This is a genomic window from Cytobacillus solani (assembly GCF_001420595.1).
Taxonomy (GTDB): domain Bacteria; phylum Bacillota; class Bacilli; order Bacillales; family Cytobacillaceae; genus Cytobacillus; species Cytobacillus solani.
This window is the reverse complement of record NZ_LJIX01000006.1, coordinates 1901354-1959024: the sequence shown is the minus strand read 5'-3', so window position 1 is coordinate 1959024 and position 57671 is coordinate 1901354. Positions and strand designations below refer to the sequence as shown.

The following is a 57671-nucleotide window of genomic DNA, read 5'->3' as shown; positions in this document are numbered from 1 at the left end:
CCACATTCCAAGGCTAACTTTGCATGTGCCTTTAACATCCGGTACTCACCATGAACTGGAATAAAAAACTTCGGTTTCATCAAGTTGATCATAAACTTTAATTCTTCTTGGCTTCCATGACTTAACGTATTGAAGGTTCCTTTTCCAGAAATCACGCTGGCACCTGCACGATATAGCTTATCAATGGTTCTAGCAATGAATACCTCGCTTCCCCTTATTGGCGAACCTGCAAGAAGAACGGTATCTCCTTTTTTTACATTTACTTGCTTATGGGTCTGTTTAGCCATTTTCTGAAGAACTTCTATCGTTTCACCTTCAGTGCCTGTCGTTAAAATTACAAGCTCATCATCAGCATATGCTGATATTTCTGTGATTGGGATCATCGTGTCTTCAGCAACGAGTAAATATCCATTCTGGAGAGCTATATCAACTGCCGTTTGCGTAAATCTGCCCACGATTGCTACTTTTCTTCGACTTTCAAAAGCTGCATCAAAAACATGCTGAATTCTTATAATATCTGAAGCAAATGAAGCAGCAATAATTCTTCCCTGTGCCCGTTGAAATACATCTGTTACCTGTTTTACTACTTTTGATTCTGATAAAGTATACCCAGGTTTTTCTGCCTCCGTACTGTCAGATAAGAGACAAAGAACACCTTCATCACCAATTTGCGCCATTTTGCCAATATTTGTTTTGTATCCGTTTGATGCTGCTTGATCAAATTTAAAATCCCCCGTATAGACAATACTTCCTTCCAGCGTGTGGACACAAATGCCCACACTGTCAGGAATGCTATGGGTAGTATGAAAAAAAGATACTTTTGCTGAGCTGCATTCAACTTTTGTATCTGTATTAACCTCGATAAATTTCGGACTTCCTTTAAATTCTTGTTCCTTCACTTTTGCTTTTGCCAGTTCAAGTGTAAGTCTTGTCCCATACACAGGAACATCAATTTCTGTTAATATATAAGAAAGAGCACCGATATGATCTTCGTGTCCATGTGTCAAAAATATTCCCTGTACTCTCTCCTTATTTTGTATCAGGTAAGTGATGTCAGGAATAACAATATCAATTCCGAGCATTTCATTTTCTGGAATCATTAGTCCTGCATCCAGTACAAATATGTCCCCATCTACTTCCACAAGGTACATATTTTTACCGAATTCCCCTACTCCTCCTAATGCCATTAACTTGATGCTTGTTTTTCGTTGATTGTTCAATGTAAACTTCCTCCTACAATATGTTGTCCGACCATAGATCAGTTACCAATATTATACTTGAATGAGGAAATAAATAAAATATTTAAAAAACCAATCAGAATGGATCACTGATTGGTTTTTCCTGATTCACTATTCTTTTGTCTTAAATAATGCCACTAATGCCGTTCTTTCTTGCTCTGATAATGGAACAAGTGGCAGCCGAACAGAGCCAACATTAAGCCCCTTAAGCTGCAGCGCCGTTTTTACTGGAGTCGGGCTCGGAGCTGCAAATAAACCTTCCATTATTGGCAGCAGTTCTCGATGAATGGAAGCGGCCTTTTTATTATCTCCATTTAAAAATGCCTGGATCATCTCCTGCATTTCATTCCCAATTACATGTGATGCAACAGAAACGATGCCATCACCGCCAATTGCTAACACCGGGATTGTTAATCCATCATCGCCGCTATATAGAAGAAAGTCTTCATCTGTACCAGCAATAATTTTAGCCATTGCATTCAAATCTCCGCTAGCTTCCTTAACAGCAACGATGTTTTGAATTTTAGAAAGTCTGATGACGGTTTCTGGAAGTATATTTACTGCGGAACGTCCAGGAATGTTATAAACCATGACTGGCAGTTTCGTATTTTCAGCAATGGTTTTAAAGTGTTGATAAAGTCCTTCCTGATTGGGTTTATTATAATAAGGGGCTACTGCCATAATCCCATCTACCCCTATTTGCTCAGCCTTTTTTGTTAACTCGATGGAGGCATACGTATTATTGCTCCCAGTACCTGCAACAACAGGGATCCTTTTGTCAACCACTTTTACCACATGCTGAAATAATGCAAGTTTTTCTTCCTTTGATAAAGTTGGTGACTCCCCAGTTGTACCTGCAACAACAAGGGATTCTGTTCCATTTTCAATGAGATGATTAATAAGCTGCGTTGTTTTCGAAAAATCGATATGACCTTTCCGATCGAAAGGTGTAACCATTGCTGTTGAAACTCGGCCAAATTGAATCATTGCTACACTCCCTTTTAAAACTTAAAAGATCTATTCCTATTTATTATGCAAAACAATTTCTTTCTCTAATTGGAAGGCATCATGCAGGGCATTGACTGCTTTTCCTAAATCTTGCTGTTTGACAAGGACCCATATTGTTGTATGACTATCAGCAGATTGTAATATACGAATGCCTTGTTCAGATAGAGCTGTTACAATTTTAGCTGCAACCCCTGGGACACCTTGCATTCCTGCTCCAACTACAGAAACCTTTGCACAATCGAATTCCACCATGGGATTATGTCCTAAGTTCTTTAATATGCTAATTGCTTTTTCAGACATTTCTTCAGTTACTGTATAGTTGACACCATTCGGATATATATTGATGAAGTCAACACTGATTTCTTCATTTGCCATTGCCTGAAACACTTCAGCTTGTAAATTGTACTGGTCCTTTTTCGCAATAACTTTAATTTGTGTGACATGGGAAAGATGAGCGATTCCAGTAACTAATCGTTCCCTTATATCAGTGCCCCGGCCTTCTTTGTTTATTGCAGTCACTAATGTTCCAAGACCATCAGAATAATTGGAACGGATGCGTATAGGAATTTTTGCCTGCATAGCAATTTCTACGGCTCTTGGGTGAATAACTTTAGCACCCTGATAAGCCATATTACACACTTCTGTATAAGTGACAACAGTTAATGGACGAGCATTTTCAGCTATTCGCGGGTCGGCAGTCATAATTCCATCTACATCTGTAAAAATCTCGATCCATTCCGCATTCAATGCAACACCTAATGCGGCTGCAGAAGTATCACTTCCACCTCTGCCAATCGTTGTCACATCCCCATTTTTCGAGGCTCCTTGAAACCCTGCAACAACGATACAGTCATTCACTTCTAATTCCCTAAGTAGTCTTTCACATCTCATATCAATGATTTTAGCATTTGTGTGATCATTGTTTGTTCGAAAACCTGCTTGAGCACCTGTTAAGGCTGTCGCTTGAATGCCATGCTCTAAAAGCATATTCGTAAAGACAACACTCGATATAATCTCACCACAAGACAATAGGAGATCATTTTCTCTTTTGTTAATCATCATCTTTTTTGTATCTATTAGAGAGAGCAATGTATCCGTTGCATAAGGGTCCCCTTTTCGTCCCATTGCTGAGACAACAACAACTAGTTTATATCCATCTGATATTGCTTTTTTAATATGTTTTAATGCATGTTCTCGACTATCGCTATCACGGACAGATGTGCCTCCATATTTTTGCACAATAATTTTCATTGTTACACCTCTGGATATCTCTTCATTTAAAGTTAAAAGCTAAAAAAACGCCTAACTTAGCAAGTGCAACGATTAGAATATGATAGAGGCTATTTTGTACAAAGATAACGAAGCTTAGGCTTATTCAAAAGAAAAGCAGAAGCGCCTTGGTCATCGCCGTACAAACGCAGAAGGGCCGGTTCTTTCGATAAAGGAGACACAATGAGCGATTGCGAATTGATGTCGACTTATCGTATGAAGGGGACCTGAAGTTTGATAGGCGATAGGCGCTGGAGCTAGACAATTCTCAAACTCCAAAATTATATTTCATGTAGTTATTTCACGATACCTAGATTAATTAAACTTTCTGCTATTTGGACTGAATTCCACGCAGCCCCTTTAAGTAGATTATCAGAAACAACCCACATATGGAAACCTTTTGATTCATCTAGATCCTTGCGAATTCGTCCAATAAAGACATCACTTTTGCCAACACAATCAGCCGGCATCGGATAGATTTGATTTTCTGGATCATCCTGCAACACAACTCCAGGTGCGGTGGCCAGTAAATCCTTGACTTCTTGTACGCTTATACCTTCTTCTTTTATTTCAAAATAAACTGATTCCGAGTGACCTGTTGCAACAGGCAGTCTCACACATGTTGCAGCTACACGAAGATCAGGCAGACTCATAATCTTCTTCGTTTCATTAATCATTTTCATTTCTTCAAATGTGAATCCATTTTCCACAAACTTATCAATTTGCGGAATCGCATTAAACGCAATTTGATAATGCTTCTTATCACCTTTTACAGGAAGTATAGCAGGTTCATATGATTCGTTATGAACAATAGCCTTTGTCTGGCTAAAAAGCTCTTCAACAGCAGCAGCTCCAGAGCCAGAAACAGCTTGATAGGTTGAAACAATAACTTTATTGAGTCCATATTTTTTCCTAATAGGCTCTAGGGCAACAACCATTTGAATGGTTGAACAGTTTGGATTTGCGATAATTCCTTGATGGTTATATAAAGCTTGTTCGTTTACCTCAGGAACGACTAATGGAACGTTTTCTTCCATTCGAAAAGCACTCGTGTTATCAATTACTATCGCTCCGTACCTAACAGCATGTTCAGCATACTCTTTTGAAACGCCGCCCCCTGCACTGAACAAGGCAATATCTACACCAGAAAAACTATCCGGATTTACTTCCTGAATGGTATGCTCCACACCTTTAAATGTAAGCTTCTTACCCGCTGAACGCGGAGAAGAGAGCAAAGTAAGTTTAGAAATAGGGAAGTTTTTCTGCTCTAGCGTTTTTAACATTTGCTGCCCTACCGCACCAGTCGCTCCTAATACTGCTACATGAAATCCATTTTTCTTTTCCATTGTTTTTATCCCCTTCCTATTTAAAACTATTTTTCTAGCAAAAAGACGTATTAAACATATGAAAGAATTTTCTTATAATATCATTCATTCTAACATATCCATTCTTTAAAGTAATAAACTTTTTGCTAGAAAAATGCAGGGGTTATTTTAGTCTTTATACCTCTCCACAATGACTGGCTGCAATTGTTTTCCTTCAATAGCCATTTCAACAGTATCAGAAAGTTGTGTCATCCTTGCTACCATCGAGTTTGGTTTTTTTACCGGATCGTCTTGGCCATACGGAATAAAATAAATATTTTTCGTTGCCATCAATCTCATTAAATTGACCCCATTCAGTCCAAGTGCATCATTTGTTGATATCCCTAACACAACTGGCTTTTGATTTCTTAATGTTGCTTTAGCTGCCATCAAAACTGGATTATCTGTCATGGCATTAGCAAATTTGCTCATTGAACTTCCTGTTAATGGCGCAATGACCATACAATCTAATGGAATTTTCGGTCCAAGCGGCTCTGCTTTAACGATGGAATCAATTACTTTATTTCCTGTTAAATCCTCTATGCGCTGAATCCAATCCTCACCCTTGCCAAATCTTGTTTCTGTATTTTTTACTGTAAAAGTGACAACTGGCAGAACCTCTGCCCCCTCGTTTACAAGCCTTTCGATTTCTGGAAATACTGCATCATACGTACAATGTGAACCTGTCAGTCCAAAACCGATCCGCCTACCCTTTAGACTCATTTGATTCGATGCCCCCTTCACTTTTTTACATCCTCTTTTATTAATTGTGACAGGACGTTCGCTAAAATTTTCCCTGCTGTTTTCGGAGCGACAATCCCTGGAAGGCCAGGTGCAAGCAATGCCTTTACTCCTCGTTTCTCTGCATATCTGAAGTCTGTTCCTCCTGGTTTAGAGGCAAGATCAATAATTAATGTATGAACAGGCATCTTTGAAATGACGGATGCCGTGACGATCAAATATGGGATTGTATTTATACAGATATCTACATCCTTTACCTCATCATCCAAATTACTTAAATAAAATGGGGTAAGACCCATTTCTGTAATTCTTGCAATATGCTCACTTTTTCTTGCTCCAACCTTTACCTTAGCTCCAAGTGCTTGGAATGTCCTTGCAACACTCATCCCTACTCTCCCTAACCCTAATACTGCAATGTTAGAGCCGTGAATTGTAGTGTCAGTATGTTGGATTGCCATCATAATCGTTCCTTCAACGGTCGGAATGGAGTTATAAATAGCCACATCATCCCGTTCAAATAATTGAACGAGGCGCCGATTCGCCTGCTTCGTTATTCCGTCTAAATAAGAGTTGCTGATGCCTGAATAAACGGTACAATGCGGAGGTGTTTCATTCAGCATTTCTTTTCTTAAATACACCTTTTCATTTGAAAAGATTGTTTCAATTTGACCATCAGTGCCAGTTCCAGGTACTGGCAAAATAATGACATCTTTATTTGAAAACTCCACTTCATCTATTTTTTCCTTAACCGCTCCCGTAAAGGCATGATCCAATTGTTCGAAGCCAATTAAAGAAAGCTTTGCATCAAGATCTGTTAGTTTGCGAATGATCTCAAGTTGCCTTGCATCTCCGCCGATAACTGCTATTTGTATCCCTGTCAGCATGAAACCCTCACCTTCTTCTAAAGATTCGTACAGGAATTTTATATTAGAACTACTTCAACATCTTATGTATCAAAATGAAAATCGGTGAGTTTTCCACGAAAGAAAAACGTGTTCATTTCCCTAGTGTAAGTTTTGATTAGTTAAGTACGAAAAAAACAGACTGGCTATTCCAGTCTGCCTCACTTTCAACAGTTATTCCTCTTCTTCTGATATATCGAGAATAATCATATCATTTCCGATTTTTTTTATATGACTCCATGGCACCCTTATTTCATCGCCCTGTCTTTTTAGTCCAAACCATTTCAATGAGGGAATAACCAATGCTTGTATTTGTCCATTTTTCTCGTTAATTTCTAAATCCGTTTGGCCAAGTACCCCTAATCTTTCTGCTTTCTTCACATCTACAATTTCTTTCCCACTTAATTCACTTAATCTCATACCTCAGCCCTCCATTTCATTTCCTCCTTATAAACTTATCGTTTCGCTTTAAAAAATAGACTATAGAAAAACAGCCTGCTGCAAGCAACAGGCTGTTCTATTTAATTATTACAATTCTTTCGGCATTTCTCCGTCCGGACTGATTAAGGCAATTGAATAGTTATCAGTAAAAATTTCATTTACCATATTATCTACGCCCTGTTTCGAAACTGCATCAATCTGTTCAATGATTTCATCTAATGAACGATGACGGCCTAATAAAAGTTCATTCTTTCCGTTTCTGCTCATACGGCTGTTCGTACTCTCTAAACTTAACATCAGACTGCCCTTTAATTGCTCTTTGCTATTGTTTAATTCTTTTTCTGTTATGCCTTCTTGTTTCAGCTTACTTAATGTTTCTTGCATTGTTTCAAAGAGAACATCCAGCTGTGCTGCCCCTGTTCCCCCGTAAAGAGTTACAATACCGCTGTCCTGGAATGCGGAATGGTAGGAAAATACAGAGTAAGCAAGTCCTTTTTGTTCCCTGACATCCTGGAATAATCGGCTGCTCATGCTGCCCCCAAGTATATTATTTAAAATAATTAGATCATACATATCATCATGACCAACCTGCAGGCCGTCAAAACCTATACATAAGTGTGCCTGTTCTGTATCCTTTTTCCTTGCTATTTTGTTTGAATGAAATATTGGTTTAAGTTCTGATTTTTCCCGTTTTCCACCTTCGTATGACCCAAAAAATTGTTCAACCTCACGGATAAACGATTCAGAAATATTTCCAGCAATAGAGATAACAACATTATCAGGTGTATACATATTATGTACATACTGCTTTAATGTATCGCCATTAAAGGTAGCTAATGTTTCTTCTGTTCCAAGAATCGGGTAGCCTAACGGATGATTTTCGTAGATCGCTTTACTAAGCAGATCATGAACAATATCATCAGGTGTATCCTCATACATTTTTATTTCCTCATAGACAACTTTCTTCTCTTTATCCAATTCTACTTCAACAAAAGTAGAATTAAAAAACATATCGGCTAACACTTCAAGTGCAAAGTTTGCATGTGTGTCTAATACTTTTGCATAGTAGCATGTATATTCTTTTGATGTAAAAGCATTCACTTGTCCGCCGATACTATCAAAGGACTCAGCAATCTCTCTAGCAGTCCGTGTTTTCGTTCCTTTGAAGAACATATGTTCAAGAAAGTGAGATATCCCATTATTCTCCGGATTTTCATCCCTCGAACCCGTTCCGATCCAAACGCCTATGGCAACGGAACGAACTGTTGGTATATTTTCTAATACAACTCTTACTCCATTATTGCAAGTATACTTCTTTATCAAAAAAATTCCTCCTGTTCCAGTACTCTGCTGCATCCCTCTAGTTTATACTATCTTCGTAAAAATTTCCAAAATATTTGTCTTTTCCACTTTTCTTAAGGCAAAGGAGTAAGTCGGCCCTAAAACAATTATTTATCTTTTTTCCATCGTCCGCTCAGTATTTAAAACGTCAGAAACCGTTCCTATTTGCAAATTCCTTTGTTTAATTTGCGTAATTAAACGATCAAGAGACTTTGCTGTTGAATCTGTAGGATGCATTAAAATTAATGCACCGTTATGCACTTTACTCATTACACGCTGGATTAATTGATCAGGTGTAGGCTTTTTCCAGTCAACCGTATCAACCGTCCACATTACCGTTCCAAGGTTTTCTTGTGCGGCAATTTGGACAGTTTCGTCTCTATAGCTTCCGCTCGGAGGTGCAAACCATTGGACTGGCTTTTCCGTGATAGCTTTAATGACCTCATTTGTCTTTAGAATTTCTGCTCTTGTCTTTTCAGGAGAAATTTTTGCCATTTCCGGGTGAGTATAGGAATGATTCCCCACTTCATGTCCAGCATCATAAATCATTTTTGTTAAATCGGGGTTATTTTGTACCCATCTCCCCTCTAAAAAAAAACTTACTGATATATGATGCTTTTTCAGAGTTGCAAGAATATCTGGTAAATATTCATTTCCCCAAGCCACATTAATGATAAAGCTAACCATTTTTTTATCTGGATGGCCCTTATAAATCGGGCTTGGCGGCAAATCACTGATATTTATTTTCGGTTTAATTTGCTTGAAGACTAATTTGTCTTTATCATATTTACCTTTAGACTTCATTTTTTTATAAGAGGCTTCTAAATCCACTTCTAGTCCATTCAATCCAGGGATTGCTTTCCACACACGATCAATGATCGCATCCTGTGGAGGTATATAATAATCAGCTGATTTGTTTACAATTTCAGTATATAATGAATCTTTATGCTTAACCACACTTTCAGATTCAGACCTTAAACCAAAAACATATTGAGTTGTAAATGGATTATTCACGAGCAAAAAAGCAAATAAACAAATAACGGCAAAGTGAGTCACCTTTCTCATCCTTACAGCCTCCTTCACTTAACAGTATGTTTTGAAGGGACAAGGTAGAACGCCTAAGTCCTCACTATCTAGTATGCAATATTTGCTTATTTTTAAAACACGAAATTTTTACAGTGATAGACATACAAAAAGCCAGGAGTGGACTCCTGACTTTCATATTCACACCATTACTTTTCAGCTTTTTCTGCTTGTTCACGCTGTTCTCTAAGAACTGCTTTACGTGATAAATTCACACGTCCCTGTTTATCAATTTCTGTTACTTTAACAAGTAATTCGTCCCCTATAGAAACAACGTCTTCCACTTTCCCTACACGTTCCTCAGCAAGCTCAGAAATATGTACAAGGCCATCTTTTCCATTGAAAATCTCAACAAATGCACCGAACTTTTCAATTCGTTTTACTTTACCTAGATACATTTGTCCAACTTCCACTTCACGAACAATATCCTCAATGATTTTCTTCGCTTTTTGATTCATTTCTTCATTAGTAGATGAAATAAAGACCGTTCCATCTTGCTCAATGTCAATTTTTACGCCAGTTTCTTCAATAATCTTATTAATTTGCTTTCCACTAGGTCCAATCACATCACGAATCTTATCTGGATTAATTGCCATTGTCAGGATTTTTGGTGCATACTTTGAAAGCTCTACACGCGGCTGTTCAAGCGTGCTCAGCATTGAATCTAAGATTTGCATACGTCCTTTTTTCGCCTGCTGAAGTGCTTCCTCTAAAATTTCACGCGAAAGTCCTTCAATCTTAATATCCATTTGTAGTGCTGTTACCCCTTTTGCCGTACCAGCCACTTTAAAGTCCATATCTCCTAAATGGTCTTCCATTCCTTGAATATCCGTTAAAATAGAATAGTGTTCACCTGACTTAATGAGGCCCATTGCAATCCCAGCTACAGGTGCTTTAATTGGAACCCCAGCATCCATCATCGCTAATGTACTTGCACATATACTTGCCTGAGAAGTAGAACCATTTGATTCTAATACTTCAGAAACGAGACGTACTGTATATGGGAAATCCTTTTCTGAAGGAATAACTGGCTCTAATGCACGCTCTCCTAAAGCACCGTGACCTATTTCACGACGGCCTGGACCTCTGATTGGACCAGTTTCCCCTACGCTAAAGTTAGGGAAATTATAGTGGTGCATGAAGCGCTTTTCTTCTTCAATTCCCAGTCCATCAAGAATTTGAACATCGCCAAGTGCACCTAATGTACAAATGCTGAGTGCCTGTGTTTGTCCGCGAGTGAATAGTCCTGAACCATGTGTACGTGGCAGCAATCCAACTTCTGAAGATAAAGGTCGAATCACATCTAAGCCACGTCCATCAGGACGGATCTTATCTTCTGTAATCAAGCGGCGTACTTCACCTTTTACAATTTTATCAAGAATTTGCTTTACTTGTTTGATCTTGTCTTCGTCTGCTTCTTGCTCTTCATATTTAGCAATGATTCCATCTTTTACAACTTTAATAGCTGCTTCACGTGCATGCTTTTCCTGCACTTGGATAGCAACAATCATATCCTTCTCACAAATGCCTCGTACTTCAGCTTCTAATTCAGGATCTACCTGATATAAAACGATTTCCATTTTTTCCTTACCAATTTCAGCAACAATCTCTTCTTGGAAAGTAATTAAACGTTTAATCTCTTCGTGACCAAACATAATCGCTTCAAGCATGGTTTCTTCAGGTACTTCCATCGCTCCAGCTTCAACCATATTAATGGCATCCTTTGTACCTGCAACGACTAAATGGATATCACTTTTTTCTGTTTGTTCAACAGAAGGATTAATAATGAATTCCCCATCTATTCTTCCTACAGTTACACCAGCAATTGGACCTTCGAACGGAATATTTGAAACACATAATGCTAAGGAAGATCCGAACATTGCTGCCATTTCTGAAGAGCAATCCTGATCAACACTCATAACCATGCTAACAACTTGAACATCGTTACGGAATCCATCTGCAAATAACGGACGAATAGGTCTGTCAATTAACCGGCTTGCTAAAATGGCTTTTTCACTCGGACGACCTTCTCTTTTAATAAAGCCTCCTGGTATTTTACCAACTGCATATAGACGTTCCTCGTAATTCACAGTTAAAGGAAAGAAATCTAAATTCTTTGGTTCTTTTGATGCTGTAGCTGTACTTAGAACAGCCGTATCTCCATAGCGGACTAACACCGCTCCATTCGCTTGCTTCGCTAATTGGCCGATCTCTACGGTTAATTTGCGCCCAGCCCAATCTATGGAATAGGTATGCTTATCTTGCACCATTTTCGTAACCCCTCTCTATCGTATACTTTAAAGGCTGTACACCCTTACTATTATAAAATGAAAATAAACATGTTAAGTATGAAATCATACGCATTCATAGTATGTACACTTTTTCCACTAGTTAAAATGCTCGTTTATGTATGTAAACATGTGTTCTTTTTAAAGCTAATAAAAAAGCGGGATAAATCCCGCTTTTCTAATTATCGACGTAAGCCTAGTTTATTGATTAACTCACGGTAACGTTGAACATCTTTGTTACGTAGGTAAGTTAAAAGGTTACGACGTTTACCTACCATTTTCAAAAGACCGCGACGTGAGTGGTGATCTTTCTTATGTGTACGTAAATGCTCGTTCAATGTGTTAATTTCTTCTGTAAGGACAGCGATTTGAACTTCTGGAGAACCAGTATCGCTCTCATGAGTTTTAAACTCATTGATTAGTTCATTTTTACGTTCTTTAGTGATTGCCATCCGTTTCACCTCCTAATTTATCAATCCCCATTTACTGAGCAAGCGTCGGTGACTCGACATGCCAAGCAAAGGTTCATTTAATACGTTTATAAGAATACAACTTTTTATGACAAAAAGCAAGGCTAAACCTTGTTTTTTTCAAAGTAATGCAGAGCATTTTGTTTATCTTCCTCAATTTGTGCCACAAGTTCATCCACACCAGAGAATTTTTGCTCTTTCCTTAAATGCAAATGCCATTCAATTGTAGCCTCTTGACCGTATATCTCTTGGTCGAAATCAAAAATATGGACTTCAATTGATGGAAGACCAACTGTCTGATTTTTAAATGTTGGTTTATGACCGACATTGCATACCCCTTCATGCCAATTGCCATTTACAAAAAAACGAACACAATAAACTCCGAGTGGAGGGATGATATAATCGCCTGTTAATTGTATATTTGCAGTTGGAAAACCAATTGTACGGCCACGCTTGTCCCCATGAATGACAATGCCTGTTGTTTGATAATTTCTGCCTAACAGCTGAGGCAATTCTTCCATTTTCCCTTCGCGAAGCAAGGAACGAATTAATGTGGAACTGACCTTTTCATTATTATTTGTCAGTTTAGGAACAACTGTATAACTAAATTGATCCCGTGAATGAAATGGCAATGTTTCCATTGTCCCCTTTCCCATTCTGCCATAGGAATAGTCGAATCCTGCAACTACATGCTGGACATTAAGCCCAATTATATATTGATCGACAAACTCTTGCGGCAATAAATGAGCAAAATCCTTAGAAAAATGGACAACAAATAAGTAATCGATGCCTAATTCTATAAGCAGCTGCATCTTGGCTTTAAGTGGCGTAATATATTCAATATGCTTGACGCTTTTTCCTAGAACAACGGACGGATGAGGATCAAAGGTCATTACTGCACTCTTCATTCCTTTTTCCATCGCCATTTTTTTTGCTTGGAAGATCACTTCTTGATGTCCTAAGTGGACGCCATCAAAATATCCAAGTGCTATAACTAATTCAGGAAAATCTATTTTTTCTAGTTGATGTGGATGTTCGATTGATATAACTTCCATTGATCGTTCACCTTTTTTCTATTTAGAGCCTTCTTCTTGTGATTCATTTCTTAAAACTTTAGCCGGCTTCATCACACCTTGCTTTTGGGGATGATGTTCGTATATTGCTAGTGCCATGCCTTCTCCTGTTTCAAGCACAATTGGCCCCTTTGTGTCTTTTAATTGCTCAGGAATGTTTAAAACAGCCCCGTTTTTTACTTTCTTAGCTACTGTATCATTTATCCTATATTTCGGCAAATGAGAAAGGGCTGTTTCTAATGGATAGATCTTTTCAGAAAGAGTCCCAGTCTCTACTTCTCTTTCAATATCTTCTAATGATAAGCAATCAGAAATGGCAAAAGATGCAGACTGAATCCGAACAAGCTCAGACATATGTGCAGGAAGGCCGAGTTCATCGCCAATCATCACAGCTAACGTCCGGATGTATGTTCCTTTGCTGCAAGAAACACGAAAGCGGAAGCGTATCGGATCCCCGGTAAAAGTTGTTCGCTCGTCCAGGAGTTCTATGGAATAAATCATGACAGATCTTGAAGGCCTCTCAATTTCTATTCCTTGTCTTGCATATTCATAAAGGCGCTTCCCATTCACTTTTACAGCAGAGTACATCGGTGGCGTTTGTGTAATTTCTCCAGTCAATGTCTTTAAAACAGCTAATATCTTTTCTCTTGAAAAAGATTCTTTCACTTTTATTTTTTCTACAATATCACCGGAAGCATCCTCTGTCGTTGTTGAAAAGCCAATTGTAACCTCTCCCTCATATGACTTTCCAGCATCTGTTATGTATTCAGCCACTTTAGTCGCTCTTCCTAAACAAATCGGAAGAACCCCTGTCACATCGGGGTCAAGAGTTCCTGTATGACCAATTCGTTTCATTTTTAAGATTTTGCGCAACTTAAATACACAATCATGAGAAGTCAATCCTTTTGGTTTAAGTAAAGGCAATATTCCTTCCAAACCGATACCTCCATTCATTTTTATTCAAAAAAATGGATAGACGAATGTCTATCCATTAAAAGTAGTTACTCACTTTCAATCCTCATTCTCTTTCGAACGCTCTTCATCATGAATTTGATGGAGCAATGTATCAATTCGATTACCATAATCAATAGATTCATCGAATTCAAAGAAAATTTCAGGTGTTTTTCGCAAGCGGATACGCTGTCCAATTTCTGAACGAATAAAGCCCTTTGCTTTCGCTAAGCCTTTAAGCGTGTTTTCCTTTTGCTCATCATCACCGAGAACTGAAATAAATACGGTTGCTTGTTGGAGATCTCCAGTAACCTGAACATCAGTTACTGTCACAAACCCTACCCGAGGGTCTTTAATTTTTCGGCCAATTATTTCGCCTAATTCCTTTTTCATTTGTTCTCCAACTTTATTTGCTCTAAGGCTCATTTATATTCACCTCTTCTTAAAGCCACTCAATGTCTGTTATTGTCCGTTCGATTTCCGGAAAAGAATCAATGAACGTAAGGGCATTCTGTAATTCATGTTCCGTTGTTACCTTAGAGGAGGAGACGGCAACGATCGCTATTTTTGTCCGTTGCCACACATCCTGAAAATCCACCTCTGAAACAGAAATATTAAATTTCTGCTTCAATCGGGTGAGAATACGCAGCAAAACTGCTCGTTTTTCTTTCAAAGAATGTGCATCATAAATGATACATTCACAGGCTGCTAAGCCAATGATCATTTACGCTCAATCTCCTGCATAATAAACGCTTCAATAATGTCTCCTTCTTTTACATCATTAAAGTTTTTAATGGTTACACCACATTCATAGCCTTGGTTTACTTCCTTCGCGTCATCTTTAAAACGTTTTAATGCATCAATTTCCCCTTCAAAGACTACAATGCCATCTCTAATTAGACGGATGCCACTGTCACGGGTAATTTTCCCGTCGATAACATAGGATCCTGCAATAGTACCAACTTTTGATACTTTGAACGTTTGACGAACTTCTGCTTGGCCAATAATTTTCTCTTCAAATTCTGGATCAAGCATTCCTTTCATAGCCAATTCAATTTCTTCGATAACTTTATAGATAATGCGGTGTAAACGGATTTCTACACCTTCTGTATCAGCTGCACGTTTCGCATTAATATCAGGGCGAACATTGAACCCGATGACAATCGCATTAAAAGCAGCGGCAAGGGTAATATCAGACTCATTAATTGCACCCGCACCGGTATGCAGAATACGTACATTTACGCCTTCTACATCAATTTTCTGTAATGCTGTTGTTAATGCTTCTGCAGATCCTTGTACGTCTGCCTTCACAACAAGATTAAGCTCTTTCATTTCCCCTTGTTTCATATGTTCAAACAGGTTATCTAAGCTTACACGCGTTTTTTCACTACGCTGTGCTTGTAATGCTTGTTGTGCACGTGACTCACCAACTTGACGAGCTGTTTTCTCATCATCTAATACAACGAAGCGATCTCCAGCTTGCGGAACTTCATTAAGCCCAGTAATTTCAACAGGAGTCGAAGGACCGGCTGTCTTCACACGACGGCCTAAATCATTGACCATCGCACGAACACGTCCGAAAGTATTCCCTACAACAATTGGATCTCCCACTTTTAATGTTCCATTTTGAACAAGCAGGGTTGCAACTGAACCGCGGCCTTTATCTAATTGAGCTTCAATAACCGTACCTACAGCGTTACGATTTGGATTCGCTTTGTATTCTTCTACTTCGCTAACTAGCAGAATCATTTCAAGCAGGTTATCAATACCTTCCCCTTTTAAGGCAGCTATAGGTACAAAAATAGTATCCCCGCCCCAAGCTTCGGGAACTAATCCATATTCAGTCAATTCTTGCATCACTCTGTCAGGATTTGCTGCTTCTTTATCCATTTTATTAACCGCTACAATAATTGGTACTTCTGCAGCTTTTGCATGGTTGATTGCTTCAATTGTCTGCGGCATTACCCCGTCATCCGCTGCAACGACAAGAATGGTAATATCGGTCACTTGAGCACCACGAGCACGCATGGTTGTAAACGCAGCATGTCCCGGAGTATCTAAAAATGTAATCTTCTTTCCATTTTCTTCAACTTGATAAGCACCAATATGCTGGGTAATTCCTCCAGCTTCACCAGCAGTTACCTTTGTATTACGAATGGAATCCAATGTTGTTGTTTTCCCGTGATCTACGTGTCCCATGATTGTTACAACAGCAGGACGTTCCACTAAATCTCCATCATCATCATTAGTGAAATACACTTCTAAATCTGTTGTATCAATAATTACTTCTTCTTCAACTTCTACCCCATACTCACTAGCAATTAATTCAATCGCATCTTTATCTAGATCCTGATTGATTGTCGCCATCACACCAAGCATAAATAACTTTTTAATTATTTCGGATGGTTCACGGTACAGCTTTTTCGCTAGCTCGGCAACAGTCAAGGATTCAGTAAAGGTAATTTTTGCTGGTAATTCCTTAACCTTCTTAGGAGCAGGTGTAACAGGTGCTTGCTGCTGCTTGCCTTTATTATTTTTGTTTTTATTTCTATTATTGTTGTTAAAGTTGTTGCCTCTTTGATTGTTATTATTTTTATTGAAAGGTTTATTTTCTCTCGATTGGTTACCCTGGCCTGCCATTTTTGCTGCTGGCTTAGAAGAAGTACCTTTGTTTGCAGATGAATGATTTCCATTATCTGCAGAATTATTCGTTTTCACTTGTCCATTTTGCTGTGGTTTCTGTTGTGTGTTTGATTGTTTATTCTGCATTTGAGGTTGCTTCTCTTCCTTCTTGCCATAGATTCCGTCCAATTTTTGAACGGCAGCCGCTTCAATTGTTGTCATATGATTAGAAACCTCAATATTCATATCTTTTAATTTCGTTATGACATCTTTACTTGAAACATTTTGTTTTTTTGCATATTCGTAAACGCGCATTTTACTCATACTTTCACCCCCGCTGGAATTAATCGAGCAACGACTTCAGCTTTTTGGCAAATCCATCATCTAATACCGCTACGACAACACGGGCTTCTTTTCCGATCGCATGACCAAGTATCTCCCGATTCTCAACAAGCTTGTATGGTACATGATAGGATTTACACTTATCTGTCACTTTTTTTGCTGTGTTAATAGAAGCGTCTGCAGATAGCAATATGAGCTTCGCTTTACCGTTTCTAATTTCTTTGATAGTAAGTTCTTCACCCGAAGTAACTTTCCGTGCCCGATTTGCTAAGCCAAGCAATGACATCCATTGATTTATACTCATATGGATTATCGTTTCTCTTTCTCTATTAGCTCAAGAAGTTCATCATAAATAGACTCCTCTATTTTCACTTCTAAATGATTGGCTAATACATTTTTCTTCTTTGCAAGCATCACTGCTTCTTCCTCTTTTGAAAGATAAGCACCACGCCCGGATTTTTTCCCGGTTAGATCGACCGATACTTCTCCTTCTTTTGAGCGAACGATGCGAACGAGTTCTTTTTTCGGTCTCATTTCACCGGTTGCGACACATTTACGCATGGGAACTTTTTTACGATTGTTCACGCTCATTCACCTCTGTTATTCCATATCATCCGATAGATCAAAATCTTCATCCCCGAAATCATTATCATCGTAATTTAATAATGTTTCTTCTCTTGGATAAATGCCAGACTCTCTTGCATCCGTCTCTGATTTAATATCAATTTTCCAGCCTGTCAGTTTTGCTGCTAAACGTGCATTCTGACCGCGTTTCCCAATTGCAAGTGAGAGTTGATAATCAGGAACGATGACGGTTGTTGCTTTATCTTCCTCATTCACAATAACATCTAATACTTTTGATGGGCTTAAAGCATTCGCTACGAAAACAACCGGATCCTGCGACCATTTGACAATATCAATTTTTTCCCCTTTAAGCTCATTGACAACGGCTTGAACCCTTGTACCTTTTGGTCCAACACATGAGCCTACTGGATCTACCTCTTCATTATCAGAATGGACAGATATTTTCGAACGATCGCCTGCTTCACGTGCAACTGATTTAATTTCAACTGTTCCATCATAAATTTCTGGAACTTCAATTTCAAAAAGTCTTTTCAAAAGTCCAGGATGTGTTCTTGATACAAATATTTGCGGACCTTTTGTTGTCTTTTCAACCTTCGTAATAAATACTTTAATACGATCATGAGGTTTGTAATGTTCATTAGGCATTTGTTCATTAGCAGGAAGAATTGCTTCGATTTTTCCAAGGCTAACGTAAATAAATTTGGAATCTTGCCGTTGAACAATTCCAGTCATAATATCTTCTTCACGGTCAATAAATTCAGAATAGATAATTCCTCTTTCTGCCTCTCTCACACGCTGTGTAACAACTTGTTTTGCTGTCTGTGCCGCAATTCGGCCAAAATCCTTCGGTGTCACTTCTAATTCTACGATGTCTTCTATTTGGTAATTAGGATTCAATTTACGGGCATCTTCAATCGAAATTTCAAGTCTAGGATCAAATACTTCATCAACCACTTCTTTACGCGCAAAGACCCTCATCATACCACTGCCAAGATTTAAATCTATTCGAACGTTCTGAGCTTGATTAAAATTTCTTCTGTATGCAGAAACAAGTGCTGCCTCAATTGCCTCAATAATCACTTCTCGTGAAATCCCTTTTTCTTTCTCAAGCAAGGTCAGAGCATCCAACAATTCACTGCTCATGAAACATTTATCCCCCTTATTAGAAAAGCGTAAGCGCTAGACATTATTTTTCTTCCAGATTTAATAGCTGATTATGAAAAAACCACTGCTAAACGAGCATTGGCTACTTTTTCATATGGAATATCCACAGTTTTTTTTCTCGTTTTAATTTTGATTTCTACCGATACGGTTTGACCATCAAACTGTGTAAGAATTCCTTCAAATGTTTTTTCCCCATCGATGGGCTCATACGTCTTAATAAAAACATTTTTGCCAATTGCTTTTGTAAAATCCTTTTCGTTTTTAAGAGGGCGTTCAGCTCCCGGTGATGAAACCTCTAAGAAATAGTTGTAAGGAATGGGGTCAACTTCATCAAGCTTGGCACTTAATTGTTCACTGACGAGTCCGCATTCTTCAATGTCGACACCTGTTTCCTTATCGATAAATATCCGAAGAAACCAATCTCTTCCTTCTTTTACGTATTCAATATCAACTAATTCTAAATTGAGTTCATCTAAAATAGGAGTGACTAATTCTTCAACCGTTTCAGTCACTTTGCTCATAATATCCCTCCTTTATCAACAATCTTAACCTCGCGTTGTTTTCTTATTAGTAGAGATTCAAACGGTCTAGACCAAAAAAAAGCGTACACAACACGAAAGAGTGGGTTGCCCCACTCTTCTTTTACGAGAGTTATAAATAGTATTTCCATTAAAACTATACCATAACCAATTTTTTTATGCAAATGGAATTGCTGTCATTTCAAGGTTTTCAAACGATTTCTTGTGCTTCTTTTTAATTAAAATAAGGAAAGCTGGTTTTGTTCTGGCAATGATTCTAAGCATCCATGGTTATCCAGATACTCAATGATTGTTTTTGACAACTTTCCGCGTTGCTGAAGGTCCTCCTTCGAAAGGAATTCGCCTTCTTCCCTTGCTTTCACTATGTTGATTGCCGCATTTGTGCCAAGTCCAGGAATCGCATTAAATGGTGGGATTAGCGACCCGTCATCAATAATAAATTCATTTGCACTCGATCGATAGAGATCTACCTTCTTAAATTTAAATCCACGCTCACTCATTTCAAGCGCAAGCTCCATCACGGTTAGTAGGTTCTTTTCCTTATTAGAAGCATCCAGCCCTTTTGCATTAATATCGTCAATTAATGAGCGAATGGCTTGAGATCCTTTTGCCATTGCATCGACATCAAAATCCTCTGCACGAACAGTAAAATATGCAGCATAATATAGAAGCGGGTGATGAACCTTAAAATAAGCAATCCGAACGGCCATTAACACATATGCAGCGGCATGCGCCTTAGGGAACATATATTTGATTTTTTTACATGAATCAATATACCATTCCGGCACTTCATTCTTTCTCATTTCTTCTTCCATCTCATCACTTAAACCTTTACCTTTACGGACAGATTCCATAATTTTAAATGCAAAGGCAGGCTCCAATCCTTGATAGATTAAATACACCATTATATCATCACGGCAGCCAATTACTTCACTCAAAGTACATATTCTATTATGAATGAGCTCCTGTGCATTCCCTAGCCAAACATCCGTACCGTGTGAGAGACCAGAGATTTGCACAAGCTCTGAAAAAGTAGTAGGCTTCGTATCCTCTAACATTTGCCGTACGAATCTCGTGCCAAATTCCGGAATGCCAAGCGTTCCTGTTTTACACATGATTTGCTCTTCTGTTACACCTAAGGACTCAGTCCCACTAAATATTTTCATTACTTCTGGATCATCCGTAGGGATTGTTTTCGGATCTATTCCACTTAAATCTTGAAGCATCCGGATCACTGTTGGATCATCATGCCCGAGTATATCAAGCTTTAGCAGATTGTCATGAATGGAATGGAAATCGAAATGTGTGGTCTTCCATTCTGAATTTTTATCATCAGCAGGGAATTGTATCGGCGAGAAATCAAAAATATCCATGTAATCAGGAACAACAATGATTCCCCCAGGGTGCTGCCCCGTCGTCCTTTTGACACCTGTACAGCCAGACGCGAGTCTGTCAATTTCTGCTCCCCTTAATTGAAGATTGTTATCTTGCTGATACGCTTTTACATAGCCAAATGCCGTTTTATCGGCAACAGTTCCTATCGTTCCTGCACGATAAACGTAATCTTCACCGAAAAGTTGCTTCGTGTAATTATGTGCACGCGGCTGATATTCACCCGAGAAGTTCAAGTCGATATCAGGTACTTTATCCCCTTTAAACCCAAGGAAAGTTTCAAATGGAATGTCATGCCCATCCTTCTTATAAGTCGCACCACATTCTGGACAATCCTTATCAGGGAGATCATAACCAGATCCGACTGAACCATCATTGAAGAATTCCGAATGCTTACACTCAGGGCAGACATAGTGTGGTGGGAGCGGATTCACCTCTGTTATTTCTGTCATTGTTGCAACAAGTGATGAACCGACAGATCCACGTGAACCAACCAGATAGCCATCATCTAATGATTTTTTTACTAACTTATGTGAGATCAAATAGATAACGGCAAATCCATGCCCAATGATACTTTTTAATTCCTTTTCCAAACGAGCTTCGACAATTTCAGGCAAATTTTCTCCATAAATGCTTCTAGCCATGTTATAGCTCATATTGCGCATTTCATCATCTGCGCCTTCAATTTTTGGCGTATATAAATCATCTTTAATCGGTTTAATCTCATCGATCATATCTGCAATTTTATTTGTATTCTCAACAACTATTTCACGTGCTTTCTCCGCTCCTAAAAATTTGAAAGCATCGAGCATTTCATTTGTTGTTCGAAAATGGACATCCGGGAGCTTATGGCGATTTAATGGATTCGCTCCACCCTGTGAATTAATAAGAATTTTTCTGTAAATTTTGTCATTAGGATTTAGGTAATGGACATTCCCTGTCGCCACAACAGGGAGACCTAACTTTTCACCAAGCTGGACAACTTTTCCAATAATATCCTCCAACGCTTTTTCATTTCGAACTAATTCAAGTTCCAACAAATGTGCGTATACTTCCTTCGGATGAACCTCAATATAATCATAGAATTGTGCCGTCTCTTCCACCTCTTCAGGTGACTTCTGCATCATTCCCTCAAACACTTCACCCTTATCGCACCCAGATCCTACTAAAAGACCTTCACGGTATTTTTGAAGCTGGGACCTCGGAATTCTTGGTACACGATAGAAGTAATTAAGGTGAGAAATAGATACAAGCTTAAATAGATTTTTCAAGCCTGCCTCTGTTTGTGCTAGCACTGTACAATGATAAGGTCTTGCACGTTGATACGCATTTCCCTGACCCATATTATCATTAAATTGATCGTGATACTCAATTCCCTTTTCAGCTGCATCCTTTAACATTTTCAATAGCAGATAACCAGTTGCTTCTGCATCATAGATCGCTCGGTGATGCTGTGTTAATTCAATATCAAATTTCTTTGCGAGCGTATTCAATCGGTGGTTCTTCATATCTGAATAAAGAAAACGCGCAAGTTCAAGAGTATCAATGACTGGATTAGGAGCTTTGCCTAGATTGATTTTCTTATAGCCGACATTGAGAAAACCCATGTCAAAAGATGCATTATGTGCTACTAATATCGCGTCACCAGTCCATTCATGGAAATCCTTTAGTACTTCCTCAACCTCTGGAGCATTTTCAACTAGATCATCTGTAATACCAGTTAAGTTAATCGTTGTTGCAGAGAGTGGGTGGTGTGGATTTGCAAACGATTCAAAACGGTCAATTATTTCTCCATCGCGGATTTTTACGGCTGCAAGTTCGATGATCGTATCATATACTGCTGATAAACCTGTTGTTTCAACGTCAAAGACAACATACGTATCCTCACTTAATAACCGATGTGTGCTGTTATATGCGATCGGTACTCCATCATCTACTAGATTTACTTCAACTCCATATAAGATCTTGATATCATTTTTCTTTCCAGCACCAAATGCTTCTGGAAATGATTGAACGACAGCATGGTCTGTTATTGCAATAGCCTTATGGCCCCATTTTTTTGCTTGTCCAATGAGTGTGCTAACCGATGAAACTGCATCCATTTGACTCATCGGCGTATGCAGATGCAACTCCACACGCTTTTCATTTTCAGGGGCTGTGTCTTTTCTTTGAAATGGCTTGATTTCGTTAATATCATTCCCGATCATGACAAGATCGCGAACAAAGGTGTCATTTTGGACGCTGCCACGCACTTTTAGCCACATTCCTTTTTGAACATGCTGATATAATGCCGCGTCTTCCTTGTCGCGGGAAAACATTTTAACTAGAATGGAGCTCGTATAATCTGTTATTTTAAAGGTTAGCAATGTTCTTCCACTACGAAGCTCTCTCGTTTCAGCTGCAAAAACATATCCTTCAATCGCAACACGGCGTTCTTCATCAACAATATCAATGAGTTTCCGAAAATCCGCATCATCTTTGATTGTTAAACCAATCATCAGCGGACCTTGGAGAACTGCAGCATCTTGTGAGTCAGCTTCGGCTTCTTTCTTCTGCATATCAATTAACGCCTGAAGTCCTCGCTCCTGATCCTCTTTTTCCTTCGCCTCAATAAACTTTTGATATTCTTCATTCGCCGCTTCATTTGAAATTTCCGTATCAATCACTAAAGAAGGAAATCCGAAGGTTTCAAATACATGACTAATTTGTCCCGCATATTTCCTTTTAATGGATAAACCTTCCGTTTCATTTCTCACACTGATAATGATTTTATTTCCATGTACGGATGGAATTTGTTCATTTAAAAGCTTAATAAGCGGAGGAGCCATTCCCTCCATCTCTTGAATAGAATATTGCCAGTAATCTAAAACTAATTGATCAGTAAACTGCTTATTATTTACGTGAATTGTAAAAGAAACATTCGCTATGTGTGAAAAGGTCTTTTCCAATTGTGTTGAAAAAAGGCTAAAATAACGAAATGGTAAAATTGCCTCAAAGTTAAAATAGAAGTGCCATTTTTTCGCCTTTTTTTCTATCACTACTTTATTAATTTCAGCCTGTTGAAATTGCTGTACAATCACATCATCTGTTAAATTCAGCTGTTGGAGCAAGAGTTGGAAACGCTCTTTGTTGCCTAGGGCATTCTCCATCTTTCTCTCTCCCATCTATATATATTTCTATCTATCTTTTTCCTTAAAGACTTCTTTAGACTTTGATAATTATAACATAACCTTGCAGGTGTTATAACCACTTCAAGTAAGGAATATTTCTCTAACAAAAAAGGATTCCCATAATAGGAATCCGATAATTGATTAAAGTGTTTCTAAAAGTTGCGTAATGGTTTCCATAAGCTGATCTCTGTGAACCTCTTGCATTTCACCTGACTTACGAACCTTTACTTCTACTATTCCTTCAGCTGCTTTTTTTCCAATTGTAATACGTATCGGCAAACCAATTAAATCTGAGTCAGCAAATTTCACTCCGGGTCTTTCTTGGCGGTCATCCATTAATACATCTCTGCCGCCCTTCTTTAACTGAACATATAGTTCTTCTGCAAGAACTGCTTGTGATTCGTCTTTTATATTAATAGGAATAAGGTGGATATCATACGGAGAAATATCAGTTGGCCAAACAAGTCCATTCTCATCATTATACTGTTCAACAATCGCTGCCATAACACGTGAAACACCGATACCGTAGCAGCCCATAATCATCGGTTGGTTTCTTCCGTTTTCATCCAAGTAAGTTGCACCCATCGCTTCACTATAGCGGGTACCTAATTTAAAGATATGTCCGACTTCAATCCCCTTGGCAAAGAGTATCGTTCCCTCTCCATCTGGTGAAAGATCTCCTTCTTGAATAAAACGAAGATCTTCATATTTTGTTACTTTGAAATCACGTTCTGGATTGACATTTATATAGTGGATATCCTCTTCATTTGCTCCACATACTGCATTTACTAATCCTACGATTGCATGGTCAGCAATTATTTCAACTGAATCCACACCAACCGGTCCGAGTGAGCCAAATGAGCAGCCAAGTATATTTTTTGTTTCCTCAGCACCCGCAAGTTCAACCTCTGCTGCTTCAAACAAATTTTTCAGCTTGATATCATTTACCTCATGGTCCCCACGTACTAATACTAAAACATGCTTGTCATCCACTTTAAATAGCAATGATTTAATACATTGTTTTTTCGTTACATTAAGAAAAGCAGATACTTCATCAATCGTTTTTTTATTTTCTGTTTTCACCTTTTGTAATTCTTGTTGTACCTCGTTGCTTTTTTCATATGTATTAATAACCGGTGCCATTTCAATATTCGCTGCATAATTAGATGTATCAGAATAAGCAATCGTATCTTCACCGATTTCAGATAATACCATGAATTCATGTGTATCCTTCCCGCCCATTGCACCAGAATCTGCAATAACAGCACGGAAATTTAGTCCACAGCGAGTAAAAATATTTGTATACGCCTGATAAAGCTTATCATACATCTCATCGAGACTAGTCTGAGAAGAATGGAAGGAGTATGCATCCTTCATAATAAACTCCCTGCCGCGCAAAATTCCAAAACGAGGGCGTTTTTCATCTCTGAACTTTGTTTGAATTTGATATAAGGCAAGAGGTAATTTTTTATATGACTTGATTTCATCACGAATGAGGCTTGTTATAACTTCCTCATGAGTGGCTCCTAAAGCAAAATCACGCTCATGACGATCCTTCAATCTCATAAGCTCAGGTCCATATGTATACCATCGGCCTGATTCCTGCCACAGTTCAGCCGCTTGCATAGCTGGCATTAATAACTCAACCGCACCTGCTTGATCCATTTCTTCTCGTACAATCGTTTCAATTTTTCTTAATACTTTCTGAGCTAATGGCAAATAGCTATAGATCCCACTTGCATTTTGACGGATAAAACCTGCTCTCAATAATAATTGGTGGCTTTTTATCTCTGCATCTGCTGGCACTTCTCTTAATGTAGGAATAAGCGTCATACTTTGTTTCATCAAATAACACCTCTATTATTAATTAATAAAAAATATAGGGTCAAATCCTTAATGGAGTAAGACCCTAAAGGGAAATTATTATAGGAAAAATCTTTGGATATCGTTCCATGTAACTACAAGCATTAACAGCATTAAAAGGGCAAATCCAATAAAATGAACCATTCCCTCTTTATGGCGATCGATCGGCTTTCCTCTTACTGCTTCAACTGCAAAGAACATGAGTCTTCCTCCGTCCAATGCGGGAATTGGCAATAAGTTCATGATTCCAAGGTTAATGCTCAAAATTGCTGCCCATTTCATTAAATAGAATATTCCAGACTTTGCCACAGTATCAGTAGAAACATAAATGCCTACTGGACCTGAAAGAGCATCGATAGAAAACTGTCCAGTCACTAGCTTACCTAACATGACAAAAATTTCTTTTGTCCAAAGGTATGTTTCTTTGGCACCATGAGAAATGGCTTTTATAGGTGATTTCTCCATGGGCTGGAATACGCCTATTATACCAATCTTTTCCCCATCGGCTTCTTGAACCTTTGGTGTTACAGGCAACTGCAGTTCTTTGCCATCTCGTTCAAGTGAGAATTGCAATTCTTTATTAGGATTTTTACGGATGATTTCCACTACATCTGACCAGCTTGATATTTCAGCACCATTGACACTTTGAATATTGTCTCCCTCTTTCAAACCTGCTTCCATTGCCGCGCCATCATCCGTTAGCTTTCCAAGAACAGGATTATCAGTTGGGATCCCTTGCAATATGCCAATCAAAATAAATATGACGAAGGCAAGAATAAAGTTCATCATCGGACCTGCAAAAATAGCCATCGTTCTTTGCAAAAGAGTTTTTGAGGCAAATTGTCTATCATAAGGAGCAATCAGTGTTTCCGTTCCATTCTCTACTAAAACGGCATTTGCACTAATAGGAAAAGATTGCAGCTTCTCCTCTTCATCCCCTTCAACATATCCCTTTATAACTAATTCATGCTCAATATCTGCATGCTCAACCTCGACAACTCTTGCATTCGGATATTTCTCTTTGTTTGTTAAAATTATTTTATTCGCTTCATCTTTCTCATTAAATAATAAGCCAATGCGATAGCCTGGTTTAATCTCTATCATTTCTGGATCTTCCCCAGCCATACGAACAAAGCCGCCTATAGGAAGCAGTCGAATGGTATAAGTTGTTTCTCCCTTTTTATGAGAAAAGATTTTAGGACCGAAGCCAATGGCAAATTCTCTACATAGAATTCCAGCACGTTTTGCAAACACAAAATGGCCTAATTCATGAAAAAATACGAGGGCCCCAAATATAACAATAAAAGCTATAACTGTACTCAATTTATTACCACCTTTTTAAAAGATAAGAAAATTATCTTTTCTGAGTTAGAGAGCTATCTAGCTTCAACAGCTAAAGAGATATTTTTCCCCCTTAGTTGATGAAACTTATCTTTATAAAAGTGAGTTTACATATTTTCTCGTTTCTTCGTCTACTTCCTGAATTTCAATGAGTCCAGGATTTGAGATGTTATTATGCTTGTTCAAAGCTTTTTCTATTAGATCTTCAATTTGCAGGAAAGAGACTTTTCCATCTAGAAATGCGGCAACTGCTGCTTCATTAGCCGCATTTAGTACAGTAGGCATTGTTCCGCCCGCCTTACCAGCTTCAAAGCTAAAACGTAAGCAGCGGAAACGTTCCAAATCCATCTTTCTAAAATGCAGCTTTCCGATCTCTGCTAAATTAAGACGTTTAGCAGTCTGAAGGATCAATCTATCAGGATATGTAAGTGCATACTGAATAGGAACTCTCATATCCGGTGTTCCTAGTTGAGCGATTATGCTGCTATCATGAAACTCTACCATTGAATGTATAATACTTTCCTTATGCAATAATACATCAATTTTGTCATAGGGAATTGAAAATAACCAGTGTGCTTCAATTACTTCTAATCCTTTATTCATCATTGTTGCCGAATCAATAGTAATTTTTGCTCCCATCGACCAGTTTGGATGATTTAAAGCATCCTCAAGCGTAACATTTCGCAATTCTTCCCGTGTGCGATCTCTGAAGCTGCCACCTGATGCAGTTATAATTAATTTTTCAATGTTTTTTTCTTTCTCGCCTTGTAATGCTTGAAAAATAGCAGAATGCTCACTATCTACAGGAAGCAAGGAAACATTATTGCGCTTAGCCTCTTCCATGACAAGATGACCAGCTGTTACAAGTGTCTCCTTATTCGCTATGGCAATTGTTTTTTTCTCCTTAATAGCTTCTAATGTCGGAGTAAGCCCAACACTCCCAGAAACTGCATTAACAAGAACATCAGCTTTATGATAAACAGCCACTTCAATAAGTCCATCTCTTCCATAAGTAAAGTGGGTCCCTGGAAATTCCGCTTTTAGGTTAGTTACTAAAGATTCTTCCGCAACCGAAACAAGCTCCGGCTTGAATTCCTTAATAATTTTTCTCGTTAGCTCAATATTTCTTCCCACCGAAATAGCAGTAAGCTTAAATTCAGATGGATGTTCTTTAATGACGTCCAAAGTTTGGGTGCCGACTGATCCGGTTGCCCCCATTAAACTAATATACTTCAATTCAATTCATCTCCTGTTGGAAAAAGAAAGACATTTCATTTTTTTATGAGTAAAGGTACAACTTTAAAGTTAGCGAATGTCTAACTCCAGCGCCTATCACCTATCAAACTTCAGGTCCCCTCCCTCTGATAAGTCGCGGTCCTTCCAGTTTGTACAGCGATGATCAAGGCACTTCCGCTTTTCTTAAAATAAATAAATAAAATGAATGAGCGGCCATACAAATAATAAACTGTCAAATCGATCTAATATACCGCCATGACCTGGCATAATTTTCCCAGAATCCTTTACATCATAATGCCGCTTTAATGCCGATTCAACTAGATCACCAATTTGTCCAAAAACAGATAAGACGACAGTGATGAGTAGCAGTTGAAATAGTGATGCCGGAATATTTGTGAATAGGAGAAATAGAACGGCTACGATAAGCGCACAGAAAACTCCTCCTATAGATCCCTCTATTGTTTTGTTCGGGCTGATCTCAGGCCATAGCTTCTTTTTCCCTATAGCTCGGCCAATAAAATAGGCTCCTGAATCTGTTGCCCAAATGATAAACAGCGAGAAGAAAATAAAGATTAATCCTTCTTCCCTTGTTTCAATGAAATAATAAAAACCGATTCCAACGTATAATGTAGCTAAAATAGAAAATGCTACATCATCAAAAGTAAACCTATTTTTCGTTACTACTGTATAAGTTAAGAATAATAATACAGCAAGCAAAGCAAACTCAATTTTTGTAAAATGGATGATATTCAGCAGAGCCTGAAATTGATTTGGAAGAAGAAATATCCATAACAACAATAATGATATGATCCCTGGCACAGAGATAATATTTAGTTTGCGCATTTTTAATAGTTCATAAAGTGCAATCGATGCCAACAAGTAGGCTAGTATGACAACTGGCATTCCTCCAATAATAACAACTGGGAGGAAAATTGCACCAAATACAATCGCTGAAATAATTCTTTGCTTCATCTAATTTTCAACACCTTTGTTAAACTCCTCCAAAACGCCTTTGCCTGTTTTGAAAAACCTCAATTGCTTCAATAAAATGGTCTTCTGCAAAATCAGGCCAAAGCACATCAGTAAACCAAAATTCCGTATAAGCTAGCTGCCAGAGCATAAAGTTGCTTAGGCGGATTTCACCACTCGTACGAATTAAAAGATCTGGATCATTTAATCCTTTAGTCATTAAATAAGAAGAAAAAATATCTTCATTTAACTCATTCTCATCTATTATACCATTTTTGCAATCTTTTAAGACTTCCTTGATCCCTTCAATGATTTCAGAGCGGCTTCCATAGTTTAAAGCAAAATTTAATATTAAACCAGTGTTGTCCTTCGTATCCTCCATTGCTCTCTCAATCGCATTTCTTGTGTGAGAAGGCAGCATTTCTTTGTCACCCATCATGATCACTTTCACATTTTCTTCAACCAGCTCTGGAAGAAAAGATCCTAGAAACTCCTCTGGGAGCTTCATAAGGTACTCCACTTCCAGTTTTGGACGTTTCCAATTTTCTGTAGAGAACGCATAAAGAGTCAACGCCTTCACGCCAACTTGATTTGCTAATCTCGTAATTTTTCGAACTACCTTCATTCCTTCATGGTGCCCAGCTATTCTTGGCAAAGCTCTCTTTTTTGCCCATCTGCCATTGCCATCCATAATAATTGCTATATGCGAAGGAATTTGGAGTTCTTGAATTTTCAACATTCTTTCTCGGAGTTCGGAAGAGCTGCTTTGATTCTTCCATCGTTTTATTTTATTTAACATAAGACTGCTCCTTTAAGATAGGTTAATCTTACCCTCCGATTAAAAAAGCGAAAGCGCCTTCGGAACAATCAAAGTACAGATTGTTCCTTTGATGCTTACTCTAAGGAGCTTTCCTCACACCTGACCTCTAAGTCAGGTGTAGGCGCTGTAGCTAGACAAAACACTCTTGAATATAAGAAAAATAAGTACTCGCGCCAATTCAATCTCTTGTAAAAAAATCAACCCTATTTCTGCATGATAATATCATACCAAAAATAAAGAAAGATATCTCTATAAAAAGAATATGTACATTTGTAATAAATAAGAATAATACATCTGATTTTATTACCGATCTCATTATTCAAGGGGTTAGAGTAAAAAAACCCCCTATAGATAGAGGGTCGCTATTTCTATTCACAATTATTTTTTTAAACTTCAAGAATTTCTTTTTCTTTATCTTTTGTGATTGAATCAATTTTATTGATCTGCTCATCAGTTAGCTTTTGGATATCATCTGAGTAACCGCGTAAATCATCTTCCGTGATTTCACCGTTCTTCTCAAGTTTCTTTAAATCATCATTTGCATCGCGTCGCACATTACGAATGGCAACTTTTGCCTCTTCAGATTCTTTTTTCACAAGTTTTACGAGATCTTTTCTTCGCTCCTCTGTTAGTTGAGGAATAGAAAGTCGTATGATACTTCCATCATTTGAAGGAGTTAAACCGATATCAGATTTCAAGATGGCTTTTTCAATTTCACCAAGAATAGATTTATCGTATGGTTGAATAACAAGCAGGCGTGCTTCTGGAACTGAAATCCCTGCTAATTGATTAACCGGTGTAGGAGCACCATAATAATCAACCGTAATTCTATCAAGCAATGATGCATTAGCTCTGCCTGCACGAATACTTGCAAGCTCGCGAGTATATGCTTGGATCGCTTTCGTCATTCTTTCCTTTGCATTGGCAATAACTTGTTTTGGCATTATTTTTTCCCCCTTACAATTGTTCCAATTGGTTCACCCATTACTGCACGATTAATATTTCCTTGCTCCATTATTGAAAACACAATTAATGGAATATCATTATCCATACATAAGGACGATGCTGTAGAATCCATAACAGCTAAACCTTCTTTAATTACATCAAGATAGGAAAGCTGATCATATTTTTTCGCATTTTTATCGATCCGCGGATCTGCTGAATACACGCCGTCGACATTGTTTTTCGCCATTAATATAACTTCTGCTTCAATTTCCGCTGCTCTTAGTGCAGCTGTTGTATCTGTTGAGAAATAAGGATTGCCTGTACCAGCAGCAAAGATAACGACACGTTTTTTCTCAAGATGACGAATCGCCTTTCTGCGAATATAAGGTTCAGCCACTTGTCTCATTTCAATAGATGTTTGCACTCTCGTCTCAACACCTAATTGTTCTAAACTATCCTGTAGTGCTAATGAGTTCATGACTGTTGCAAGCATCCCCATATAGTCTGCATTTGCTCTGTCCATACCCATTTCTTCCCCAATCTTTCCGCGCCAGATATTTCCACCGCCAACAACGACAGCTACTTCTACACCTAATTGGGCTAAATCTTTGACCTGTAATGCTACCGACTTTATAACAGCAGGATTAATTCCAAAACCTTGCTCCCCTGCTAAAGCTTCTCCGCTTAACTTTAAAACAACACGTTTATATTTTGGGCTGCTCATAAGAACCTCCATATGTAATATAGAAAAGCTAAGCACATGCAGCACTGTAGCTAAACATTTATTGAACTTATTTAGTCTTGAAAAACAGGGAACACAAAGTGTTCCCTGAAATAACAATTTCTAGTTGTAATTTATTCTTATAAATGTATGAGCAGAAATTACTTTTTAACTTGGCTCATAACTTCTTCAGCAAAGTTATCTTCACGCTTTTCAATACCTTCTCCTACTTCAAAGCGTACAAACTCACGGATTTTCCCGCCTTTTGATTCAACGAATTTCCCAACCTTTTGATCAGGGTTCTTAACGAAAGCTTGATCGTTTACACAAACATCCTCAAAATATTTGCTTAGACGGCCTTCAACCATTTTCGCAACGATATTTTCAGGTTTTCCTTCGTTAAGAGCTTGTTGAGTTAAAACTTCACGCTCACGCTCAACTTCTTCTTGAGAAACTTCGTCACGAGAAACATATTTAGGATTAAGTGCAGCGATATGCATAGACACGTCTTTCGCAGCATCCTCATCAGTTGTTCCTTCAAGTACTGTTAATACGCCAATACGTCCACCCATGTGTAAGTATGCACCAAAAGCATCATTATCTGCCTTTGTTTTCACTTCAAAACGACGCAAGCTTAGTTTTTCACCAATTTTCGCAATAGCAGCATTAATGTGAGCTTCAACAGTAGCCCCATTTGCCATTGTTTGAGCAGCAGCTTCTTCAACAGATGCTGGTTTATTTGCAAGTAAGTGATCTGCTAATTCCTTAACTAAAGTTTGGAATCCTTCATTTTTTGAAACGAAATCTGTTTCAGAGTTTACTTCAAGAATAACCGCAGAATTCCCTTCAACTTTAACAGAAGTTAGCCCTTCCGCAGCAATACGGTCACCTTTTTTAGCAGCCTTAGCGATTCCTTTTTCACGAAGAAAATCGATTGCTTTTTCCAAATCACCATCAGTTTCTTGAAGCGCTTTTTTACAATCCATCATACCTGCGCCTGTTTTTTCGCGTAGTTCCTTAACCATTTGTGCAGTAATTGCCATTATGAAATCCTCCTTATAATTGAATATGTAGTTATATCATTACCAAATATACATGACCAAAAAACTGTCTTTTGCTTATTCTTTAAAAAAAGGTGATAAAGGGGCTCCCTCTTATCACCTTTTTCAATGTCCAACTTAAGCAGTTGTTACTTCTTCACCTTGTTTTGCTTCAAGAATCGCATCTGCCATTTTACCTGTTAATAGTTTAACAGCACGAATTGCATCATCATTTGCAGGGATAACAACATCGATTTCATCTGGATCACAGTTTGTATCAACGATACCAACGATCGGAATGTTTAATTTATGTGCTTCTGCAACAGCAATGCGCTCTTTACGAGGATCGATGATAAATAAAGCGTCAGGAAGACCCTTCATATCTTTGATTCCGCCTAAGAATTTTTCTAAGCGCTCTTGCTCTTTTTTCAATTGAACAACTTCTTTTTTAGGAAGCACTTCGAAAGTACCATCTTCAGACATTCTTTCGATATCTTTTAGACGTGAAATACGCTTTTGGATTGTTTCAAAGTTTGTTAATGTACCACCTAACCAGCGTTGGTTAACATAGTACTGACCAGAACGGATAGCTTCTTCTTTAACAGAGTCTTGTGCTTGCTTCTTTGTTCCTACGAAAAGGATCGTACCGCCGTTACCAGCAAGTTCCTTAACAAAGTTATAAGCTTCTTCAACCTTTTTAACTGTTTTTTGAAGGTCGATGATGTAGATGCCGTTACGCTCTGTAAAAATATATTTTTTCATTTTAGGGTTCCAACGGCGAGTTTGGTGTCCAAAATGTACACCAGCTTCAAGCAATTGCTTCATTGAAATTACTGACATGTGTGTTTCCTCCTAATGGTTTGATTTCCTCCGCTTAGATCATTTTTAATCAGAAACTGACTTTCCAGCACCATCCGATTAAATCAATAAGCGTGTGTATTAACACCATTTGTTAATATATCATAATAATAATATACATTCAAGTTTTTTCTATTGATTGCTTTGGAATTTTAACAACAGTTCAATCTCTGTTTTACCTTTATTCAGTTTTTGTGCTATTTTATCTTCCGTAAATCCTTGTTCTTTCAAGTCGAGTACTTGCTGTAATAACGAATCCTCTTGTAAATGGTTTGTTGAATTAAAAGTTACTTTCATATTTTTTAGGATTTCATCATCATTTTTCTCAAGTGAGGGCAATTTCACAGAATGATCTTCATTTTTTTTTTGAGCCTTACTATCTATATCCATGGCAGCTGCATGTGCATTTTGTTTATAAACACTTGCTGCTTTAAATGCAGTAACTTTTCCGATTCGGCTTTGGAGATGTATTTTATTAGAATCTTCCTCTTGAATTGCCCTGTTGCCTCTATCTTTTGCCTCGTTATAAGAATTATTTTTTTTCGAATCGATTTCATTTATTGGAGCAGATCCAAGCTCCATATTCTTTACTCTTTCAATAAATGCTTCGTTTTCTTCTTTCATTTGCAGCAAGTAGGTAGATATTACCTCTTCCATATCAGAAATCATTTTCTCTTGCTTTCTTTCCACCTGTAACAGACGATTTTGGCGAAGAAATAAGATGATAATTGCGAAGATAGCTAAAACATTTAAAAACAAACTAAATAATAACAAAAAAGTGGTCATACAATCCCTCTATCCACTAAAATCGATTAATGTCCCTTTATATGGGTGATATTCTTTCTGTTTTTTTTCTTTCTCTTCCTTCTGCTCTTCATTTTCTTGTTGTCCATTTGTACCTTGCTGGTTCTCTTGTTGCTTTTGTGAAAGTTTAACATTGCCTTTTTGCTCTTGCTTGATAACTGTACTTCTTTTTTTCTCTTCTTCCTTTTGCGTTTGTTGTACGCCAATATCATTCATGTTTTGTCCACGCTGCTGCAGCTGCTCTTGTATTTTACCTGCTTCAATTGTTCTAGGCAAAGCTATTTGCATCTCAACAGATTTTAAGCTCATACACTTTCACCCTTGTTATGTACTTTGTAAAAGCAACTTATTTGATATGCATGATTCGGAAACAATTTCACCATTTGAGAAATAATAACGGCAATTTGTATGTTTTTTCTGAATTTGCATAGCATACTTTCCGAAGTGCAAAGTTGTATTTGGAAAAACATTCTCGTATATGTATATCGATGAATCGTGTTTCTCGTTCATTTCAATTGCTAGCCTTTCAATTTCCTCATCAATTTCTTTTAGCCTTTGGTTAATGTGATCTTTAGTAACTCTTTGCTTAAGAATGATTGCCTTATGCTCTTCTGAAAGAGCACCTTTTATTTTTCCTATTTGCAGCAGTTTTTGTTCAATATTAATCAATTTTTTAAGGTTTTCATTTAATTCTTTCTTTTCTTTGTGAAGCTCGTTTTCCTTTTCTACTAACTGTAAATCAGCACCAGCACGAATATCAGTTTTGGTAAATAACCTATTTCCAACTTCCTTTATATGAAGATCCCTGCCTACAGATAAAACACCACCAATGATCAGTGCTTTTCTACAGTATAATGAACCACCTGCTTGAATTTTGCTATGTAGAATGGAATTTTCCACAAAAACATCTTGTTCAGCCTGAACATCGGCTTGATTCAAATAGGCTGCTTGAATATTGCCATTGGCAATTAGAGAACCTTTATGACTACCAGAAACACCACCAGAAATAACGATATTTCCTTCCGCATAAATAGCGGCCGCCTCTACTAATCCAAAAATTTTAATATCTCCTCCAGCCTTCACCTCGTATCCGCTAGGAACATTTCCTCTAATAACAACATTCCCAATAAAATCAATATTTCCTGTTTTTAGGTCTAGATCCCCATTCACTTCATAAACAGGATTTACCGAAATCATTTTATCTGTGAGGCTTAATTGTCCATCAGATGTTGAATAGAATGTTGAACCATTCAATATAACATTTTTTCCAGGTCGGATTTTCAGTGGTTTTCCATTCTTGGCAGGTATCATCCGTCCTGTTACATCCGTACCAGTTGTCCCAGGTGTTGGCGGTATAATAGTCGCTAGTGTTTGCCCAGCCTTCACAGAAGGTATTTGAATTACATTACGAAAATTAAATTTTTCTCTTTTCTCACGCTTTTCACTTTGGACTTCATCCAGCAGGTAAGCATCTACGCCTTCTTTTGGCGGAAATCCCTCAGCAATAATAATTGGATAAGAAATAGATAATGGTTGGGTGCTAATCTCTTTGACTACATCCTCTTTAATACCAAAAATAATTTTCTCTTCATTTAGGAAACGAATAAGCTCTTCATAGGTTAATGATAGATCCTCTTCTGACTTTTCAATTAATTCAATTTTCGCGGATAACCGATTCTTTTCAATCAAAACACGGAATAGCTTTGCCATTCGTCATCGCCACTTTCCCTAAGAATTTAAAAGACCTTTTCCAATGCATGACGTAATTTAAAAATCGCTTTGGAATGAATTTGAGAAATTCTAGATGTTGAAAGATTCATGACTTGTCCTATCTCAGTTAGGGTCAATTCTTCTTTATAAAATAAGCTGACCACTAATTGTTCCTTCTCATTTAATTGCGAAATTAAATTCACCATTTCAGCAATCATTTCATCTTTAATTAATTTCTCTTCAGGCATTTCTGTACTTTCATCTTTAATAATAAAAGACTGTCCGTCTTTGTCATCTTGATCACTTGGTTTTTCATCAATCGAAAGGACATTTGCAAAAAAATGTTCATTCATGACTGAATGGACCTCTTCTTCTGTCATATTTACCTCTAAGGATATTTCTTGGATGGTTACCTTTCGTGCAAGCCGCTGTTCAAGCTTTTCAATTGCTGCCTCAATCTTTTTTGCCTTTTCCCTTGTATTTCGAGGAAGCCAATCTTCTTTTCGTAAACCATCGAGGATGGCGCCGCGAATTCTAAAAGAAGCATACGTATCAAACTTCAAATCACGATTGGGTTCAAATTTTTCCAAAGCATCATATAAACCCATCAAGCCTAGACTTCGCAAATCATCTCTTGAAACATTTCTCGGCAGATTCACGGAAATTCGCTGGACATGATAGCTTACAAGAGGTAAATATTTTTGAACGAGGAAATTTCCCGCTTGAGCATCACGAGAAGTGACCCAACTTTGCCAATACGTTTGTTCTTCCGTCATTTGATGTGCCATATGGTCATCCTCCTCAAACGTTTACATTTTTCGTTACTACATAATAGTATATCAAAAAAAATATGAACAAAATAGACACTGATTCCCTTAATAAAGGTCAAAAAAAGGAAAACAGCCCTTTCATTCAGAAAGAGGCTGAAATCGTTTCTTGTCCTTATAGTTCCTGAATGCCTTTATTCACTGTCCGGATATGTAAGATGCAGTTTTGTGGATTAAATTCAATGGTCCTTCCGCTATTTCCGCCAACATCTGCTGCAACAATTGCAATATTTAAAGCAGCTAGTTCTAATTTAACAGCTTCTACGTTTCTAGGGCCGATACGCATCATATCATTGCCACTCGAAAATTGAAACATTTGTGCTCCACCAGCAATTTTCGCCTTTAAAAAATTGGCTCGTGCTCCATGACGAATTAACTTTGAAACAAGATCTTTTATAGCTGTATCAGCATACTTTGCGATGTTCAAGACACCTGACTTAGCAAGAGAAGAGTCTGGTAGCATCACATGAGCAAGTCCAGCAACTTCTCTTGTTTGATCATATATAACAACACCTACACAGGATCCTAAACCTGATGTGCGAATGATATCTGGCGTTTTAACTATATTCATATCAGCAATTCCGACTTTAATAATGGTTTTACTTTCAATCATTATGCGGAACTCCTAGAGATTTAAAAATAATTTGAAAAGAATCTGGATCCGGCAAAAGGAAAAAATGTCCCTTCACATATTCTGTGTTTTCATCCTCATCTTCATTTAAGGCTGTATCTATGACAATCGCATAGTCACTTACATGTGATAATTCTATTAAGCCGTAGCTAATGATCGCTCCAACCATATCAATACTTAATGCCGGAACAGAAGGATACAAAGATAAATTTGTAAAATCTGATAAAGATGATAAATAGGATCCTGAAAGAATATTCCCTAACTCCTGTAAAGCTGATAACCCAATTTCACTATATGGAGGAGACTCGAGGGAAAAACTTTCATCCCCGATCATTTCCCTAATAAAGCTTGTCGCCTGTTCGACCGGCAAAACAAAAAACATGCTCCCTGGAGCTTCACCCTCGATTCTCAGAAAAACACCAGCGACAACATTTTCAGCTCCTCCTGCCATATTCATCATCTCGTCAAATGAAACAATTTGTACATTAGGAACTTTCATATCAATTTTCTTGTTTAATAATTTTGATAAAGCAGTCGCTGCATGACCTGCACCAATATTGCCAATTTCCTTTAATATATCGAGATGAATGGATGAAATCTTTTCAATAAAACTCATTTGTTTATCCTTCATTTCTAGTAGAGCTAAATTGCTCCGTGCCCAATATCATTTCTAAATCAATAAGTATCAGTAATCTTTTGCCGATCTTCGCAACACCATTAATATATTCAACTTCTTTAACCCCAACCACATCTGGCGGCGGCTCAATTGAAGAAACAGGAATATCAATCACATCATTAGCTAAATCTACAACAAAACCAACTTCTAGATCATTAACAGATACAATAATAACACGAGTACTATCAGTGAAATTCTCTTCTTCAAGACCAAATCTGCTTCGAAGATCAATGATCGGTGTAATCACACCTCGAAGATTAATTACACCTTTAATAAATTTTTCTGTTCGTGGAACCCTAGTAATATGTTCAACCTTTTCAATTCCTTGAACTTGATTAACTGGAATCGCATATTCTTTATCCTTTAATTGAAAGACGATTAATTTAACATCTGCAGCTAACGTATCAGTCATCTTTGACACCTCTTTACTAGACTGTAAAATTTCGAGAAGCCGTTTACCATTATAGCAGCTAACGGCATCATTGTTTTAGAAGCTTCAACTATTTAATTAATGCATTACAGTCAACAATTAAGGCTACTTGTCCATTACCTAAAATTGTAGCACCAGAAATCGCAAATACATTCATTAAATAATTCCCTAACGATTTTAAGACGACTTCTTGCTGCCCAATAAAGGAGTCAACAACAAGTCCTGCCATTTTATCGCCTTTTCTTACTATGACAACAGAATAGAAATCATCCTCTTCTTCAAAGACAGGAACTTCAAACACATCTTTTAGGAATAATAATGGAACCACTTTTCCTCTGAAATCTATTACTCTCTGATTATGAGCATTGAGTATATCTTCTTTTTTTACAATCGCCGTTTCGATAATAGACGATAGAGGGATTGCAAATTTCTCCTGTTGAATCTCAGTAAGCATTACCGAAATAATCGATAAAGTTAAAGGCAGTTGAATTGAGAACACTGATCCATGACCAAGTTTCGATTCAATTGAAATCGTTCCGCCTAAAGATTCAATCGTACTTTTTACAACGTCCAATCCAACGCCACGACCGGAAACATCCGATATTTTTTCTGCAGTAGAAAAGCCTGATGCTAAAATTAACTCGTATACTTGATTATCTGTCATTGATGCAGCGGCTTGCTCAGTAACAATCCCTTTACTTAACGCCTTGGCTAGAACTTTATCTCTGCTAATACCTGCACCATCATCTTCGATTTCAATAAATACATGATTTCCGCTATGATAGGCCTTAAGTACGACCGTTCCTTCTTCATTCTTTCCATTTGCTTTTCTCGTCTCTGGTGTTTCGACACCATGATCAAGAGCATTTCTAATTAAATGTACAAGTGGATCACCAATTTCATCAATAACTGTACGGTCTAGCTCAGTTTCCGCACCGATAATTTCAAGATTGATTTTCTTATTTAAATCACGTGCCAATTGACGAACCATACGTGGGAAGCGATTAAAGACCGTTTCAACTGGAACCATGCGCATATTAAGGATAATATTTTGCAAATCACCCGTTACTCTTGACATACGTTCAACCGTCTCATGTAATTCTTGATTGTTTAAATCTCTTGAAATTTGTTCTAATCGTCCTCTATCAATGACTAATTCTTCGAACAAATTCATTAAAATATCCAATCTTTCAATATTTACACGAATCGTTTTACTGCTTGCTTGCTTTGCAGATGAAGTAGCCTTCTTATCCTCTTGCTTATTTGGAGTATCAGCATTTTTCACCATTTCATTTGCTGGCGCTTCACTTACTGTTGTTTGAATAATTTCCACTTCTTCTTCATATTGTCGGAGTTCATCTAAAGAAATTGGATTTACGTCTACCTTTTCAACCTCAGAAACTTTCATTAATTTCTTTTGAATATCATCTTTCATTTCCTTCGAAACGATTGTTACTGTAAATTCGTGATCAAATTGCTCTTCCTCAAGCTGATCTACTGATGGATTGGATTTAATGACCTCACCGATCTTCTCTAAGATTTCAAAGATCATAAATACTCTTGCTGCTTTTAGAAGACAATCTTCTCTTAAAGCAACAGTAATTTCAAACGTATCGAAGCCTTGTTCTTTTGATTGCTGAAGAACAGTAAATTCAAACTCATCATAATGGCTTTTTGCCGCGTGTAAAGGTTCTGCAGCTGCGGCAGCAACTTCTGATTTTGCTTCAGATTGGACAGGGCTCTCCCCTTTTTCAATTAGCAATAATTTACCGACAACGTCTGAAACATCTCTTTTTCCATCTCCGCCTTCAGCTATCGATTGCACCATTGCTTCAAGATCATCCACAGCCAGAAAAACAACATCCAATATTTCTGGATTGAATTTAAGCTTATGATTACGTATAGCATCCAGGACATTCTCCATTTGATGGGTAAGCTTCGCTAAATCCTCATATCCCATCGTTGCAGACATTCCTTTTAATGTATGGGCAGAACGGAAAATTTCATTTACAATTGTAATATCCTCCGGATTCTTCTCCAATTCAAGAAGCTGTTCATTACATGCTTGCAAATGTTCTTTACTTTCTTCTATAAAAACTTCTAAATATTGATTCATATCCATGTGGCCCACACCCCTTAAGCATTAAACAAATTTCAAAATAGTTTGTGCTATCTTCTCAACATCTTGAACTTCATCAACTAAATTAGTAGCTATTGCAGCTTTAGGCATTCCAAAAACGATAGAGGTTTCCTGAGACTCGGCAATTGCTTTCACTGACCCATTTTTCTTCAAAGCGACCAACCCTTTCGAGCCATCTGAACCCATGCCAGTCATGATCACTGCTACTTTCGTATAGTGATTTATCTCGCTTACTGATTCAAACAATACATCAACTGCTGGTCTATGCCCATTTCTTGCTTCTGATTGGTCAAGGCATATAACTAAATTCGGGCCTACTTGTTTCGTTCTCATATGATAGCCGCCTGGTGCAATGTATGCTGTTCCCTTTTCTACAATATCCCCATCGCATGCTTCTTTTACGGAAATTGCACAAAGTGAATCTAACCTTGTAGCCAAAGATTTTGTAAACCCTGCAGGCATGTGCTGAACGATAAGTACAGCCGAATCAAGGCTAGCTGGCAATCTTGTTAGAACATTTTGAAGAGCCCTTGGCCCACCTGTGGAAGTGCCTATACATATTATCTTCTTAGATAGTCCCAGCCCTTTAGTAACAGGTGTATTTACTCGAGACTCGTCCTTTGGTTCTATTTTACTATAACTTTCGGCCTGAGTAGTAGATAAATATTTGTCTGATGATATTTTTATCAATTGCTTACGGCTTACTTTGCTAGCTGACAGTACCTTCCGGACTAGTTCCTCCTTAATTTTATGTAAATCAAGGGATATCGCACCTGAAGGCTTTGCGATAAAATCAATCGCACCTGATTGAATTGCGGCTATCGTATTTTCCGCTCCCTCTTTCGTTGTACTTGACAGCATAATGACAGGGACAGGAAAATCCTTCATTATTATTTTTAATGCCTCAATACCATTTAAAACAGGCATTTCAACATCCATTGTGATAACATCAGGTTTTAATTCTTTTAACTTTTCAATGCCATCTTTCCCATTTCTAGCTGAACCAACTACCTGGATTCGTGGATCCTCAGATAAAAAATTAGAAATAAGTTTTCTCATAAAGGCCGAATCATCCACTACCAGCACATTAACTTTCGACATGCCTGATCCCCTACCTTTCAAAGAGAAATTGCTTTAGTTTTGATACAAAGTGACGCGAATTATTTGAAGTTGGTTCCTGAGTGAATTGTCCTCGTGTATACTTGTTAGAAATATCCTTTAAAGCTCTTGAAGCTTGTGCCTTTTCATTATAAAGGATAAATGGGATTTGACTTCTTACTGCTTGCTGAATAACACGGTCATCTGGGACTGTGCCAAGACAGATAATCTCTCGATCAAGAAAACTTTTTACAACCTTTGAGAGACGGGTAAATGTCTGCTTGCCTTCCTTTTCAGACTGCACCCGGTTAATAACTACATAAAAAGGAATAGTAGAATCCATTAAATGTATATGTTTCATCATAGCATAAGCATCTGTCATTGCTGTTGGTTCTGGAGTTGTAATTACAACGATTTCTTGAACAGATAGAATAAATTTCAAAGTCCCATCCGTAATCCCAGCACCCATGTCAAAAATGACATAATCATATTCTTTGAAAATGACTGTTAGTTCTTTTACAAACTTATCAACTAATCCCACATCAAGTCCGACTAAATGTGAAAGACCAGATCCGCCGGCAATATATTTCAGCCCTTTCGGACCATCCATCACCGCATCTTTTAAAGATATTGAGCCTTCAAAAAAATCGACAATCGAAAGTTCAGATGTATTTCCCATTAAGATGTCAAGGTTCCCCATTCCCAAATCCATGTCAAACAATAATACTCTATTCCCTTTTGTGGCCAGTGAAATGGAAAAGCTCAATGAAAGATTGGACTTCCCAACTCCCCCTTTTCCACTAACAACAGCCACTGTTTTGGGAGATTTCCCCTCTGCTGCCACCTTAAGTTTTATTCTTAGTTCTTCAGCTTGATCCTTCATCCTAATTGACCCCAATAATCGATTTCGCAATATTATTTGGACTAACAGCTACCATATCATCTGGAACATTTTGACCGTTTGTCATGTATGCTACACCCTTGTTGTATTTATTAATCATGTTGTACATTGCTCCATAGCTAGACGTTTCATCTGCTTTTGTAAAAATAAATTTATCAAGGTTTATACTTGAAAATTGAGTAAATATATCTTCCATATCTCTTTGCTTTGAAGTTAATGAAAGAACTAAATAAGTTTCCATGTCATTATCAAAATCGATTACTTGTTTTAAATCTTCTACATATTGCTTGTTTCTAAAGTTTCTCCCCGCTGTATCAATAAGTACAAGATCAAAATCATGGAAGGTTTGTACAGCCTTTTTAAAATCATCAATGGAATAGCAAACCTCTAATGGAACATTAAGTATTTTTGCATATGTTTTTAGCTGATCAATTGCTGCAATTCTATATGTGTCTGTCGTAATAAAAGCAACTTTTTTCTTATGTGTGATTACACATTCAGCTGCAATTTTTGCAAGTGTTGTCGTTTTTCCAACACCAGTAGGACCGACAACATTGATATATTTTTTAGAAAAAGAAATTCCTCCAAATGGAATGTTCGAAATACGTTTAACCATTTCTTTTTCAAGCCAAGAATACACCTGTTCAATTGAAGCACTTGCACCTTCCACATACCATTTCTCAAGCAACGAACTTAGAATTGATTCCTGAATGTATGCATCAATTTCTTGTTCCTTTAATAGCTTGTCCATCAATTGAAGATGGGCTGGATATGAAGGTGTTGCACTAATCGATCCTGAGGGAATACTCTTTAATAATGCTTTTAGCTCATTTAATTCTTTAATTATTTCACCAGAAGGTTTTTGTTCTACAGAACTCATATTCTGTAGAACCTCCTTCCTCGCTTCATCACTTTGTTCTATTTTAGATGAAAACATTTGCTTTTGCTTTACTATTGGCATTTGCTGATATTTTGGCTTCGGATCAGCTGCTGCAATAACCTCAATCGTACGCTTCTTAAACAAACCTAAAAATCCGCCGGTATGAGCAATTTTCGAGTTTAATATGACTGCATCATTTCCTAGCTCAGCTCGGATTTTCTTCATGGCTTCAGTCATATTAGCTGCCACATATTTTTTTACCTTCAATCTACATTCACCACCCCAACACTCTGTACCTCTACGTTTGCCTCAAGCTCGTTATAAGATAAAATAGGTATTTGCGAAAAATAACGCTCTGTTAATTGTCTTACATACATTCTGACAGCAGGAGAACATAAGACAATAGGTGTTTGTTCAATGAGTGATAATTGTTCCACTTGTGATGCGATTGATTCAAGTATACCCTGCGAAATGGTCGGATCAATGGATAAATAATTGCCGTGCTCTGTCTGCTGAATTCCATCTGCAATTAGCTTCTCCACTTTCCCTGAAAGAGTGACAACTTTTAGCGAATCACCTGCATGGGAAAATTGATTCGTAATTTGCCGCGCCAATGCTTGACGAACATATTCCGTAAGCAAATCCGTATCGCTTGTCACTTTGCCAAAATCAGCTAACGTTTCAAAAATAATCGGCAGATTACGAACAGAAACATTTTCTTTTAACAGCTTGGCAAGCACTTTCTGTACTTCTCCTACTGATAAAGGATTTGGTGTAACCTCCTCAACTAAAATTGGATAACTTTCATTTAAATGATCGATCAGCTGTTTTGTTTCTTGTCTTCCAAGAAGCTCGTGAGCATTTCCTTTGATAACCTCAGTAATATGGGTAGACACAACTGACGGTGGATCAACTACCGTATAGCCAAATATTTCTGCCTGTTCCTTCATATCCTCAGTTATCCACTTTGCAGGCAATCCAAAGGATGGTTCAACTGTATCAATACCTTCAATAGAATCATCTTCAATTCCAGGACTCATTGCTAAGTAATGATCAAGCAGAAGCTCTCCACGTGCCATTTCATTCCCTTTAATTTTCAATCGATACTCGTTCGGCTGAAGCTGGATATTATCTCGTATCCTGACAACAGGGATAACAAGACCGAGCTCGATCGCAAGCTGTCTTCTAATCATTACAATCCGATCAAGAAGATCGCCGCCCTGATTTGCATCGGCTAACGGAATAAGTCCATAGCCAAATTCAAACTCAATCGGGTCGACATTTAATAAACTAACAACACTTTCAGGACTTTTCATTTCTCCTGTTTCAATCTCTTCCTCTAGTTCCTGTAACTGTTCTTTATCTGGCTCAGGCGTTCGAGAAATCATATATCCGCCAAATCCTAGCAGTGCGGCAATTGGGAAAGTAAGAAAATTACTTATTGGCGTAAACAAGCCAAGTAAAAAGATAGTAGCTCCGGTAACATAAAGCATCTTTGGAAAGGCAAATAATTGAGCGGTGATATCTGAACCAAGATTTCCCTCAGATGCGGCTCTTGTTACAACGATCCCTGTCGCAGTAGAAATCAAGAGTGCGGGGATTTGGCTGACAAGCCCGTCACCAACAGTTAAAAGCGAAAAATGCGTGGCAGCATCAGCAAATGATAATCCTAGCTGCATCATCCCGATAACAATTCCGAAAATTAAATTGATAAGGACGATAATGATCCCAGCAATCGCATCCCCTTTTACAAATTTACTCGCACCGTCCATCGAACCATAGAAATCAGCTTCTCTGCTAACTTTTTCACGGCGTTCACGTGCTTGCTGCTCTGATATCATGCCAGCATTTAGATCAGCGTCAATACTCATTTGCTTCCCCGGCATCGCATCAAGCGTAAATCTCGCAGCAACTTCTGATACACGCTCAGCCCCTTTTGTAATAACGATAAATTGAATAATAATAAGAATTAAAAACACAACAAGTCCAACAATAATATTTCCGCCAACAACGAAGGTACCAAAGGTATGAACGACACCCCCAGCTTCTCCTGTTGAAAGGATAGAACGCGTTGTGGAAACATTCAAGCCAAGTCGAAATAATGTCAATAATAGTAATAATGATGGAAAAATTGAAAATTCAAGCGGCTCACGCATGTTCATCGTCGTTAATAAAACCAGGAGAGCCAAAGTAATATTAATTAAAATGAGTATACTCAGCAGCCATGTTGGAAATGGAATAATTAACATGGCCACGATTAAGATTACACTTACCAAAACCGATAAGTCTCTTGCTGACATATATTTCCTCTCCTATTAGAAAAGCGTAAGTGCCTAGACACTATTAAACTTCAATATTATTAGATTTTCTTCTTAGTTCTGTATACATAGGCAAGAATTTCAGCAACGGCTTTGAAGAATTCCTCTGGAATCGCGTCTCCGATGTCTGCCTGGCTATATAAAGCTCTCGCAAGAGGCCTATTTTCTACTGTAATAATATCTTTTTCTTTCGCAATTAGTTTTATTTTTTGGGCAACAAAATCTACCCCTTTTGCAACAACATATGGTGCATCCGATTTTGTTTCATCATATTTTAAAGCAACAGCGAAGTGAGTTGGATTCGTGATGACCACATCGGCGTTGGGAACTTCCTGCATCATTCGTCTCATCGCCATTTCCCGTTGCCTTTGCTTTATTTTCGATTTAATGAGGGGATCCCCCTCAATATTTTTATACTCGTCTTTTATATCTTGCTTCGACATTCGGATATTCTTTTCAAAATCGTATTTTTGATATAGATAATCTAATAAAGATAGAAACAATAACGCACCTGATGCAAATAATCCCATCTTTATAGTCAAGTTTCCTATTGTCGCTAATGCTGCTCCAACAGGCTTTTGCGACAAAATTAAGATTTCATCAATACTGCCCCATAAAACAAGAAATGTAACAAGACCGACAAATCCTATTTTTAGCATTGATTTTAAAAGCTCAACAAGGGCTCTAAGGGCAAAAATCCGTTTAAAGCCTTTGATCGGATCCAGTTTTTCAAGCTTTGGCTGGATGACTTCCGTCGAAAATAAAATCCCAACTTGCATATAATTCGACGCTACTCCTGCAATTAACGCAACAAACATAATCGGTCCTAAAAGGAATACAAGCTCTTTCAATATGGAAAGAAAAACCGACTGAATATTTGCTTCCGTTAACTCTGTAAGCATAAATTCCTGAAAGCCGTGCCTCATCACATACAAAACAATATCTTTCATATAGGAACCTGCAAATAGGAAAAAGAGAAAGACAGCAAGTAAACTAATTGCCGTATTCACATCTTGGCTTTTGGCAACTTGTCCTTTTTTACGAGAATCCTGTCTCTTCTTTGGGGTTGCTTTTTCTGTCTTTTCACCTGAAAAAAGCTGCAAATCTAACGTTAACAATAATTTCATCTGCTTGTTCCCCCAATAATGTCCATGAGACCGCGCATCGTATTTAACATCGTTTCAAATAAATGTGAAACAGTAAACAGCATCACACTCATCACCGCAATGAGTACGAGGAAACTCACTCCTATTTTCAAAGGAAGTCCGACAACAAAAACATTAAGCTGTGGAACCGTTCTCGCAACAATTCCTAAAGCAATATCGACTAAAAATAGACTTCCAACAACAGGAATCGACATTTGAAAAGCAATAATGAACATCGAATTAAATGCTTTAATTACATATTCAACCATATTTTCATCCCCAAAAGGAATCCATGGCTGATCTAAAGGGATAAACTCATAACTGTAAAACACTCCATCTAGCATAAGATGATGGCCGTTTACTGTCAGTAAAAAAAAGAGTCCAATTGTATATAGATATTGACCCATTAAAGGACTTTGTGCACCCGTCTGCGGATCGATCACATTTGCAATGGCGAATCCCATTTGAAAATCAATAAAGCCACCTGCAATTTGGATAGCAGATAAAATTAAATAAGCGATAAATCCAATGAATAAACCAACTAGTGCTTCTTTAATAATTAATAAAAAATAATTATGATCAATTTCCAGCGTTGGTGCATCAAGAGTAACAACCACGATAACTGCCATAAAAAAGCCTAATCCGATTTTCGCCGCTACTGGAATGGAACGGTATGAAAAAAGGGGCATCATCAGAAAAAAAGATGTTACCCTCACAAACACTAGTAAAAAAGCTGGAAAAGCGGGTATTAAGTCTACCATATCATCAACCCACAAACCTCGTTAAGTTTGAAAAAATTTCACCTGCATAAGAAAGCATATGACTTAGCATCCATGGTCCAAAAAACACAAGTCCCGCAAGAACAGCAACAATCTTGGGTATGAACGCTAATGTTTGCTCTTGAATTTGCGTTGTTGCCTGAAAAATACTGACAATTAATCCGACAACAAGTGCCAGCAGCAATAATGGTCCACAAATCAGTAATACAGTCATAATGCCACGTTCTGCAATTGAAATAACTGTTTCAGGAGTCATTTTATATATTCACCTGCTTAAAAGCTTTGTAAAAGAGATTTTACGACGAGATACCATCCATCAACAAGGACAAATAACAAGATTTTAAAAGGCAATGAAATCATTACTGGAGGAAGCATCATCATCCCCATTGACATGAGGATACTTGCCACTACCATATCAATGACGAGAAAAGGTATAAATATCATAAATCCGATTTGGAATGCGGTTTTAATTTCACTAATAGCAAAGGCCGGTACTAGTGAAGTTAATGGAATGTCTTCGACTGATTTTGGCGGCTCTGCCTTGGAATACTCCAGAAACAAAGCTAAATCCTTTTGTCTCGTATGCGCACTCATAAATTCTTTAAATGGAACGGAAGCTTTCTCATATGCTTGCTCTAAATTGATTTCTTCATTAAACAGCGGTGTTAACGCTTCTTCATTCACTTGTTGCATAGTCGGAGCCATAATAAAAAAGGTTAAAAATAAAGATAATCCGATTATTACTTGATTTGGAGGCATTTGCTGAGTAGCAAGCGCCGTTCTGACAAAGGAGAGAACAATGACAATTCTTGTAAAACAAGTCATTAATATGAGAATACTAGGTGCCAATGACAACACAGTCAGCATTAAAACTAATTTTACAGAAGTCGAAACATTCTCAGGCGAACTATTATTAAAAAACTCCATAAATTCATTCATCGCTCGTCTGATCCTTTCTTCTCCATTTCGTCAAATAATTTCTGCCTGTCTGTCGTTAAGTTATCTAGCTGTTGTTTAAGCAATGATTGAAACTGGTTCCCTTTGTTTTCATTTGATTGACTTTTTTTTCTTCTTTGAAGTACCTTTGTCACAATATCGCTTGGTTGTACAAGCTGTTCCATTTTATCATTGTAGTCTGAGATAATTTGACTGCATTCCTCTGAGTCCGTAAGTTCCTTTAACAGCTGAATATTTTCACCAACACCTACGACCAAGATACGATTACCAACCTTTATTAGCTGTACAGATCGATTCGTACCAAGTGCAGTGCCTCCCAAATTTTCTATGAGCCTGCTGCTTTTATACGTTTTACTTCTCTTATTAATAAACTTAAGTAAGAAATATAGGAGTGCAACAACAAAAGCAGTTGCAAATATCATTTTTATAATATCCCACGCATTGATACCAACTTTTGTAGTCTCAGCATTACCTTGCTCTTCCTGTTTATTTGGCGTTTGTTCATCTCCGCATGTGTCTGGATGTTCTAAACAATCTCTCACACTATTGTTTAATTGCTCTGCATAGGCTGGTGCATCCAAGCCCAGCAGAGCAATACCTATAATAAGTAGCAAAAGAATAGTCCGATTAACATATTGCAATATTCTGCACCCTCTAATCAATAGATTATTATCCTAAAGTTTTCGAGATTGCTTCAATAACACGATCAGCCTGGAAAGGTTTAACAATAAAGTCTTTTGCACCAGCCTGAATAGCATCAATTACCATTGCTTGTTGGCCCATTGCAGAACACATAAGCACTTTTGCATTAGGATTAATTTTCTTTATTTCTTTTAATGCTGTAATTCCATCCATTTCAGGCATCGTAATATCCATTGTCACTAAATCTGGTTGAAATTCTTTATATTTATCCACAGCTTGTACACCATCAGCAGCTTCCCCAACTACTTCATACCCATTTTTTGTAAGAATGTCTTTAATCATCATTCTCATAAATGCTGCATCATCAACAATTAAAATTTTTTGCGCCATTTCTCATTACCCCCATGCATTATCTAAGTTTTTTTAAACGATCACTTTGACTAATAATATCCGTAACCCTTACTCCAAAGTTTTCATCAATAACGACAACCTCACCTTGGGCAATTAGACGGTTATTTACTAGGATATCTACCGGCTCACCTGCGAGTTTATCAAGTTCAATAATGGATCCCGCTGATAGCTCAAGAATTTCCTTCACAGATCGTTTTGTTCTGCCAAGCTCCACTGTAACTTGAAGTGGAATGTCGAGTAGCATATTTAAATTCTTTGATTCAGACTCTTGAAGATGAACTGGCTCAAAATTTGAAAATACTGCAGGCTGCACATTCGCTTTTGGTGCTTCCGGAAAAGCTGAGCCAAAATGCTGTGGTCCACTATGCTGACCAGCTTGCTGATATGACGGTTGATAGCCATAGGGTGCTTGCTGATAAGCAGGCATTGGCTGCTGTTGGTAGCTGCCCTGTTGATACACAGGTTCATTCTGCATATTTTGTGGCTGGTTATACCCGTAATCCTGTCCAGCTGGCTGTTTATCAAAAGAAATATCTGGCTGCGTTGGCTGTGCATATGCAGGTGTGTTAACTTCATCTATTACGTTGGAATCAGTTGATTCTGCACCACCAGGATTTAGTAATTCTTCAACTAGGCCTTTTGCAAAATGAAGCGGCAATAGCTGCATAATATTTGAATCAATTAAGTCACCAATTTTTAATCGGAAAGATATTTTCACCAAAATATCTTCATTAGGTATTTTATCGGTCCCTGCCCCTTGTTGTACATCCAACACATCTATCATTGGTGGAGATATATCTACCTTCTTGCTAAAAATGGTTGACATCGAAGTTGCTGCTGAACCCATCATTTGGTTCATTGCTTCCTGAACAGCACTTAACTGAATTTCCCCCATCAAATCAGATGGATTTTGTCCATCCCCACCCAGCATTAAATCTGCAATAATAGCTGCGTCCTCTTGTTTAATGACTAATAAATTACTTCCATAGAATCCTTCTGTATAACTAACTTGAATCGCAACATATGGATGAGGGAATTCCTCTTGTAATTTTTTTTGTGAGATGACAGTTACTGTCGGCGTTGTAATATCCACTTTTTGATTTAGTAAGGTGGATAAAGCTGTAGCTGAACTACCAAATGAAATATTTCCGATTTCTCCTAGAGCATCTTCCTCGATACTTGAAAGATAATCTTCAACAACAAAGGAATCATCCATCATTTCTTCAGTGTCCTCATCATCACCACCACGTAATAGAGCATCGATTTCATCTTGTGAAAGCATATCACCGCTCATCATCGTCGTCTCCCCCTTTCACTATATCCAATACTTGAATGGCTAGTTTTTTGTTTACTTTCCCTGGTTGTCCAATAAATTTCGGAATATCTCCTACTTTAATAATGAGCGGTTGTTCAATTTGCTTGTTCAACTCAATTACATCCCCTATATCTAACATTAAGAAATCCTCGATGCTTATTTCTGAATTACCAAGTTCACTGACAACTGAAACTTCTGCATTTTGAATATGTTTTTCTAATCTTTCTATTTCTTCTGGTACGCGATCCTTTTTATCTGTCTGCATATAATAGTGGGCAGATAGCATAGGAATAATTGGTTCTAGAACAACATGCGGTATACAAATATTCATCATTCCGCTTGTTTCGCCAATAGTTGTATTTAACGAGATAACAACAACAGTTTCATTCGGTGAAACCATTGATAAGAATTGAGGATTTACCTCAAAATCCGTCAATAGGGGTTCCATTTCAACGATTGTGCTCCAAGCCTCTAGATAGTTTTCGAATGCACGTTCAAACGTATTAGACATTATTTTCGTTTCAATTTCTGTTAAATTCTCAACATTATTGACGCTTGTCCCTTTTCCACCCATCATTCGATCCATCAATGCATACGCAATGTTCGGGTTAACCTCCATTAGAATTCTACCATCCAAAGGCGGCACTTCGAACACATTTAAAATGGTCATTTTTGGAATGGAACGAATAAATTCTTCGTACGGGATTTGGTCGGCAGATGCAACCGTAATTTGGACGTACGTTCTTAATTGAGCAGAAAAGAATGTCGTCAAAAGACGAGCAAAATTATCATGGATCCTTGTTAAACTTCTAATTTGATCTTTTGAAAATCGCAGTGCTCGTTTGAAATCGTACACTTTTACTTTCTTCTCGGTTTGTTCTTTCTTCAATTCGTCTGCATCCATCTCACCAGTAGATAATGCAGACAATAGGGCATCTATTTCATTTTGTGATAAAACTTCTCCGGACACGTTCCCTCACCTCCAGTAAAAAACTATGGCTCATTTCACGAATGCTGTGCCGTTCATTAACTTGTGCATTTCTTAACGCCATGCAACATCATATCAGAATAAAGCATGCACTCATATCGGTACTATTTGCTATTGGAGGAGAGATTCAGTGATATAGACCTCTTCAACCTTGCCCTTTTGCATGAGGCCGTTTATTTTCCCTTTTAATGCCTCTTTTAACTTCATTTGACCTTCTTTTCCCTGGATATCTTCAGCGGTCATTTCTGAAAGTTCTTGGATAATAATATCCTTTACTTGAAAATCTCTTTTCTCTAATTCTTCTTTTGCTTTTTTGTTATCAGTTTGAATCTTGAAAGAAATACGAATAAAATCATTGCTTGCTAAATTTGTTGTTAGTTGCGGAACATCAACAGATGCTTCCAAAACTTCATCAATCGAAGGTTCTTTTGGACCTGAACCATCATTATTAAGCTGCTTGACAACAATAACTGCAACAGCACCAACTAGGGTAATGGCAACAAGCATAATTATCATAATCATTACAAGCTTATTATTCTTCATCTTCATCTTCCCCCACATGCTGATGCCCTAGAAGGCTTACAGATTGATAGAAATCTTTTACTAGCTTCACGACTGCTTCCTCTGATTCCTTCACGACATATTTCCGCCCATTCGTTAGCGTAATCGTCGTATCAGGAAAAGATTCGACTACTTCAATAAAAACAGCATTTAATACAAACTCTTTCCCATTTAAACGCGTTACCTTTATCAATGTTTTATTCAGGGCCAAAAAGCTTATGCTTCTGACCCTGTCCCTCCCTTAGCCTATCGTTTTAAGTTAACTAACTCTTGCAGGATTTCGTCAGATGTTGTGATGATACGTGTGTTCGCTTGGAACCCACGTTGAGTTACGATCATTTCAGTGAATTCTTCGGAAAGATCGACGTTGGACATTTCTAGCGATCCCGCTGCAATTGATCCTCGGCCACTGCCGGGAACATTAATATTTGCAGTACCAGAGTTAATCGTTTCTTGGAATAAGTTATTCCCCGCCTTTAGAAGTCCTGAAGTATTACTGAATTTTGCGAGTGCAACTGTTCCAAGGCTTCTAATCTGGCCATTTGAATACACACCATTTACTTCACCAGTAGGACCAATATTAAAACTTTCTAATTTTCCGGATAAATTCCCGTTAGGATTAGCCTGTGCTGTGATTGAATCTCCATCTTGTTTAAGTTTATCAACATTAATTTTAGCAGTTCCTGCATCCGTTAACTCGAGTGTTGCTAAATCTATATCAGCAGGTGCAGTATAAGTTTTATTTGTTGCATCATATGCTAATGCAACTGATATACTCGCTTTTGGATCAGTTGTAGATTTTTGATTTGTAATCTTAACTTCCCAGCCAGTCCCAGCAGCATCGACAACATATTGATAGTCTAGAGTATGTTCAACACCTTTTTCATCAACAATCTTCATCTGTTGAACATCACTGCCTGCACCAGGTTTTAACGTTGACGGATCTGGCAAACTACCATTTAATTTTATTTCATTAGTTGCTAGTGCAGGTAATGTAGCATTCACATTTACAACAATATCTTCAAGTACCCCCGATTTATATGCTTGTACTTTAAGACCATCTGAATTAACTAGAGTTCCATTATCATCAACATAAAAATTTCCTGCTCTAGTATATAAAATCTGATCACCTTGTTTAACTACAAAATATCCATCTCCATCAATTCCTAAATCAAGTGCACGACCAGTAGATTGTAAACTAGAACCAGTATGAATGGTATCTATCGTTGCTAATGCTGAGCCAAGCCCAATTTGCATTGGATTAGTTCCACCGCGATTGTCTGTTGCCGCACTAGCACCCGCAACCATTTGGTTCATTGTATCTTTAAATGTGACACGACCTTTTTTAAAGCCGTAAGTATTTACGTTAGCAATATTATTACCGATTACGTCTAGCTTTGTTTGGAAGTTTTTCATTCCGCTTATCCCTGAGTACATTGAACGTAGCATTTATTAGTTACTCCTCTCATATACGGCTTGCTTCAGTCATTCCACAAGCCATGGCTTCCTTTTACAGGTCCAGCCATCGATTTATTGATCTAAAAGTATCGTGCCATTGATATTGGTAAAAATTTGTGTTCGGGCTTCTTCCCGATCCATTGCCGTTATCACCGTATTGTTTTTTGCACTGACAATTAATGCCGCATCCTTAAGCAGTACGAGTGATTCCTTTACACCCTTGTTTTTTGCTTCTTGAACTTTTTCTTCAATCTGATTCCAGCGCGCCTCATTAATATGTATTCCCCTTTGAAGCAGGCGCTCCTTCGCATGCTTGCTTACAGTTAATTTACTGTCCGTTTGTAATGCATGTTGAAAATGAACAGAAAATTTATTGTTCGATTGAAGGATTTGATTAACCGAAGTTGGTTTGGGTTTACTAACGGCCTTTGATTGAATCGGATGAAACATCATTTTATCCATTCAATCACTTCCTAAGTATTATTCAATTTTTGTAATCTGCGATGAAGAGATTGTCGTTCCATCCTCTAATTGAAAAACTGTTTTCCCATCCTTGAATGAAACTGATTTAACAATTGCAGTTTTTTCTTCCTTATCTTCACCTAAGAAAGTAACTTTCTTGCCAATCATCATACTTGCCTGTACCATCGCATTTTCTTTCGATGTTTCATTGATTTGAGAGATATTAGCCGGTTCAAGCTTTGTTCCATCATCAAGTATAAAGATGACACTATTATCTTTGAATTGAACGGAAGCCACTCGACCTGTTCCCTCTTCAATCACAGGTTCCTTACCTTGCTCCTTGGATGGAGTCAGCTTATGCCAAGTAACATCTTTTCCGACAAATTGGTTATATGCAATGATTTGACTTTGTTCTTGAACTTTTACAAAGTTCTCCATCGTCTTGCTCATATTCGTTATTTGCTCTAATGTAGAAAATGTCGCCATTTGGGCAATAAAATCTTTATCCTGCATTGGATTCGTAGGGTCTTGGTTTTGAAGCTGAACCATTAATATTTTAAGAAAATCATCTTTACCTAGAATGTCTGAACCTGTTTTTCGCTGCTTTTTCTGATATTCAGATAGAAGCAACGAAGAATCGATTGTATTTGTCATTTCATATCACACCTAAGCTTCAGTATTAAGAAGTGCTTCTTCAAATGAGTTTGTAAAATCACCATTAGATTGCTGTTCCTTTTGTTCTTCCCTTGGCTGTTGTCTTTCTTGTTGTTGCTGCTGCTCACGGTTAAACGTACGTTCTTGACTCGTAAACTGTTGAGCGATTTCTACTCTTTCAATTTGAATGTTTTGAGAACTAAAGGCATGTTTTAATCCATTTAGCTGTGATTCCATCATATCCTTGGCAACGGAGGTAGAGGTTAGAATTCTTGCAATAATCATCGAATCCTTTTGAATTAATTCAACTCTGAGTGCACCTAAATGCTCAGGATTTAATTTAATAAATAGCTTCTGTGTACCGCCGCTATTTATAAATTTACTTCTAGAGAGAATAGATTCAAACTGTTCAATTAATTGTTCAGCAGATACAGGTCTTTGTGCACTTGTCATCAGTGTCAATTGTTCAGGCTTTGAAAGCTGTTGGAATTGTAAAAATCCTGGATGAACACTATCCGTTTTCGTTAAGCCCTTTGTCATATTCTCAGTACTGAATTCAGTACCAGATAATACGGGATTTTTTGTGTTCATTTCTTGAACAAGATTATTAAATGTTTTTTGTAAATACTCTTCCTTTGCGATTGATGGTTGAGTTGTTATTTTTAATTCTAGCTTTTCTTTTATACTCTTAATTAACTCTCTTAGTCTAGTTTCATTTCCGAATGAATCTTGTTGTGCTGCTAATAGATCAAAAAGCTTTACCGCCTTCATCGCTTGACCAAATTCTTTATCAGGCTCGAGCTTTACATTATGGATTTGCAGGGATGAGATTACTTCTAATAGCGATAAAATCGCTTCATTCAAATCTTTGTGTGCAGTTTCTCCCTCTATCTTATTTAATAAATCCTTAGCAGTTAAATCTTCATTTGCAGAAGTTAATTGATTGTAAAGCTTAGTTAACAGCTGCAACAGCTCTTCTGCAGACATATTTAATTGTTCTTGGATAAGAGAAACAGCATCGACATCACTTTGTAGCATTGTTTTCCCTAACAGATCGCTTCCATTTTCGAGTTCTAGAATATCATTCATTTGCAAAAATTGAACGAGTCCAGCAAGTTCTTCACCTGTAAGTTCATTTACTTGCTCATTAACTGGCTGACTATTAGAAGACTGTGAAGCTCCAGCCATCAAATTAGCAAATACGGTTGAAAAACCATTAGTGCCTTTACCTGCATCCGTTGCATTTCCTCCTGCTGTCGACACAAGAGAATGGATTGTCCCTAAACTTGCAATCTCCACTTTTTCACCTCCCTTCAATGAATAGATTGTCTATTCACTTTCTTCAATATCAGCTGTTAAAAGCTCCGTATATCTTGCAGCATCCTCTGGTTCCATTTTTTCCATAATTTCCGCAAGTTTATCTGACTTTAAATTCGTTAATATTTCCAATGCTTCTGTCTCACTCATTTGTGAAAGGATAGGAGCTGCCTTTTTTGCCGAGATCGTTTCGTATGTTTTGACTATATCCTTGAAGGCTCGTTTATTCTCTTCTTTCATTGCGGTCAGTTCTTCAATTTCCGCTTCAAGCTGCTCCTTTTCAAGCTCTGCTCTTGAAATTTCCTGATCCTTGCTCTCTAATTCTGTTTCAAGCTTTGTAATCTTGGCTTCACGGTCTTTAATTTCCGCCTCAAGCTCGATCATTTTTGTCTCAATATCCTTCGCTGAGTCGGAATCATCATCTGAAATTGCGGATGAAATAAATGGGATTTTTTGTCCGTATTCCTTTGTTAATTCAAATACATTGTAACCAAGAATAGTCATCACAATGAGGGCGACCGTTATGGTAAATAACAGCGGAATAAGGACAACAAATATGAAGCTTTGGAACCTTGATGTTTTTTTTGATTCTAATTCTTCTGCAACTTTGTCCACGCTATCACCTAACTTCCCCGACTCATATATTGCTGGATCGAGATATCATCCATTTGCTTGCCTTCCAGCAGTTTCATATTTTCAGTGAAATTCGTAAAATCTTTTTCTTTAATCTTTTCATACTTTTTCACTTCTATATTCTTTTCCATCAGCTTTTCTTGATAAAAATTCATATG

58 protein-coding genes (2 of these 58 running past the window's edge) are annotated in these 57671 nt (G+C 37.7%); all 58 read right to left on the bottom strand.

Features of this window, described 5'->3' with window-relative positions:
* Positions 1-1187, bottom strand: partial view of a ribonuclease J gene (locus AN957_RS11620; protein ID WP_056687157.1) — the 5' portion only. 448 nt of this gene lie to the left of the window's left edge; the window shows 1187 of its 1635 coding nt (coding positions 1-1187); the start codon lies at positions 1185-1187; the stop codon falls past the left edge of the window.
* Between the two features lie 162 nt (positions 1188-1349).
* Positions 1350-2225 carry a 4-hydroxy-tetrahydrodipicolinate synthase gene (gene dapA / locus AN957_RS11615; RefSeq protein WP_053475717.1) on the bottom strand — a complete coding sequence of 292 codons (876 nt, stop codon included), beginning with the start codon at positions 2223-2225 and terminating at the stop codon, positions 1350-1352.
* A 36-nt stretch (positions 2226-2261) separates the two neighbouring features.
* Positions 2262-3497, bottom strand: coding sequence for an aspartate kinase (gene dapG / locus AN957_RS11610; protein WP_053475716.1), 1236 nt, complete (start codon positions 3495-3497; stop codon positions 2262-2264).
* Positions 3498-3811: 314 nt separating this feature from the next.
* A complete protein-coding gene (gene asd, locus AN957_RS11605) occupies positions 3812-4861 on the bottom strand; it encodes an aspartate-semialdehyde dehydrogenase (RefSeq protein ID WP_053475715.1) in 1050 nt (349 codons plus the stop codon).
* A gap of 147 nt (positions 4862-5008) precedes the next feature.
* On the bottom strand, positions 5009-5602 hold the full coding sequence (gene dpaB / locus AN957_RS11600; RefSeq protein WP_056687154.1) for a dipicolinate synthase subunit B: 594 nt from the start codon (positions 5600-5602) through the stop codon (positions 5009-5011).
* Positions 5603-5619: 17 nt separating this feature from the next.
* Positions 5620-6504 (bottom strand): dipicolinic acid synthetase subunit A, encoded by an 885-nt coding sequence (gene dpaA, locus AN957_RS11595; RefSeq protein WP_053475714.1) that lies wholly within the window; start codon positions 6502-6504, stop codon positions 5620-5622.
* 192 nt (positions 6505-6696) lie between these two features.
* Complete coding sequence (locus AN957_RS11590; RefSeq protein WP_053475713.1) at positions 6697-6942, bottom strand: YlmC/YmxH family sporulation protein; 246 nt, start codon at positions 6940-6942, stop codon at positions 6697-6699.
* 108 nt (positions 6943-7050) lie between these two features.
* Positions 7051-8286, bottom strand: a complete 1236-nt coding sequence (locus AN957_RS11585; RefSeq protein WP_053475712.1) for a M16 family metallopeptidase — start codon at positions 8284-8286, stop codon at positions 7051-7053.
* Positions 8287-8415: 129 nt separating this feature from the next.
* Positions 8416-9369 (bottom strand): polysaccharide deacetylase family protein, encoded by a 954-nt coding sequence (locus AN957_RS11580; RefSeq protein ID WP_053475711.1) that lies wholly within the window; start codon positions 9367-9369, stop codon positions 8416-8418.
* A 167-nt stretch (positions 9370-9536) separates the two neighbouring features.
* Entirely contained in the window at positions 9537-11657 is a 2121-nt protein-coding gene (gene pnp / locus AN957_RS11575) for a polyribonucleotide nucleotidyltransferase (RefSeq protein ID WP_053475710.1), read from the bottom strand.
* Between the two features lie 200 nt (positions 11658-11857).
* A complete protein-coding gene (gene rpsO, locus AN957_RS11570) occupies positions 11858-12127 on the bottom strand; it encodes a 30S ribosomal protein S15 (RefSeq protein ID WP_053475709.1) in 270 nt (89 codons plus the stop codon).
* Positions 12128-12249: 122 nt separating this feature from the next.
* A complete protein-coding gene (gene ribF / locus AN957_RS11565) occupies positions 12250-13200 on the bottom strand; it encodes a bifunctional riboflavin kinase/FAD synthetase (protein ID WP_056684195.1) in 951 nt (316 codons plus the stop codon).
* A gap of 18 nt (positions 13201-13218) precedes the next feature.
* Positions 13219-14154 carry a tRNA pseudouridine(55) synthase TruB gene (gene truB, locus AN957_RS11560; protein ID WP_053475707.1) on the bottom strand — a complete coding sequence of 312 codons (936 nt, stop codon included), beginning with the start codon at positions 14152-14154 and terminating at the stop codon, positions 13219-13221.
* A 75-nt stretch (positions 14155-14229) separates the two neighbouring features.
* Complete coding sequence (gene rbfA / locus AN957_RS11555) at positions 14230-14595, bottom strand: 30S ribosome-binding factor RbfA (protein WP_053475706.1); 366 nt, start codon at positions 14593-14595, stop codon at positions 14230-14232.
* A 16-nt stretch (positions 14596-14611) separates the two neighbouring features.
* On the bottom strand, positions 14612-14893 hold the full coding sequence (locus AN957_RS11550; RefSeq protein WP_053475705.1) for a DUF503 domain-containing protein: 282 nt from the start codon (positions 14891-14893) through the stop codon (positions 14612-14614).
* The gene (gene infB, locus AN957_RS11545) at positions 14890-17115 is read right to left on the bottom strand and encodes a translation initiation factor IF-2 (RefSeq protein ID WP_053475704.1); all 2226 of its coding nucleotides are present in this window, start codon (positions 17113-17115) and stop codon (positions 14890-14892) included. The genes AN957_RS11550 and infB overlap by 4 nt, the downstream gene beginning before the upstream one ends.
* A 19-nt stretch (positions 17116-17134) precedes the next feature.
* Positions 17135-17437 carry a YlxQ family RNA-binding protein gene (locus AN957_RS11540; protein ID WP_053475703.1) on the bottom strand — a complete coding sequence of 101 codons (303 nt, stop codon included), beginning with the start codon at positions 17435-17437 and terminating at the stop codon, positions 17135-17137.
* 5 nt (positions 17438-17442) lie between these two features.
* On the bottom strand, positions 17443-17718 hold the full coding sequence (gene rnpM / locus AN957_RS11535; protein ID WP_056684192.1) for an RNase P modulator RnpM: 276 nt from the start codon (positions 17716-17718) through the stop codon (positions 17443-17445).
* Positions 17719-17733: 15 nt separating this feature from the next.
* Positions 17734-18861 (bottom strand): transcription termination factor NusA, encoded by a 1128-nt coding sequence (gene nusA / locus AN957_RS11530; protein ID WP_053475701.1) that lies wholly within the window; start codon positions 18859-18861, stop codon positions 17734-17736.
* A 71-nt stretch (positions 18862-18932) separates the two neighbouring features.
* Positions 18933-19406, bottom strand: coding sequence for a ribosome maturation factor RimP (rimP, locus tag AN957_RS11525; protein WP_172797704.1), 474 nt, complete (start codon positions 19404-19406; stop codon positions 18933-18935).
* Positions 19407-19639: 233 nt separating this feature from the next.
* Positions 19640-23962, bottom strand: a complete 4323-nt coding sequence (locus AN957_RS11520; protein ID WP_056684189.1) for a PolC-type DNA polymerase III — start codon at positions 23960-23962, stop codon at positions 19640-19642.
* 162 nt (positions 23963-24124) lie between these two features.
* Complete coding sequence (locus AN957_RS11515) at positions 24125-25828, bottom strand: proline--tRNA ligase (protein ID WP_053475698.1); 1704 nt, start codon at positions 25826-25828, stop codon at positions 24125-24127.
* A 78-nt stretch (positions 25829-25906) separates the two neighbouring features.
* On the bottom strand, positions 25907-27169 hold the full coding sequence (gene rseP, locus AN957_RS11510) for an RIP metalloprotease RseP (protein ID WP_053475697.1): 1263 nt from the start codon (positions 27167-27169) through the stop codon (positions 25907-25909).
* A gap of 111 nt (positions 27170-27280) precedes the next feature.
* Positions 27281-28423 (bottom strand): 1-deoxy-D-xylulose-5-phosphate reductoisomerase, encoded by a 1143-nt coding sequence (locus AN957_RS11505; protein ID WP_056684186.1) that lies wholly within the window; start codon positions 28421-28423, stop codon positions 27281-27283.
* A 183-nt stretch (positions 28424-28606) separates the two neighbouring features.
* Positions 28607-29395 carry a phosphatidate cytidylyltransferase gene (locus tag AN957_RS11500; RefSeq protein ID WP_053475695.1) on the bottom strand — a complete coding sequence of 263 codons (789 nt, stop codon included), beginning with the start codon at positions 29393-29395 and terminating at the stop codon, positions 28607-28609.
* Between the two features lie 19 nt (positions 29396-29414).
* Positions 29415-30191, bottom strand: coding sequence for an undecaprenyl pyrophosphate synthase (locus AN957_RS11495; protein WP_053475694.1), 777 nt, complete (start codon positions 30189-30191; stop codon positions 29415-29417).
* A gap of 407 nt (positions 30192-30598) precedes the next feature.
* On the bottom strand, positions 30599-31156 hold the full coding sequence (gene frr, locus AN957_RS11490) for a ribosome recycling factor (protein WP_053475693.1): 558 nt from the start codon (positions 31154-31156) through the stop codon (positions 30599-30601).
* On the bottom strand, positions 31156-31881 hold the full coding sequence (pyrH, locus tag AN957_RS11485; protein ID WP_053475692.1) for a UMP kinase: 726 nt from the start codon (positions 31879-31881) through the stop codon (positions 31156-31158). Before pyrH ends, frr begins: the two co-directional genes overlap by 1 nt.
* 158 nt (positions 31882-32039) lie before the next feature.
* Positions 32040-32921 (bottom strand): translation elongation factor Ts, encoded by an 882-nt coding sequence (tsf, locus tag AN957_RS11480; protein ID WP_053475691.1) that lies wholly within the window; start codon positions 32919-32921, stop codon positions 32040-32042.
* 135 nt (positions 32922-33056) lie between these two features.
* Positions 33057-33758: a 30S ribosomal protein S2 gene (gene rpsB, locus AN957_RS11475; protein WP_053475690.1), complete on the bottom strand. Its 702-nt coding sequence runs from the start codon at positions 33756-33758 to the stop codon at positions 33057-33059.
* A 150-nt stretch (positions 33759-33908) separates the two neighbouring features.
* Positions 33909-34445: a hypothetical protein gene (locus AN957_RS11470; protein ID WP_156319103.1), complete on the bottom strand. Its 537-nt coding sequence runs from the start codon at positions 34443-34445 to the stop codon at positions 33909-33911.
* A 126-nt stretch (positions 34446-34571) separates the two neighbouring features.
* On the bottom strand, positions 34572-34889 hold the full coding sequence (locus tag AN957_RS11465) for a hypothetical protein (RefSeq protein WP_053475688.1): 318 nt from the start codon (positions 34887-34889) through the stop codon (positions 34572-34574).
* Positions 34890-34904: 15 nt separating this feature from the next.
* Positions 34905-36290: a flagellar assembly protein A gene (locus tag AN957_RS11460; protein ID WP_053475687.1), complete on the bottom strand. Its 1386-nt coding sequence runs from the start codon at positions 36288-36290 to the stop codon at positions 34905-34907.
* A gap of 26 nt (positions 36291-36316) precedes the next feature.
* Positions 36317-37078, bottom strand: coding sequence for a FliA/WhiG family RNA polymerase sigma factor (locus tag AN957_RS11455; protein WP_053475686.1), 762 nt, complete (start codon positions 37076-37078; stop codon positions 36317-36319).
* Positions 37079-37232: 154 nt separating this feature from the next.
* On the bottom strand, positions 37233-37730 hold the full coding sequence (locus AN957_RS11450; RefSeq protein ID WP_056684183.1) for a chemotaxis protein CheD: 498 nt from the start codon (positions 37728-37730) through the stop codon (positions 37233-37235).
* Positions 37723-38364, bottom strand: coding sequence for a chemotaxis protein CheC (locus tag AN957_RS11445; RefSeq protein ID WP_053475684.1), 642 nt, complete (start codon positions 38362-38364; stop codon positions 37723-37725). The genes AN957_RS11450 and AN957_RS11445 overlap by 8 nt, the downstream gene beginning before the upstream one ends.
* Before the next feature lie 4 nt (positions 38365-38368).
* Positions 38369-38836 (bottom strand): chemotaxis protein CheW, encoded by a 468-nt coding sequence (locus tag AN957_RS11440; RefSeq protein ID WP_053475683.1) that lies wholly within the window; start codon positions 38834-38836, stop codon positions 38369-38371.
* Positions 38837-38924: 88 nt separating this feature from the next.
* Positions 38925-40976: a chemotaxis protein CheA gene (locus AN957_RS11435; protein ID WP_053475682.1), complete on the bottom strand. Its 2052-nt coding sequence runs from the start codon at positions 40974-40976 to the stop codon at positions 38925-38927.
* Between the two features lie 21 nt (positions 40977-40997).
* The gene (locus AN957_RS11430; RefSeq protein WP_053475681.1) at positions 40998-42095 is read right to left on the bottom strand and encodes a protein-glutamate methylesterase/protein-glutamine glutaminase; all 1098 of its coding nucleotides are present in this window, start codon (positions 42093-42095) and stop codon (positions 40998-41000) included.
* 10 nt (positions 42096-42105) lie between these two features.
* Positions 42106-42975 (bottom strand): MinD/ParA family protein, encoded by an 870-nt coding sequence (locus AN957_RS11425; RefSeq protein WP_053475680.1) that lies wholly within the window; start codon positions 42973-42975, stop codon positions 42106-42108.
* A gap of 1 nt (position 42976) precedes the next feature.
* Positions 42977-44140, bottom strand: a complete 1164-nt coding sequence (gene flhF, locus AN957_RS11420) for a flagellar biosynthesis GTPase FlhF (RefSeq protein WP_053475679.1) — start codon at positions 44138-44140, stop codon at positions 42977-42979.
* The gene (flhA, locus tag AN957_RS11415) at positions 44137-46173 is read right to left on the bottom strand and encodes a flagellar biosynthesis protein FlhA (protein ID WP_053475678.1); all 2037 of its coding nucleotides are present in this window, start codon (positions 46171-46173) and stop codon (positions 44137-44139) included. Before flhA ends, flhF begins: the two co-directional genes overlap by 4 nt.
* Before the next feature lie 59 nt (positions 46174-46232).
* Positions 46233-47318, bottom strand: a complete 1086-nt coding sequence (flhB, locus tag AN957_RS11410; protein WP_053475677.1) for a flagellar biosynthesis protein FlhB — start codon at positions 47316-47318, stop codon at positions 46233-46235.
* Positions 47315-48097, bottom strand: a complete 783-nt coding sequence (gene fliR / locus AN957_RS11405) for a flagellar biosynthetic protein FliR (RefSeq protein ID WP_053477506.1) — start codon at positions 48095-48097, stop codon at positions 47315-47317. The genes flhB and fliR overlap by 4 nt, the downstream gene beginning before the upstream one ends.
* Before the next feature lie 4 nt (positions 48098-48101).
* Positions 48102-48371 carry a flagellar biosynthesis protein FliQ gene (gene fliQ, locus AN957_RS11400; protein WP_053475676.1) on the bottom strand — a complete coding sequence of 90 codons (270 nt, stop codon included), beginning with the start codon at positions 48369-48371 and terminating at the stop codon, positions 48102-48104.
* Positions 48372-48388: 17 nt separating this feature from the next.
* Positions 48389-49054 (bottom strand): flagellar type III secretion system pore protein FliP, encoded by a 666-nt coding sequence (gene fliP / locus AN957_RS11395; RefSeq protein ID WP_053475675.1) that lies wholly within the window; start codon positions 49052-49054, stop codon positions 48389-48391.
* Entirely contained in the window at positions 49051-49713 is a 663-nt protein-coding gene (locus AN957_RS11390) for a flagellar biosynthetic protein FliO (RefSeq protein WP_231690051.1), read from the bottom strand. Before AN957_RS11390 ends, fliP begins: the two co-directional genes overlap by 4 nt.
* 28 nt (positions 49714-49741) lie before the next feature.
* Positions 49742-50104, bottom strand: a complete 363-nt coding sequence (locus tag AN957_RS11385) for a response regulator (protein ID WP_053475674.1) — start codon at positions 50102-50104, stop codon at positions 49742-49744.
* A gap of 19 nt (positions 50105-50123) precedes the next feature.
* Positions 50124-51422, bottom strand: a complete 1299-nt coding sequence (fliY, locus tag AN957_RS11380; protein ID WP_056684180.1) for a flagellar motor switch phosphatase FliY — start codon at positions 51420-51422, stop codon at positions 50124-50126.
* On the bottom strand, positions 51409-52410 hold the full coding sequence (gene fliM, locus AN957_RS11375) for a flagellar motor switch protein FliM (RefSeq protein ID WP_053475672.1): 1002 nt from the start codon (positions 52408-52410) through the stop codon (positions 51409-51411). Before fliM ends, fliY begins: the two co-directional genes overlap by 14 nt.
* Before the next feature lie 129 nt (positions 52411-52539).
* On the bottom strand, positions 52540-52971 hold the full coding sequence (gene fliL / locus AN957_RS11370; protein ID WP_053475671.1) for a flagellar basal body-associated protein FliL: 432 nt from the start codon (positions 52969-52971) through the stop codon (positions 52540-52542).
* The gene (locus tag AN957_RS11365) at positions 52961-53182 is read right to left on the bottom strand and encodes a flagellar FlbD family protein (RefSeq protein ID WP_053477504.1); all 222 of its coding nucleotides are present in this window, start codon (positions 53180-53182) and stop codon (positions 52961-52963) included. Before AN957_RS11365 ends, fliL begins: the two co-directional genes overlap by 11 nt.
* Before the next feature lie 53 nt (positions 53183-53235).
* Positions 53236-54438, bottom strand: coding sequence for a flagellar hook protein FlgE (locus AN957_RS11360; RefSeq protein WP_053475670.1), 1203 nt, complete (start codon positions 54436-54438; stop codon positions 53236-53238).
* Between the two features lie 81 nt (positions 54439-54519).
* A complete protein-coding gene (locus tag AN957_RS11355; protein WP_053475669.1) occupies positions 54520-54909 on the bottom strand; it encodes a TIGR02530 family flagellar biosynthesis protein in 390 nt (129 codons plus the stop codon).
* An 18-nt stretch (positions 54910-54927) separates the two neighbouring features.
* Positions 54928-55563, bottom strand: a complete 636-nt coding sequence (flgD, locus tag AN957_RS11350; RefSeq protein WP_053475668.1) for a flagellar hook assembly protein FlgD — start codon at positions 55561-55563, stop codon at positions 54928-54930.
* Between the two features lie 12 nt (positions 55564-55575).
* On the bottom strand, positions 55576-56862 hold the full coding sequence (locus AN957_RS11345; protein ID WP_056684176.1) for a flagellar hook-length control protein FliK: 1287 nt from the start codon (positions 56860-56862) through the stop codon (positions 55576-55578).
* A gap of 30 nt (positions 56863-56892) precedes the next feature.
* On the bottom strand, positions 56893-57495 hold the full coding sequence (locus AN957_RS11340; protein ID WP_056684173.1) for a MotE family protein: 603 nt from the start codon (positions 57493-57495) through the stop codon (positions 56893-56895).
* A gap of 8 nt (positions 57496-57503) precedes the next feature.
* A protein-coding gene (fliJ, locus tag AN957_RS11335; RefSeq protein WP_053475665.1) for a flagellar export protein FliJ crosses the window boundary here: on the bottom strand, positions 57504-57671 show its end. 276 nt of this gene lie beyond the right edge of the window; 168 of the gene's 444 nt are visible here — the last part of the coding sequence; its start codon lies off the right edge, out of view; the stop codon is at positions 57504-57506.

Excerpts from the sequence above, each read along its gene's own strand:
- AN957_RS11430 (WP_053475681.1), bottom strand. The coding sequence starts at position 42,095 with ATGTCGAAAGTTAATGTGCTGGTAGTGGATGATTCGGCCTTTATGAGA.
- nusA (WP_053475701.1), bottom strand. The coding sequence starts at position 18,861 with ATGAGCAGTGAATTGTTGGATGCTCTGACCTTGCTTGAGAAAGAAAAA.
- rpsO (WP_053475709.1), bottom strand. The coding sequence starts at position 12,127 with ATGGCAATCACTAAAGAACGTAAAAATGAACTAATCAATGAGTTTAAA.
- infB (WP_053475704.1), bottom strand. The coding sequence starts at position 17,115 with ATGAGTAAAATGCGCGTTTACGAATATGCAAAAAAACAAAATGTTTCA.
- dpaA (WP_053475714.1), bottom strand. The coding sequence starts at position 6,504 with ATGCTGACAGGGATACAAATAGCAGTTATCGGCGGAGATGCAAGGCAA.
- dapA (WP_053475717.1), bottom strand. The coding sequence starts at position 2,225 with ATGATTCAATTTGGCCGAGTTTCAACAGCAATGGTTACACCTTTCGAT.
- AN957_RS11495 (WP_053475694.1), bottom strand. The coding sequence starts at position 30,191 with ATGTTAAATAAAATAAAACGATGGAAGAATCAAAGCAGCTCTTCCGAA.
- AN957_RS11580 (WP_053475711.1), bottom strand. The coding sequence starts at position 9,369 with ATGAGAAAGGTGACTCACTTTGCCGTTATTTGTTTATTTGCTTTTTTG.
- ribF (WP_056684195.1), bottom strand. The coding sequence starts at position 13,200 with ATGGAAGTTATATCAATCGAACATCCACATCAACTAGAAAAAATAGAT.
- pnp (WP_053475710.1), bottom strand. The coding sequence starts at position 11,657 with ATGGTGCAAGATAAGCATACCTATTCCATAGATTGGGCTGGGCGCAAA.
- AN957_RS11515 (WP_053475698.1), bottom strand. The coding sequence starts at position 25,828 with ATGAAACAAAGTATGACGCTTATTCCTACATTAAGAGAAGTGCCAGCA.
- AN957_RS11500 (WP_053475695.1), bottom strand. The coding sequence starts at position 29,395 with ATGAAGCAAAGAATTATTTCAGCGATTGTATTTGGTGCAATTTTCCTC.
- AN957_RS11590 (WP_053475713.1), bottom strand. The coding sequence starts at position 6,942 with ATGAGATTAAGTGAATTAAGTGGGAAAGAAATTGTAGATGTGAAGAAA.
- dpaB (WP_056687154.1), bottom strand. The coding sequence starts at position 5,602 with ATGAGTCTAAAGGGTAGGCGGATCGGTTTTGGACTGACAGGTTCACAT.
- fliR (WP_053477506.1), bottom strand. The coding sequence starts at position 48,097 with ATGGTAGACTTAATACCCGCTTTTCCAGCTTTTTTACTAGTGTTTGTG.
- AN957_RS11440 (WP_053475683.1), bottom strand. The coding sequence starts at position 38,836 with ATGACTGATACGTTAGCTGCAGATGTTAAATTAATCGTCTTTCAATTA.
- AN957_RS11435 (WP_053475682.1), bottom strand. The coding sequence starts at position 40,976 with ATGGATATGAATCAATATTTAGAAGTTTTTATAGAAGAAAGTAAAGAA.
- rbfA (WP_053475706.1), bottom strand. The coding sequence starts at position 14,595 with ATGAGCCTTAGAGCAAATAAAGTTGGAGAACAAATGAAAAAGGAATTA.
- frr (WP_053475693.1), bottom strand. The coding sequence starts at position 31,156 with ATGCCAAAACAAGTTATTGCCAATGCAAAGGAAAGAATGACGAAAGCG.
- AN957_RS11445 (WP_053475684.1), bottom strand. The coding sequence starts at position 38,364 with ATGAGTTTTATTGAAAAGATTTCATCCATTCATCTCGATATATTAAAG.
- flhB (WP_053475677.1), bottom strand. The coding sequence starts at position 47,318 with ATGAAATTATTGTTAACGTTAGATTTGCAGCTTTTTTCAGGTGAAAAG.
- pyrH (WP_053475692.1), bottom strand. The coding sequence starts at position 31,881 with ATGAGCAGCCCAAAATATAAACGTGTTGTTTTAAAGTTAAGCGGAGAA.
- flhA (WP_053475678.1), bottom strand. The coding sequence starts at position 46,173 with ATGTCAGCAAGAGACTTATCGGTTTTGGTAAGTGTAATCTTAATCGTG.
- dapG (WP_053475716.1), bottom strand. The coding sequence starts at position 3,497 with ATGAAAATTATTGTGCAAAAATATGGAGGCACATCTGTCCGTGATAGC.
- AN957_RS11385 (WP_053475674.1), bottom strand. The coding sequence starts at position 50,104 with ATGGCGCAAAAAATTTTAATTGTTGATGATGCAGCATTTATGAGAATG.
- AN957_RS11460 (WP_053475687.1), bottom strand. The coding sequence starts at position 36,290 with ATGGCAAAGCTATTCCGTGTTTTGATTGAAAAGAATCGGTTATCCGCG.
- fliQ (WP_053475676.1), bottom strand. The coding sequence starts at position 48,371 with ATGACTCCTGAAACAGTTATTTCAATTGCAGAACGTGGCATTATGACT.
- AN957_RS11450 (WP_056684183.1), bottom strand. The coding sequence starts at position 37,730 with ATGATTGAAAGTAAAACCATTATTAAAGTCGGAATTGCTGATATGAAT.
- AN957_RS11470 (WP_156319103.1), bottom strand. The coding sequence starts at position 34,445 with ATGATTTCTGATATGGAAGAGGTAATATCTACCTACTTGCTGCAAATG.
- fliL (WP_053475671.1), bottom strand. The coding sequence starts at position 52,971 with ATGAAGAATAATAAGCTTGTAATGATTATGATAATTATGCTTGTTGCC.
- AN957_RS11540 (WP_053475703.1), bottom strand. The coding sequence starts at position 17,437 with ATGAGTATAAATCAATGGATGTCATTGCTTGGCTTAGCAAATCGGGCA.
- rpsB (WP_053475690.1), bottom strand. The coding sequence starts at position 33,758 with ATGTCAGTAATTTCAATGAAGCAATTGCTTGAAGCTGGTGTACATTTT.
- fliP (WP_053475675.1), bottom strand. The coding sequence starts at position 49,054 with ATGAATGAATTTATGGAGTTTTTTAATAATAGTTCGCCTGAGAATGTT.
- fliY (WP_056684180.1), bottom strand. The coding sequence starts at position 51,422 with ATGATGAGCGGTGATATGCTTTCACAAGATGAAATCGATGCTCTATTA.
- AN957_RS11425 (WP_053475680.1), bottom strand. The coding sequence starts at position 42,975 with ATGAAGGATCAAGCTGAAGAACTAAGAATAAAACTTAAGGTGGCAGCA.
- flgD (WP_053475668.1), bottom strand. The coding sequence starts at position 55,563 with ATGACAAATACAATCGATTCTTCGTTGCTTCTATCTGAATATCAGAAA.
- asd (WP_053475715.1), bottom strand. The coding sequence starts at position 4,861 with ATGGAAAAGAAAAATGGATTTCATGTAGCAGTATTAGGAGCGACTGGT.
- AN957_RS11550 (WP_053475705.1), bottom strand. The coding sequence starts at position 14,893 with ATGATCATTGGCTTAGCAGCCTGTGAATGTATCATTTATGATGCACAT.
- AN957_RS11455 (WP_053475686.1), bottom strand. The coding sequence starts at position 37,078 with ATGGCACATCAAATGACGGAAGAACAAACGTATTGGCAAAGTTGGGTC.
- tsf (WP_053475691.1), bottom strand. The coding sequence starts at position 32,921 with ATGGCAATTACTGCACAAATGGTTAAGGAACTACGCGAAAAAACAGGC.
- AN957_RS11465 (WP_053475688.1), bottom strand. The coding sequence starts at position 34,889 with ATGAGCTTAAAATCTGTTGAGATGCAAATAGCTTTGCCTAGAACAATT.
- AN957_RS11520 (WP_056684189.1), bottom strand. The coding sequence starts at position 23,962 with ATGGAGAATGCCCTAGGCAACAAAGAGCGTTTCCAACTCTTGCTCCAA.
- AN957_RS11355 (WP_053475669.1), bottom strand. The coding sequence starts at position 54,909 with ATGGATAAAATGATGTTTCATCCGATTCAATCAAAGGCCGTTAGTAAA.
- AN957_RS11360 (WP_053475670.1), bottom strand. The coding sequence starts at position 54,438 with ATGCTACGTTCAATGTACTCAGGGATAAGCGGAATGAAAAACTTCCAA.